Below are 57,671 nucleotides of genomic sequence, written 5' to 3'. Positions count from 1 at the left end.
TGTTATTTTCCCCCTTTTTCAGCAAAAGTCGTTATATATTCCCGGATTTATAAAATCGGACGTCCGTTTATTGAATACAATAGATTCGTATCAATTGATGAAAATCCTTCTTTTAAACAAATATTTTTTTAGTGGAAATTGGCGAAAAAAATTTTTTGACTTTTTGTAAACGTTAACAATGTTGTTAAATCAGTATAAGTAAAGAAGTACGTATGATTAAAAATTATAAATTTTCTAAAAATTCACTTGATTTATTTAGAAAGGAGAGTAAACTAGGAAACAATAAAAAATTCATAGAACATAGGAGGCGCTTCTAGTGAATGAGCAATGGATTTTCTTAAATGGAGAATTTGTTCCAAAAGATGAGGCAAAAGTTTCAGTATATGATCATGGCTATTTATATGGCGATGGAGTGTTTGAAGGAATTAGAGTTTATAGCGGTAATGTTTTCCGTTTGAGAGAGCATCTTGTCCGGTTGTATGAATCAGCAAAATCAATCCTTTTAGAAATTCCATATTCATTAGATGAAGTAACAAATATTGTTGTTGAGACGATTCGACAAAATAAATTATCTAATGGATACATTCGCCTTGTTGTATCAAGAGGAGCAGGAAATCTTGGATTGGATCCCGATTCATGTAAGAAGCCGAATGTAGTAGTAATTGCAGAACAATTATCTTTATTCCCACAAGAATATTATGAGAAAGGGATTCCAGTTGTAACAGTTGCAACGCGCCGAAATCGTCCCGATGTTTTATCCCCTCAAGTAAAATCTTTAAATTACTTAAACAATATTTTAGTTCGTATTGAAGCGAAATTAGCTGGAGTACAAGAAGCACTTATGTTAAATGATCAAGGATATGTAGCTGAAGGCTCAGGAGATAACGTGTTTATTGTTAAAGGAAATAAATTAATTACACCACCAAGTTCTGCTGGAGCGTTAGAAGGTATTACACGAAACGCCATTTTAGAAATCGGCGAAAAACTTGGATATGACGTAAGAGAAGAGTTATTTACAAGACATGATGTATATGTAGCTGATGAAGTGTTTTTAACAGGAACAGCTGCTGAAGTTATTGCTGTTACGACAGTAGATGGTAGAACGATTGGCTTAGGGCAAACAGGTCCACATACGAACCGTTTATTAGAAGAGTTTCGTAAGTTAGTTGTAGAAGATGGAGAGAAAATTTACGAAGAAAATAAAGTTGGATAACAACTTTTTTAACATAAGAAAGCGTTGATAGGGAGGAGTAGTTGATTGTGAAGCCTCACAGAGAGTCGGTGGTTGCTGAAAACCGATGGTTCACGTCGACGAACATCGCCCTTGAGTGCTAAGCTAAAGCATTTGTCTAGGCTTAGACGGTAGCTCCGTTATTAGCTAGATCCATTTATGGATCACTGAGGCAAGAGTATTCTTGCAAAGAAGGGTGGTACCGCGAAATCTTTCGTCCCTTCAGCACATAGCTGGAGTGTGGACGTAGGATTTTTTTATTGTATAAAAGTTTGAAAAAGGGGGCTTATAAGAACAATGTCTTCAAAAACGGAAGAGAAACTGGCAACTGGTGCACAGCTATTGTTAGAAGCGCTAGAAAAGGAAGGCGTAAAAGTGATTTTCGGTTATCCGGGTGGTGCCGTTTTACCTCTCTATGATGCACTGTATGATTGTGAAATTCCGCATATTTTAACAAGGCATGAGCAAGGGGCAATTCACGCTGCTGAAGGGTATGCCAGAATTACAGGGAACCCAGGGGTTGTAATTGCAACGAGTGGACCAGGTGCTACAAATGTAATTACGGGTCTAGCGGATGCGATGATTGATTCATTGCCACTTGTTGTATTTACAGGCCAAGTAGCAACAACGTTAATTGGGAGCGATGCTTTTCAAGAGGCGGATATTATGGGACTTACGATGCCAGTGACAAAACATAACTATCAAGTGCGAAAGGCCTCAGATTTACCTCGAATTATTAAAGAAGCATTTCATATTGCTAAAACAGGAAGACCAGGACCAGTCGTTATTGACCTTCCGAAAGATATGGTAGTCGAGAAAGGTGAGCGATGTAGCAATGTACAAATGGATTTACCAGGATATAACCCTAATTATGAACCGAATCTACTTCAAATAAACAAATTACTACAAGCAATTGAAACCGCAAAAAAACCGTTAATTTTAGCTGGAGCAGGTATACTGCATGCGAAAGCTTCGAAAGAATTGACAAGTTTTGCCCGTAAATATGAAATCCCTGTTGTGCATACGTTACTTGGACTTGGTGGTTTTCCGCCAGATGATGGGCTATTTCTAGGGATGGGGGGAATGCACGGTTCTTACACAGCCAATATGGCGTTATATGAATGCGACTTACTCATTAATATAGGTGCGAGATTTGACGATCGTCTTACTGGGAATTTAGCTTTTTTTGCTAAAGGGGCGACTGTTGCACATATCGATATTGATCCAGCAGAAATCGGGAAAAATGTGCCAACAGAGATTCCTATTGTTGCAAGTGCTAAGCGGGCGTTAGAAGTATTGCTTCAATCAGAAGGAAAGAAAGAAAATCATCATGAATGGCTCTCTTTATTAAAGAGTAGAAAAGAAAAGTATCCATTCTCTTATAAACGAAATTCTGAAAGTATTAAACCTCAATACGCGATTGATATGCTATATGAAATCACGAAAGGAGAAGCGATTGTAACAACAGACGTTGGGCAACATCAAATGTGGGCAGCACAATACTATCCGTTGAAAAATCCAGATAAATGGGTAACTTCTGGCGGATTAGGAACGATGGGGTTCGGATTTCCAGCAGCAATCGGTGCGCAAATTGCAAAGAGAGATGAACTAGTTATTGCAATTGTTGGTGATGCTGGGTTTCAAATGACTCTGCAAGAATTAAGTGTATTAAAAGAACACGCTTTACCCGTTAAAGTATTTATTTTAAATAATGAAGCTTTAGGAATGGTAAGACAATGGCAAGATGAATTTTACAATCAAAGATATTCACATTCTTTATTGCCATGCCAACCAGATTTCGTCGCTCTTGCGAATGCGTATGGTATAAAAGGTGTTCGTATTGACGATCCACTTCTTGCAAAGAAGCAAATCCAGCATGCGATCGAATTACAAGAGCCAGTCGTAATCGATTGTCGTGTACTTCAATCAGAGAAGGTTATGCCGATGGTTGCACCAGGAAAAGGTGTTCACCAAATGGAGGGAGTGGAAAAAGGGTGAAGAGAATTGTTACAGCGACAGTTCGAAATCAAAGTGGTGTGTTAAACCGAATTACAGGGGTTATGACACGAAGACATTTTAATATTGAAAGTATTTCAGTAGGTCATACAGAATCATCAGATATATCGCGAATGACGATTGTTGTACACGTTGAAAGTGAACAGCAAGTTGAGCAGTTAATTAAACAACTTCATAAGCAAATCGATGTTCTGAAAGTATCAGATATTACAGAAGAAGCAATGATTGCTAGAGAGCTTGCTCTTATTAAAGTAGCAACTTCTGTAGCGAGGGCAGAATTATATAGTTTAATTGAACCATTTCGAGCCGCTGTAATAGATGTTGGGAAGGATTCCATAGTTGTGCAAGTAACAGGTACGCAAGATAAAGTAGAAGCGTTAATTGAATTACTTCGTCCATACGGTTTAAAAGAAATTGCTAGAACAGGTGTAACAGCATTTACACGTAGTATGAAAAAACAAGATAAGCAAGTTATGTTAATTCAATAATCATTTAAATATAGGGGGAAATGAAAATGGCAAAAGTTTATTATGAGAAAGATGTAACAGTAAATGTATTAAAGGAAAAGAAAGTAGCAATCATCGGATATGGCTCGCAAGGTCATGCGCATGCGCAAAATTTACGTGATAACGGATTTGATGTAGTAGTAGGTTTAAGAAAAGGTAAGTCTTGGGATAAAGCGAATGAAGATGGGTTTTCTGTATATACAGTAGCAGAAGCAGCGGAAAAAGCTGATGTAGTAATGATTCTATTACCTGATGAATTACAACCAGAAGTATATGAAGCTGAAATTGCACCAAATTTACAGGCTGGAAACTCTCTCGTGTTCGCACATGGATTTAATGTTCACTTTGATCAAGTAAAACCACCAGCGAATGTAGATGTATTTCTAGTAGCGCCAAAAGGACCGGGGCATCTCGTACGCCGTACGTTCGCCGAGGGAGGGGCTGTTCCTGCATTATTTGCAGTATATCAAGATGCAACAGGAGTTGCGACTGAAAAAGCACTTTCTTATGCTGACGGAATTGGAGCAACGAGAGCTGGTGTATTAGAAACGACGTTTAAAGAAGAAACAGAAACAGATTTATTTGGAGAGCAAGCTGTACTCTGCGGCGGAGTAACTGCACTTGTAAAAGCAGGATTTGAAACGTTAGTTGATGCGGGATACCAGCCTGAACTTGCATATTTTGAATGTTTACATGAACTGAAGCTAATCGTTGACCTTATGTATGAAGGTGGACTTGAAAATATGAGATATTCAGTTTCAGATACAGCGCAGTGGGGAGACTTCGTATCAGGACCACGCGTTGTTACTGAAGATACGAAGAAAGCGATGGGGGCAGTATTAGCAGAAATTCAAGATGGTACATTTGCAAGAGGATGGATTGCAGAACATAAAGCAGGAAGACCAAATTTCCATGCGACAAATGAGAAAGAGAATAAACATGAAATCGAAGTAGTTGGACGTAAATTACGTGAAATGATGCCTTTCGTACAGCCGCGAGTAAAGGTAGGGGTTAAATAATATGAAGCAGGTTTTGTTCATGGATACAACGCTTCGTGATGGCGAACAATCACCAGGAGTAAATTTAAATGAACAAGAGAAATTACAAATTGCTAGGCAATTAGAGAGGCTTGGTATTCATGTAATGGAAGCTGGATTCGCGGCAGCTTCCGAAGGCGACTTCCAATCGGTAAAACGCATCGCGAATACAATTCAAAACGCTACGGTTATGAGTTTAGCTAGAGCGAAAGAAAGTGACATTCGAAGAGCATATGAAGCTGTGAAAGGCGCTGTATCTCCTCGTCTACACGTATTTCTAGCTACGAGTGATATTCATATGAAATATAAACTTTGTATGTCAAAAGAAGATGTGTTAAATAGTATTCATCGCTCGGTTACGCTCGGAAAATCATTATTTCCGACAGTACAATTTTCTGCAGAAGATGCGACAAGAACATCGAGAGCATTTTTAGCTGAAGCAGTAGAAATTGCGATTCGAGCAGGAGCGAATGTAATTAATATTCCGGATACAGTTGGATATACAAATCCGGAGGAGTATTATTCTCTTTTTAAATACTTACAAGAATCCGTTCCATCATATGAAAAAGCGATTTTTTCTTGTCATTGTCACGATGATCTTGGTATGGCAGTAGCAAATTCGTTAGCTGCGGTTGAAGGGGGAGCATTGCAAGTAGAAGGAACGATTAATGGCATTGGAGAAAGAGCAGGGAATGCAGCGTTAGAAGAAGTTGCGGTAGCTCTTCATATTAGAAAAGATTTTTATAAAGCAGAGCCCTCGATGACTTTAAAAGAAATTAAGGCGACGAGTATATTAGTAAGCAGGTTAACGGGTATGGTTGTACCGAAAAATAAAGCAATCGTTGGAGCGAATGCATTTGCTCATGAATCGGGCATCCACCAAGACGGGGTTTTAAAAGAAGTAACAACTTATGAAATTATCGAACCAGCGCTTATAGGAGAATCTCAAAATCTCTTTGTACTTGGGAAACACTCTGGCCGTCATGCGTTTACGGAAAAAATGAAAGAGCTTGGTTATGAATTTACAAATGAAGAGCGAGATGCGGCATTCGAAGCATTTAAAAAATTGGCTGATCGTAAAAAGGAAATTACTGAAGAAGATTTACGCGCACTTATGCTTGGTGAAGCAGCATTTGCAGCTCAGCAATATAACATTACGCAATTACAAGTGCATTTCGTATCAAATAGTACACAATGCGCAACAGTTGTGCTGAAGGATGAGGAAGGAAATGTATATGAAGATGCAGCCACTGGTTCTGGTAGTATTGAAGCGATATACAATGCGATTCAAAGGATTTTAGGATTAGAATGTGAATTGGCAGATTATCGCATACAATCTATTACACAAGGTCAAGATGCACTTGCTCACGTTCATGTTGAATTAAAAGAAGGTAGTCACCAAATAGCAGGTTTCGGAGTTGCGCAAGACGTATTGGAAGCGTCGGCGAGAGCTTATGTCCATGCAGCAGGGAAATTAAAATCTCTTATAGCGCTTGTGAAATAAATAATTGATAGGTGAGAGAAGCTTTCCTCACCTATCAAATTAAAGTTCTGAAAATTCGGTTAAAAGGAGTGTTAAAAATGGAAAAACGTATCGTTTGTTTAGCTGGTGATGGTGTCGGTCCAGAAGTAATGGAGAGTGCGAAGGAAGTATTGCATATGGTAGAAAGGCTATATGGACATCATTTTCATTTGCAAGATGAGTACTTTGGTGGTGTTGCTATCGATTTAACTGGGCAACCATTACCACAGCGAACACTTGCCGCCTGTTTAGCGAGTGATGCGGTTTTACTTGGAGCAGTAGGTGGACCAAGGTGGGATAGTGCGAAAGAAAGGCCTGAGAAAGGATTATTAGCATTAAGAAAAGGACTCGGTGTATTTGCGAATGTTCGCCCTGTAACGGTAGAAAGTGCAACTGCACATTTATCACCATTAAAAAACGCTGATGAAATTGATTTCGTTGTCGTTCGTGAATTAACAGGCGGAATTTATTTTTCTTATCCGAAAGAGCGAACGGAAGAAGTGGCGACAGATACACTTACGTATCATCGCCATGAAATTGAACGTATCGTTTCGTATGCTTTTCAATTAGCAAATAAGCGGAAGAAAAAAGTAACATCTATTGATAAAGCGAATGTTTTAGAGTCTAGTAAATTATGGAGAACTGTGACAGAAGAAGTAGCACTTCGCTACCCAAATGTGGAAGTAGAACACATTTTAGTAGATGCAGCAGCTATGGAATTAATTCGGAATCCAGGAAGATTTGACGTTATTGTAACGGAAAATTTATTTGGTGATATTTTAAGTGATGAGGCTTCAGTATTAGCTGGATCATTAGGAATGCTTCCATCAGCAAGTCACGCTGAAAAGGGACCTTCATTATATGAGCCTATTCACGGATCAGCACCGGATATTGCGGGGAAAAATAAGGCGAATCCAATTGCGATGATGCGTTCTGTTGCAATGATGCTTGGGCAATCGTTCGGATTAACGAGAGAAGGAGATGCAATTGAAGAAGCAGTTTCTGCAGTCCTTAAATCAGGGAAATGTACAGCAGATATCGGGGGGACTGAAACGACAACTTCATTTACAAAGGCAGTTATTCAAGAAATGGAAGAGCAAGCGTTAGTAGGGAGAGGAAGATAATGGGAAAAAGGTTACTAGATAAGCTTTGGGAAAGACATGTAGTTGCGACTAATGAAAATGGATTGGATTTATTATATATCGATCTACATCTTGTTCATGAAGTAACGTCACCGCAAGCCTTTGAAGGCTTGCGGCTTACAAATCGAACAGTCCGCAGACCAGATTTAACATTTGCAACGATGGATCATAATATTCCAACGAAAGATGTTTGGAATATTACCGACCGCATTGCGAAGCAGCAACTAGATACACTTCGGCAAAACTGTAAACAATTTCAGGTGCCATTAGCGGATATCGGAGATGAAGAGCAAGGGATCGTTCATGTAATAGGACCAGAACTTGGACTCACACAGCCAGGAAAAACGATTGTTTGTGGTGATAGTCATACAGCAACACACGGTGCTTTTGGCGCACTAGCGTTTGGTATTGGTACGAGTGAAGTGGAACATGTATTGGCAACGCAAACGTTATGGCAACGAAAGCCGAAAGCGATGGGCATTGAGTTAAAAGGAAAGTTACCGCAAGGTGTCTATGCGAAAGATATTATTTTACACCTTCTTTCAAAGTACGGAGTAGCAGTTGGAACAGGTTACGTAATGGAATTTTACGGAGAGGCCATTCATGCTATGGATATGGAAGAGAGGATGACGCTTTGCAATATGGCAATTGAAGGGGGAGCAAAGGCTGGCATTATTGCACCAGATGAAAAAACGTTTGCTTACGTAAAAGGGCGTAAATATGCACCGAAAGACTATGAATCTATTAAGGAAAAATGGTCAGAACTTTATACAGATTTAGATGCAGTTTATGATTTACATATTCTAGTAGATGTTACGGATTTAGCGCCGTACGTTACGTGGGGAACAAACCCTAGTATGGGTGTTCGGATCGATGAGAAATTGCCAGAAAAGCATGATGCAAATGATGAAAGAGCGTTTTCTTATATGGGATTGAGTCCCGGACAAAGTACGTATGACATTCCAGTTCAACATGTTTTCATTGGATCTTGTACAAATTCCAGGCTTTCTGACTTAGAAATTGCTGCATCTGTCGTGAAAGGTAAAAAAGTAAAAGAAGGTGTGCGAGCACTTGTTGTACCTGGATCTCAAAGGGTAAGAGAAGCAGCGATGCATAAAGGATTACATCGCATATTTGAAGAAGCTGGATTTGAATGGAGAGAGCCCGGATGCTCAATGTGTCTAGGTATGAATCCAGATCAAGTGCCTGAAGGAGAACATTGTGCCTCTACGTCCAATCGCAATTTTGAAGGAAGACAAGGAAAGGGAGCACGAACGCATTTAGTTAGCCCGGCAATGGCGGCAGCGGCTGCGTTATATGGTCATTTTGTTGATATTAGAAAGGAGAGTTATGATGGAGCCATTTCGTATTCATAAAGGTACTGCCGCAGTACTGATGAATGATAACATTGATACAGATCAAATTATTCCGAAGCAATATTTAAAGAGAATTGAAAGAACTGGGTTTGGGAAGTTTTTATTTGATGAGTGGCGATATGATAATAATCGCCAAGAAAACCCTAATTTCCCGCTTAATGCACAAGAAAGAAAAGGAGCCAGCATATTAATCACAGGTGATAATTTTGGATGTGGCTCGTCTAGAGAACATGCTCCATGGGCACTTGCTGATTATGGTTTCCGCGTTATTATCGCTGGAGGATTTGCCGATATCTTTTATATGAATTGTATGAAGAATGGCATGTTACCGATTGTAATGGATAAAGATATGCGTGAACAACTTGCAAAAACAGATGCGAGGGAACAAATCACAGTTGATTTAGAAAATGAAATAATTATAACGAATATGCATAGATTCCATTTTACAATCGAGAAAATGTGGAAAGAGAAGTTATTGAATGGTTTAGATGAAATTAGTATTACAATGCAATATGAACAAGAAATAAAAGAGTATGAAAGAAAAGTGGCTTTACATTAAAAAAAGTGACGGAATATTAAAAATGTATTTACATTCAAAATTAACTGTTATATACTATGTGAAAATCAGAGGAGAAAGGGAGTAAGTATTATGAATACAATAAAATCTATTACAATGCTTACACAACTACATCATCATACATGAAACCCTTGAACCTAGCGTGAAAACGTGTAGGTACAAGGGTTATTCCCGTTGTACCTACACTCTACTGAAGAGCCTTGTAGGTATTTTGTCTACAAGGCTCTTTTTATTTTCGGCTTAGGTGAATGAAATAGGCATACATTAGAAGGGGAAAGGTGTGAAAATTTAGATGACAAAATGGAAACGGGCGAACCCGAATGGAACGAGAGATTATTTATTCGAAGAATGTACGTTAATTGAAGAAGTGGAGCAAAAATTAAGGCTTACTTTTTTAGAGAGAGGTTATGAGGAAATAAGAACACCTACAATTGAATTTTATGATGTTTTTGCATTTCAAAATAGACCGATAGATGAAGAGAAGATGTATAAATTTTTTGATGAAAAGGGAAGGATTATCGTTTTACGTCCAGATATGACAATTCCTTTAGCAAGAGTGATTGGAACACAGAGATGGGATACGCCACTTAAAGTGACGTATAGCGGGAATGTATTTCGAGCGAATGAATCCCATTCTGGAAAATATAATGAAATCGTACAAAGTGGTATTGAAGTTATCGGGATTGATAATGTAAGAGCTGAAATTGAATGTGTAATAAGTGTCATTCAAGCACTTCAAAAGTTGAATGTGCAATCTTTTACAATTGAGATTGGGCAAGTACAGTTATATAAATGTATTGTAAAAAAGCTCTCCATCCATGATGAAGAAGAAAGAGTACTTAGAACGTATATAGAAAGTAAAAATTATGCTGCCCTCTCAAATTTTATCGGAGAAAAGAAATTAGATCGATGCGATGAGACAGTAAGATTACTTGAGAAATTACCAAGGCTATTTGGAAATTTAGAAGTTATTGAGGAGGCAGAAAAGCTTGCTTCAAGTAATGAAATGAAAATGGCAATTGCAAGAGTAAAAGAAATGTATGAAACAATTGAAACGTTAGGGTATGGTTCTTACATATCAATTGATTTGGGCATGATTCAACACTTAGATTACTATACGGGTGTTATTTTCAAAGGATATATATATGAAATTGGAGAAGAAATCGTTAGTGGCGGAAGATACGATGAGCTAATTGGGAATTTTGGAGAAATGCTGCCAGCTGTTGGACTCGCGGTACAAGTAAATCAAATTGTGAAGGCGCTGCAAGAGCAGCAAGAACCATATGAACGAAATCAAATTGATATTGTGATTCATTATGAGTTAAATAGATTAGCGGAAGCAGAAAGGTTACGAAATTTACTTCGAAAGGATGGGAAAAATGCTTGGTTATCTCTATTCTCTAATTTAAGCGATACCTTTCAATTTGCAAGAAAAAATAAAATAGGAACGGTCGTTGAGGCAAAGAATGAATACTTAGTGGAATATGTATGGAATGAGAAATGGGTAGTCCAGAAAGAAGGAGAGGCTTCATGCGTAACATTCAAATTGCGTTAACGAAAGGAAGATTAGAAAAACATGTCATTCCACTTTTTGAGCAGATTGGAATTGATTGTTCCGAGCTCAAAAATAAAGGTCGGAAGCTTGTATTTCAAAGTAAAAATACAAATGTTTCATTTATTTTAGTAAAAGCGGTTGATGTTGCTACTTATGTAGAACATGGGGTAGCTGATATTGGCATCGTTGGAAAAGATATTTTAATGGAAAACGAGAAAGATATTTATGAAATGCTGGATTTAGGAGTGGGGATTTGTAAGTTTTGTGTTGCTTCTATTCCTACGTATAATCCGAAGAGTTACCGGAAGAAAAGAATCGCTACGAAATACCCCCATATTACTTCTACTTATTTTCATGATAAGGGAGAGGATGTAGAAATTATTAAGATAGAAGGTTCTGTAGAAATCGCTCCTCTTCTTGGATTGGCAGATGCGATTGTAGATATTGTTGAAACAGGAAAAACATTACAAGAGAATGGACTCATTGTATTTGAGGAAATGTACTTTATATCGGCTCGGATGATTGTAAATAAGGCAGCCTTAAAAACTAAAAAAGACGAAATATTCAGCATTATAAATATGATGGAGCAAGAAATCTTATCAGGGAAATAGGAGGATTTAAAATGGAAATCATTTATGAAGAATTTAAGGAGGCATTATCTAAAATAAAAGTGCTAAGAGAAAACGCTAATATAATAGAAGAAACTGTTCAAAGAAGTGTAAGAGAAATCATTAGACATGTAAGGGAAGGGAAAGATGAGGCTTTATCTTTCTATACAAAAAAGTTTGATGGTGTAGAGATGAAAAATTTTCGTGTAAGTGAAGAAGAAATACAGCAAGCGAGTATGTTTGTAGAGAATTCATTTTTAGAAGCTTTAAAAGAGGCGAAGAAAAACGTTGTTTCGTATCACGAAAAGCAAAAGAAGCACTCAATATTCGATTGTGAAAGTAAAGGGATAATTAGAGGGCAACTCATTCGGCCGTTAGAAAATGTAGGTGTATATGTACCGGGTGGGACAGCCTCATATCCTTCTTCAGTATTAATGAATGTATTGCCGGCGAAACTCGCAGGTGTGAAAAAGATTGTAATGGTAACACCGCCGAGGAAAGGAGGAATTGATCCACATATATTAGCTGCTGCAGATCTTGCGGGAGTAGATGAAATTTATACGATAGGTGGCGCACAAGCAATTGCTGCTTTAGCATACGGGACGGAATCGATTCCGAAAGTGGATAAAATAGTTGGACCGGGAAATTTGTACGTCGCTCTAGCGAAACGAGAAGTATACGGAATAGTAAATATCGATATGATTGCTGGTCCATCAGAAATTGTAGTTGTCGCGGATGAAACAGGTAATGCAAAATATATCGCAGCGGATTTATTATCGCAAGCAGAGCATGATGAGAGAGCAACGGCGATTTGTATTACAACGAATATGGAACTAGCTAAAGAAGTAGAAAAAGAGGTAGAAAGACAGTTAGAAACGTTACCAAGAAGTGAAATTGCACGTGAATCAATAAATAGAAATGGAGCCATCTTTATCGTTCCTTCTTTAGAGGAGGCGCTAAAGTTATCAAATGAAATTGCTCCAGAACATTTAGAGTTACATATAAAAGAACCAATGAATGCTCTAGATTATGTGAAACATGCAGGCTCTATTTTCCTTGGGCCATATTCACCTGAACCGCTCGGGGATTATTTAGCGGGACCGAATCATGTATTACCAACGAGCGGAACGGCAAGATTCTTTTCTCCGTTATCAGTCGATGATTTCATGAAAAAATCAAGTTTTATTTCTTATACGGAGGAAGCATTAAAAAATGTACAGCATCATATTGTAGAGCTTGCAAATAAAGAAGGGTTACATGCACATGCGAGAGCAATCCAAATAAGGTTTGAGGAGGAAAAATAATGCGTCAGTCCAGTCAAGCACGTGAGACGACAGAAACAAAAATTAAATTAAATTTGCAGCTTGATGAAAGTACAAATGTATCTATTCAAACAGGGGTTGGTTTTTTCGATCATATGCTTACTTTATTTGCTAGACATGGAAGATTTGGATTGCAGGTTGAAGCAGAAGGTGATGTATTTGTCGATGCACATCACACCGTTGAAGATGTTGGAATTGTACTCGGAAATTGCTTGAAAGAAGCATTGCAAAACAAAGAGGGAATTAATCGTTACGGTTCTGCGTATGTACCGATGGATGAATCTTTAGGATTTGTCGCAATTGATATAAGTGGACGCTCATATTGTGTATTTCAAGGGGAATTAACAAATCCGAAGCTCGGGGATTTTGATACAGAATTGACGGAAGAATTTTTTAGAGCAGTTGCACATGCTGCCAATATTACATTACATGCGCGCGTTCTATACGGAAGTAATACACATCACAAAATTGAAGCATTATTTAAAGCTTTTGGTAGAGCGCTTAGAGAAGCGGTCGAAAAAAATGCCAACATTACTGGTGTAAATTCAACGAAAGGAATGTTGTAATTGATTGCCATTATAGATTATGGAATGGGGAATATTCGCAGTGTAGAGCAAGCATTAAAATATATTGGCGCAGAGTACATTGTAACGAGTGATAAAAAAGAGATATTGAGAAGCGATGGCGTGATTTTACCGGGAGTAGGTGCATTTCCGAAAGCGATGGACGTATTAGAAGAAAGAGATTTAGTGTGTGTACTAAAAGAGGTTTGTGATATAGGAAAACCACTCCTCGGTATATGTTTGGGCATGCAGCTTTTATTTGAACGAAGTGAGGAACTAAAAGATTGTAGCGGGTTAGGTTTACTACCAGGGGAAATTCGTAAGTTAAAAGTTTCGTATAAAATTCCTCATATGGGATGGAATGAATTAAGGAAGGAAAGAGAATTTCCGCTTTGGAATGGATTAGTGGATGGTTCTTTCGTGTATTATGTTCACTCATATTACGCGGATTGTCCAGATGAAATTGTATGCGGAGTAAGTGATTATGGAATGCAAGTACCAGGGTTTGTCGCGAAAGGAAATGTATTTGGTGCACAGTTTCATCCAGAAAAAAGTGGCGAAATTGGCATGCAAATATTAAAAAATTTTCAAGGGGTGGTAGAAGCATGGAAATCTTCCCAGCTATCGATTTAAAAGAAGGACGATGCGTTAGACTTTATCAAGGAGAGTTTAGTAAAGAAACGGTGATGAATGAAGATCCAGTAGCGCAGGCGATCATATTTGAAAAGCTTGGAGCGGAAATACTACACATTGTTGATTTAGACGGTGCAATTGCTGGCGAGTCTTTAAATTTGCCCGTCATTGAAAAAATCTGCAAGGCGGTACGTATTCCTGTGCAAGTGGGAGGAGGAATTCGTTCACTTGTAACGGTGGAGAAGTTATTGTCAGCAGGTGTAGAAAAAGTGATTTTAGGAACAGCAGCTCTTTATGATAAGTCATTTTTAGAGGAAGCAGTTCGTCTATATAAAGAGAAAATCATTGTTGGAATTGATGCGAAAAATGGTTTCGTAGCAACGAGAGGTTGGCTTGATCTATCTGAAATTTCTTACGTTAGTTTAGCGAAACAAATGGAAAGTTTAGGTGTTCAAACGATTGTGTTTACAGACATTTCGAAAGACGGGACGCTTGCAGGTCCAAATTTTGAACAATTAGCGATACTTCAAAAAAGTGTGGGCATTCGTCTCATCGCCTCTGGAGGAGTGGCATCTATTCAAGATGTGAAAAAGTTAAATGATATGAATATATATGGTGTCATAATTGGAAAGGCGCTTTACGAGAAAACGATTGATTTAGAAGAAGTATTACAGGTAACGAAGTTATGTTAGCGAAACGAATTATTCCATGTCTAGATGTGAAAGAAGGGCGAGTCGTAAAGGGTGTAAATTTTATAGGATTACAAGATGTCGGTGATCCGGTTGAAATAGCTGAAGCATATAACGAGGCAGGGGCAGATGAAATCGTATTTTTAGATATTACGGCGACTCATGAAGGAAGAAAAACGATTATAGATGTTGTAGAAAAAACAGCAGCAAAAGTATTTATTCCTCTTACGGTTGGCGGGGGGATATCAAGTGTGAAAGATATGTACAATTTACTAAGAGCTGGGGCAGACAAAGTTTCAATAAACTCAGCGGCAGTGCGAAACCCGAAGTTAATAGAAGAAGGGGCAGAACACTTTGGATCACAATGTATTGTCGTGGCAATTGATGCTAGAAAAGTAGCAGAAGGTAAATGGAACGTATATGTCAACGGCGGAAGAGTTGACACAGGAATGGATGCCATAGAATGGGTGAAGCGTGTTGTTAAACTTGGGGCAGGTGAAATTTTGTTAACGAGTATGGATGCAGATGGAACGAAAAGCGGATATGACCTTCGTTTAACAGAAGAAATTTCAAAAAGTGTTTCTATTCCAGTCATCGCATCAGGGGGCTGTGGTCATACGGATCATATTATAGAAGTTTTTCAAAAGACAACAGTTGATGCAGCGTTAGCGGCATCCATATTTCATTATGGTGAGGCGACAGTGCAGAGTGTAAAGCGAAAATTAAGAGATGCAAATGTTGAGGTGCGGTTATGAAACCTAATTTTTCAAAAGGATTAATACCGGCAATTGTCATCGAAGAAGGTACGAAAGAAGTTTTAATGCTAGCTTATATGAATGAAGAAGCATATGAAAAAACGTTAGAGACGAAAAGAACATGGTTTTACTCTCGTTCGAGGCAGTCGTTATGGAATAAGGGGGAAACATCAGGGAATCTTCAATATGTGCAATCTTTATATTTAGATTGTGATCAAGATTCAATTGTTGTGAATGTGAAACAAGTAGGACCTGCTTGTCATACGGGGGAGAAGACATGTTTTCACTATCAAATTATATAGGGGGATACATATGGAAAATGCCTTTAAGTTGCTGTATAAAACAATTGAAGAACGAAAGGAAAGCCCACTTCCTGAATCGTATACAAATTATTTATTTTCAAAAGGAGAAGATAAAATTTTAAAGAAGATTGGTGAAGAGTGTGCTGAAGTAATTATCGCATGTAAAAATAATGATAAAGAAGAAGTAGTGAAAGAAATGGTTGATGTATTTTATCACTGTTTCGTTTTATTAGCTGAAAAAAATATTGCATTGGAAGATGTCATGCGAGAGGTGAAAGAACGAAATGGAAAGCTTTCGAAAGTTGGGGATAGAAGGGAAATAGATATATTATAAGGGGAAATGTATATGAAAGTAGATTATCATCTTCACTTAGAAGAAGGACCGTATTCAATAGGATGGCTTGCTAAAATAAATGAAGCATTGGAATGTTATGAACCGCTTCAAGAAAGGCATTCTATTGATTGGCTTATGAAAACACAAGAGCGTTTGCAAAAGCGTGTGAAGGAAGGGCCATTTACAACAGAATGGATAGATCTATATTTAGAAGAAGCTGTGCGAAAAGGAATAAAAGAAGTGGGAATTGTTGATCATCTATATCGTTTTCATGAAGCAAAAGGATATTATGAAAAATATGTAGATATTAGTGATTCTAAGCTCGGTCGTATACAGAAAGAATGGTTAGATCAAGTAAGGGTAGTTTCACTGTATGATTTTACAAAGGCGATTGAAGAGGCGAAAGAACGATGGGGGAAAAGAGGTGTTACACTTAAACTTGGAATTGAAGCGGATTATTTTATTGGTTGTGAAGGAGAGTTAAAAGAATTATTAGCACTAGGAGACTTTGATTATGTAATTGGTTCCGTTCATTTTCTAAATGGCTGGGGATTTGATAATCCAGATACGAAAGAATATTTTGAGGTGCATGACCTACGCGCATTATACGATACGTTTTTTAAAACAGTTGAGAGTGCGATTCGTACCGAGTTATTTGATATTATCGCTCATCTTGATAATATAAAGGTATTTAATTATCGATTGGATGAGAATGAACAGCTTTCTTATTATAAGGAAATTGCATGTGCGTTAGTAGAAACGAATACGGCAACAGAAATAAATGCAGGATTATACTATCGTTATCCTGTTCGTGAAATGTGCCCAAGTCCACTATATTTACAAGTATTAGCTAAGTATGGTGTTCCAATTACGATTTCTTCGGATGCCCATTACCCAAATGATTTAGGGAATTATGTACAAGAAAATGTACAAACATTACGAGCTCACGGTGTTACTCAGGTTGCAACATTTACGAAGCGAGCAAGAGTAATGAGGTCGCTTGAAGAAGAAGTAACAAATTCAAAATGAAACGCAATTTTTTGATGAAAACTGTCCTTTTTGTTCAAAATAAGAAAGAATGAAAAGGAGGGTAAGAAATGGCGAAACAACAAAATAAACAAAATGTACAAGGTGCACAGCAACAAGCTTATACTTCTGAAACGAATGCTGCATCTCAATCGGTTATTGAGGAGCAAATTAGCGATACGGTTGCAGAAGGAACTATTGATGTGAAGCTCGGAAAAGAATCGCAGGAAAAAGCGTAAGAAGAGGGGAGAGTTGCATCTCCTCTTTTTTCATGGAAAAGTGTCGATTTTCAAAACTATAATCAAATTCCTTGGTTTTTATATGTGGATTTCTTACAATGAAATATAAGAGATGTCTTATTTTCTATAGAAGAGGTGTTAGTAGTGGCAAAAATATTAGTAGCGGGAAAAATTCCGGAAATTGGATTAGAACTATTAAAAGATCATAATGTAGAAATGTACAATAAAGAGGAGTTAATTTCTATAGATGAATTAACAGAGCGTGTAAAAGATAAAGATGCATTGTTAAGTTTACTTTCGACAAAGGTGCCAAAAGAAGTTATTGATGCAGCGCCTCATTTAAAGATTGTTGCAAACTATGGTGCTGGTTACGACAATATTGATTACACGTATGCGGGGGAAAAGGGAATTGCAGTTACGAATACACCGAAAGTATCAACGGAAGCGACTGCAGAATTAACATTTGCACTTCTTTTAGCAGCGGCGCGTAGAATTCCTGAAGGGGATACGTTATGTCGTACGACTGGATTTAACGGATGGGCACCGTTATTTTTCTTAGGACGAGAAGTCCATGGTAAGACAATCGGAATTATAGGTCTTGGAGAAATTGGGAAGGCTGTTGCAAAACGTGCGAAAGCATTTGGAATGGATGTTTTATATACAGGGCCAAATCGTAAGCTTGAAGCTGAAAGTGAACTGGGAGCAACGTATGTGACGTTGGAAGAATTATTACAAACAGCAGACTTTATTACAATTAACTGTGCTTATAATCCAAAATTACATCATATGATTGATGAAGAGCAGTTTAAAATGATGAAGAAAACAGCGTATATTGTAAATGCTTCACGTGGACCAATTATGAATGAAGCAGCACTTGCTCATGCATTAAAAACGAATGAAATTGAAGGAGCAGCTCTTGACGTGTTTGAATTTGAACCGAAAATTACAGAAGAGCTAAAAGAATTAAAGAATGTAGTACTTGCTCCACACGTAGGAAATGCAACATTTGAAACTCGTGATGCGATGGCTGAAATGGCTGTCAGAAATATTTTAGCTGTATTAAACGGCGAAGAGCCAGTAACACCTGTAAATCAAAAGGTATTAGTTACAAAATAAAAAGAAACCTTCCGGACTCGGAAGGTTTTCTTATTTTTCTTTATTCGCTTTTTTAGACGGTCTTTGTCTAATGAATTGAGATAACATGTACAAAATATATAGTGGAATGGCAATGAATAAGAAAACAGAAAAATTTCCAAATCCTGTTTGATACATTGTAATAATGATTCCAACTAAAAATAGTGTAATAATGATGCTATATCGTGGAATTGGTACATCTTTTAAACTTGGGATACGAATGCGGCTCACCATTAAAAATGCGAACGTTACAAATACGGTAATAAGAACGATTTTTGGAATGGTATGTGAAAATAATGTTAAGAAAGCAACAAGCCCTCCCGCTGCTGTAATCGGTACTCCAGTGAAATATTTCATTGAAGTAGAAGATGGTGTTACATTAAATCGTGCTAAACGATATGCTCCGAAAAGAGGGAATAATCCCGCTATGTATAATCCAATGATTCCGTAGTTTGAGAAAGATGTGTAATACATTAAAACAGCTGGTGCTGCACCAAATGTTACGACATCTGCAAGCGAGTCGAGCTCTTTTCCCATTTGTGAATCAACACGTAATAAACGAGCAACACGACCATCAAGACTATCTAACATCATCCCGATAAGTACTAAAATAGCAGCTGATTTATAATATCCTAAAGATGCATAGCCGATAGATAAAAATCCGCTATATAAATTTCCGAGCGTAAATAAGTTTGGAATAGCTGCTCTATACAAAATCTGATCCCTTGCTTTCTGTAATAAATTCTTAATTAGTGTATGAAAGTTTACTTATTTTATCATACCATAAATTTATTCCTCATACGAAAGAAATTACCAATTTGTGAAAGATTTCATAGAAGGATGGTTTGAAAATTAAGTGAAAATAAAAAGAGGAAGCAACTTGTATAAAGTTGCTTCCTTTACTATTCAAATTTCGTTGTCATCGTTCCAGTTTTATATCGATTATTAGGATCGAAGCGTAATAAATCTCCATAAATTAATTTGTCGGAGAGTTTTAATTCTGTTTTTGCTTTTTCAATATACGGCTGACATAGCGTCATGTCAGCTTCTTCACCCGTACTTCTTTTGTAGCACATATTTTTTGTATAAACATACTCTTCAGAAACAAAGCTACCATCACGCATTACCATAAGCGGGTCTTTTTCTTTAATAAATAAGTCAGTTCCAAATTCAACGGATTTATTTGTTTTAATACCAAGTAAATGAAGGAGCGTTGGCTTAATATCAATTTGACCGGATACTTTAGAAACAACTTTTCCTTTTTGGCCAGGCACATGAATAATAAGAGGGACTCGTTGTAATTGCATAGAATCGAATGGTGTAATAGTATCTTTTCCTAGGAACTGTGCCATAGCTGCATTATGGTTTTCGGAAATACCGTAATGATCACCATAAATGACAATAACGGAATTATCATACAATCCTTCTTCTTTTAATTGTTGAATAAATAATTTAAGAGCTTCATCTGTGTAACGAACAGTTGGGAAGTAGCGGTTTACAACACCACTTTCCGAGTTGAATTCGTCAACATATTGATCTTCCGGATTTAGAAGAAACGGAAAATGATTTGTTAATGTAATAAATTTTGTATAGAAAGGTTGCGGTAAAGATTTTAACTTTGGAATAGATTGTTCAAAAAACTCTTTATCTTTTAATCCCCAACCGACAGACATTTGCTCCGTTCCTGCGTAATCATTTAAATTAAAATAACGATCATATCCAAGCGCAGGATACATTACATCGCGATTCCAAAACGTTTTATCGTTTGAATGGAAGACGGCAGAAGAATATCCGTATTTCTTTAATTGTTCTGGTGTCGCTGTGTATTCATTTGTTGCATGAGTAAAGAATACAGAACCACGATCTAGCGGATAAAGTGAGTTTTCAACGATAAATTCAGCATCAGAAGTTTTGCCTTGTCCAGTTTGATGATAGAAGTTATCGAAATAGAAACTATCCTTAATAAATTCATTCAAAAATGGTGTAATTTCTTTTCCATTTATTTTTTTATTAATAACAAAGCTTTGTGTAGATTCCATTGAAATTAAAATTACATTTTTACCTTTTGCAGCTCCAAATAAGTTTTTATCAACTTGCTTGTCTTTTGAGTCTGTATAGTTTTTAATTTCAGAAAATCCATCCCCACTTGCAAATACACGCTCAGCTGAAGACTTGGATTGAAGCGTAATATCAAATAGATGATATGTGTATAAACCTAAATTCTTCACGACAGTTTGACGGTCAAATGAGCGTGAGAACATTTGTGGTTTATAAATAACTGATACAACAATTTGTAGTGCTAATAAAGCTGTTACACCGCTAAAGAAAGTTCGCTTCTCTGAGCGGGAAAGTGGTGTTTTGTCGCCAAATGATGGGAATTTACGCGAAATAAACATTAAAATAATTGCATCTGCAAATAAAAGTAATGTTTTGTACGTAAAGAGTTCTTTTATACTTGTCCCTAAATCAGCCATATTGTTTGTTTGGAATAAAACCGGGAAAGTAACGAAATCGTTATAGAACCCATAAAACATTGCGTTTCCAAATAAAATAAATGACAGTATAAAACTGATTCCAATTATAATTCGGTTTCGGTGCTTAGATGCAAGTAAAGCTAAGCCAAAAAATAAAAGTAACGCAGCTAGTGGATTGATAAAAAGCATGAATTCTTCAAAGAAATTATCAATTTTAATATCAAATGCTAGCTTGTACACAATATATGTTTTAATCCATAGTAAAACGACTGCAACGAGTGCAAATCGCAGTTTTGGAAACAGGTGTTGTAGCATAATATACTCCTCTCCTAAAAAGCATGACAGTTCTTGTGAGTCAGTTTGCTTAACGACTCGTTTTATATATACGAACAGTCCTTTGTTATTATGATTATTATACTATGAGTATCATTATACGAAAATAAAAGAAGGTTGTGGGCTTTTTTATAATAATCGAGTAGAAAAAGAGTGGTGGGAGACAATAAAACAGAATTTCTATGTATGATAATTATCGTACGCAGAAAGAATCGCGTGATAATACGGAGGTTATAATGCGAAAATTATTATATTTTATAGCATGCAGTAGTGTTATACTTTTTACTTCACCGAGTGTGTCGGTAGCCCAATATGATGCACCTCTTATGGAAGATGCACTTTATTCTGTTTTATTTCCAAAAATAAATAAAGCAATTGAAAAACAATATGGAAGTTTGAAACCTTATCAATGTCCTAAAATTATTAGTTTAAAAAAAGTGTATAGCGGTACATATTTATTTCAAGCAAGTATTGAAGTGACAAAGTATGAACGTGTTGCTGGGAAAATTGCTCCACCATTTGAGAAGGTAACGATTACATTTAATAACGAAGAAGGCGAATGGGAAGTGACAAAGATTTCGGTAAAGCGCTTACCAAATGATACGAAACTAAACTGTAAAAAAAAAATATAAAAAATTGTTTGACAAATAAAATGGTCCTTTGGTATTGTTAATAGCAACAATTAGATGTTTGAAAATTAAATAGACTTACCTCATCTACTCTCAAAGGTAGAGGCCGCGATAGGAAAGAGTAAGCTATGGGAGATTTAATGGAATCTGTGATCATAGGTTGAAAGGGACTATTGCCGAAATATAAGAATAACCATCTTATTCATATATTGGGACTGCATTGAATAAATGTAGTACTGTCATAAGATTTATTTTATGGAGAGCTATTTGGAGATGTTGATGCGGTTTCTTATTTTGAGGAGATAACAACTCGTTTATTTTTTCAATATATATTTTTCCTAATAAGAAACGCGTGTGAACATTGTTCCGCGCGTTTTTTGTCTATCTAAAAGCGTGCTGCAATGAATAGAAGATTGGGGTTATGAGTTTTAGAGGAAATAAGGGAGGAATTTAAATGTATTTACACGGCACAAGCCGAATTAATGGGCAAGGACACTTAGAAATTGGAGGGTGCGATACGACGCAGCTAGCAAAGCAATACGGAACACCACTTTATGTATACGATGAAGAGTCTATTCGAGGAAAATGCCGAGCATTTCATCGTGCTTTTAAAGAAAGTGGTTTCTCTTATCAAGTAGCATATGCAAGCAAGGCGTTCTTGTGCATGGAGATGTGCCGAGTAGCTCGTGAAGAGAATATGTCATTAGACGTTGTTTCTGGGGGAGAATTATATACTGCGCTCCAAGCAGGATTTCCGGCATCACGTATTCATTTTCATGGAAATAATAAAACAGAAGAAGAAATAGTGATGGCTCTTCAGGCGAATATCGGTTGTTTTGTTGTAGATAATTTCTTTGAATTAGAAGTTTTACACGATTTAGCGATGCAACATGGGAAATTTGTGAACATATTAATTCGTGTAACGCCTGGAGTAGAGGCGCACACACATGAATATATTACAACAGGTCAGGATGATTCGAAATTTGGATTTGGTGTTTCAAATGGTCAAGCAATGCAGGCAATTGGATTTGCTTTACAAAAATCCAATTATAATGTGCTAGGGATCCATTCACATATTGGGTCGCAAATATTTGAAACAGCTGGTTTTGTTCGAGCAATTGAAGTTCTTCGCCAATTTTTAGAAGAAGTGAGAGAGCAAACAAACTATGTAGTAAAAGTGTTAAATGTAGGCGGGGGATTTGGAATACGTTACACAGAGTCGGATACACCATTAACTCTTGAGACATATGTGCGAGCTGTAACAAGTGCAGTGAGAGAACAATTTACTCTATGTGAATATCCATTGCCAGAAATATGGATTGAGCCAGGCCGTAGCATTGTAGGTGATGCTGGGACAACAATTTATACAGTTGGATCTGTGAAAGATATTCCTGGTATTCGGAAATATGTATCAGTCGATGGTGGAATGACAGATAATTTAAGACCTGCTTTATATAATGCGCGTTATGAAGCGATGTTAGCGAATCGAGCAAATGATGAGAATGAGGAACTCGTTTCGATTGCCGGGAAATGCTGTGAGAGTGGAGACATGTTGATTTGGGATATTCATTTACCGAAAGTCGCTGCTTCTGATTTACTAGCAGTTTCCTGTACAGGAGCATACGGGTACTCGATGGCGAATAATTACAATCGGATTCGAAGACCAGCCGTTGTCTTTGCAAAAGGCGGAACATCGCAAGTAGTTGTGGAACGCGAAACATATGAAAATATTATTGGGAACGATCGCATACGTATTAAAGAGCTTGTCTAAATAGGAAAAGGAGTTGTTCGAATGGGCAATTCCTTTTTTATAAAATAAAATAATTAAAATATATCGGAAAACTAGGATTGAAAAAAATCAGAATTGTGATAAAATACAAATACAAAGCTTATCAAGAGAAGCGGAGGGAACTGGCCCGAAGAAGCTCGGCAACCTGCTTATAGAAAGCAAGGTGCTAAATCCAGCAAAATGGGATCCATTTTGAAAGATAAGGTAAAATATATTACCGAACAGTCTTTTCGAAATGGGAAAGATTTTTTTTATGAATAAAAAGGGGGGCTGTTCGCGTGAGTGTACGGGAACATTTTGATGAAGTATCCGAGAAGATTGAAGCGATGCTTGCTGATATGAAATATGGTTCAATTACAATTGTTGTGCAAGATGGAAAAGTAATTCAGTTAGAGAAAAGTGAAAAAGTACGTTTAAAGTGAAAAGCGCTGACTAGAAAAACTAGAGGCGGTTTTAACCTATTTTCATTAGGTTAAAACCGTCTTTTTGCTTTTACAGGGGGAAAAAACATGTTGACGTATGAAACGTGGGAAGAAAATGTTGTTTCGTTTTCGGAAGAAGATGAAACAAAAGGCGCGTTATCAGTATTAAATTGGGCTTATGAAGAGTATAAAGATGAAATCGTCTACGCATGTAGCTTTGGGGTGGAAGGTATGGTATTGCTGCACCTTATAAACCAAGTAAATCCATCTGCTAAAGTTGTATTTTTGGATACAAATGTTCATTTTCAAGAAACGTATGAATTAATTCAAAAAGTGCGGGAACGATTTCCTTCATTGAATATTATAGAAAAACAGCCAGAACTTACACTTGATGAACAGGCGAAGTTGCATGGTGAAAAACTGTGGGAGAGCAATCCGAATCTTTGTTGTAAGATTAGAAAAATTTTACCTTTAGAAAAATCATTAGTCGTTGAAAAAGCATGGATATCGGGCTTAAGAAGGGAACAATCAGAAACACGTAAGCATACAAAGTTTATAAATCAAGATCATCGTTTTCAATCTATTAAAGTTTGTCCACTCATTCATTGGACGTGGAAAGAAGTTTGGCGATATGTATACAAACATAGCTTGCCGTATAACCCGTTGCATGATGTTGGCTATCCAAGTATTGGGTGTGAGAAATGTACGTTACCTGTAGGGGATGGTGGCGATTCAAGAGATGGTAGATGGGCTGGAAAAGTGAAAACTGAATGTGGTCTTCATTACCAATAAGATGAATCTTGAAATAAAGCTAAGAGAGGATATAGAAAAATGAGCATAGTAAACGAATTAGTAAACCGTATAGATGAGACATATGACGTATCACAAATTGAAAAAGAAATTAAATTAGACAATATTGCGTTAAGTGATTTAGAACTATTGGCGACAGGTGGATATAGCCCCCTTACTGGTTTTTTAGGGAAGGAAGATTATGATTCAGTTGTAGAAACGCTTCGTTTAGCAAATGGTAGTGTGTGGAGTATACCAATTACATTACCGGTAACAGAAAAAGTCGCAGAAAGCCTGAAGGCTGGAGAGGAAGTAAAGCTTGTCAACAATGGAAATATATACGGTGTCATTCAAATAGAAGATATTTTTGTACCAGATAAAGAAAAAGAAGCGTTACTTGTATATAAAACAACGGATGAGGCTCATCCAGGAGTGAAAAAATTATATGAACGACCAAACGTTTACGTTGGAGGAACTATTATTCTAACAAAACGCTTTGAAAATAATCAATTTCCTTCTTATCATTTAGACCCAATTGAAACGAGGGAAGCATTTAAAAAACGTGGGTGGAAAACAGTGGTCGGATTTCAAACGAGAAACCCGGTACATCGTGCCCATGAGTATATTCAAAAATCTGCTCTTGAAATTGTAGATGGTCTCTTTTTAAATCCGCTCGTTGGAGAAACGAAATCGGATGATATTCCTGCTGATGTAAGAATGGAAAGCTATGAAGTACTTCTTCAAAACTATTATCCGAAAAATCGTGTCTTTTTAAGTGTATTTCCTGCTGCCATGCGTTACGCAGGACCAAGGGAAGCGATATTTCATGCGTTAGTAAGAAAGAATTTTGGATGTACCCACTTTATAGTAGGGCGTGATCATGCTGGAGTAGGAGATTATTACGGAACGTATGAAGCGCAAGAAATCTTCACAAATTTTACGATAGAAGAGTTAGGAATTACACCACTATTCTTTGAGCATAGTTTTTACTGCACGAAATGTGAAGCGATGGCTTCAACGAAAACATGTCCGCACGGAAAAGAAGATCATGTTATTTTATCGGGTACGAAAGTAAGAGAATTATTAAGAAATGGTGAGATTCCGCCAAGTACATTTAGTCGTAAAGAAGTAGTGGAAGTGCTAATTAAAGGCTTGAAAAAAGAAGTAGTAACAGAATAGGGAGAGAACGAGATGGATACGAATATTACTTGGCATACAGCTTCGGTTTCAAAAGATGAGAGAAGAGTGAAGAATGGACACCATAGTTTTGTAATTTGGTTTACTGGTTTATCAGCTTCGGGTAAATCTACAGTAGCGAATGCGGTCGCTCGTAAACTGTTTGAAAAGAATATTGGAAATTATGTGCTGGATGGGGATAACATTCGCCACGGTTTAAATAAAGACTTAGGATTTTCTGAAAGTGATCGCATGGAAAATATAAGACGTATTGGCGAAGTGGCAAAGTTATTTGTAGACCAAGGAGCAGTTGTCCTTACAGCATTTATTTCACCATTTCGAGTAGACCGCAAACAAGTAAGAGATTTATTAGCGGCAGATGAATTTATTGAAATTTTTGTGAAGTGTCCGATTGAAGAGTGTGAGAAACGTGATCCGAAAGGACTTTATAAAAAGGCAAGAAAAGGTGATATTAAGGATTTCACAGGTATTGATTCGCCTTATGAAGAGCCAGAGCAAGCGGAATTAATTGTAGAAACGCACAAATATTCTATTGAAGAATGTGCAGAACAAATCGTGAAGTACTTACAAGAGCGTAGTTTTATATAGGGGGATAAACAATGAGTTATGAAAAAGTATGGGCTAACAATGAAAAATTAAATCAGACGGAGAAAAATAAATTAGAAAAAGATGGCTTAGAAATTTTTAATGATATTCCTTACTATGCGGAAAATGGATTCGAATCTATTCCGAAAGAAGAGTGGGATGCCTTTAAATGGGCAGGGTTGTATTTACAAAGACCGAAAGAAGCTGGTTATTTTATGATGCGGGTAAATATTCCGTCAGGGATTATTACGAATGCACAGGCAGAAGTGCTTGCTTCTATCGCTGAAGATTATGGACGTGATGTAATAGATATTACGACGAGACAGGCGATTCAGTTTCATTGGTTAGAAATTCATCAAATTCCAGATATTTTTAATAGATTAGCGAGAGTGGGATTATCTTCAGCTGGAGCGTGTGGTGATATAACGCGTAATATTACAGGTAATCCACTTGCTGGCATTGATGCAAATGAATTATTTGATACAACGCATATTGTAAAAGAAGTATACGATTACTTCCAGCATAATGAAGAGTTTTCTAATTTACCACGTAAATTTAAAATGTCTATTAGTTCTAATATTTATAACTCAGCAAACGCAGAGATTAACTGTGTTGCATTTACACCTGCTACGAAAGAAATAGATGGTGAGAAAAAAGTTGGTTTTCATATAAAAGTAGGCGGAGGGTTATCAGCCCGTCCATATTTAGCTGATGAATTAGATGTATTCGTTTTACCAGAAGAAGTGAAGGCGGTGGCGATTGCGATTGCTACTATATTCCGTGATTTTGGATATCGTGAGAAACGTCATTTAGCACGTTTGAAATTTCTTGTTGCGGACTGGGGAGCAGAGAAATTTAAAGAGAAACTAATAGAGTATACAGGGCCTTTACAAAGTAAAGGGGAAAGTGCACTCAAAGGATGGAATGCAGGCTATTTTTATGGTGTTCAAGACCAAAAACAAAAGGGATTAAAATATGTAGGTTTTAATGTACCGGTAGGTCGTTTACATGCAGAAGAAATGTTTGAGGTTGCAAGAATCGCAAAGCAATATGGAAATGGACAAATTCGTACATGTAACTCGCAAAATTTCATTATTCCGAACGTTCCTCCGGAAAATGTAAAAGGATTACTTAGTGAACCGTTATTTGAAACGATATCTGCAAGCCCGAAATCATTTATTGGTCATGCGGTTTCATGTACCGGTATTGAATATTGTAATCTTGCACTAGTAGAAACGAAAGAAAGATTACGAAAAATTGCAGAATACTTAGATACACAAATTGCACTCGATGTTCCAGTTCGAATTCATATGGTAGGTTGCCCGAATTCATGTGGTCAACGTCAAATTGCTGACATTGGGTTACAAGGGGTGAAAATGAAAACGAAGGAAAAAGGCATTGTTGAAGCGTTTGAAATATACGTTGGTGGAACATTGTTAGATGGCGGTGCCTACAATCAAAAGTTAAAAGGAAAAATAGATGGTGAGGACCTACCTGATGTACTCGCATCATTTATAAGTTATTTCAAAGAAAATAAATTACCAGCCGAAACATTTTATGATTTTGTAGGTCGTGTTGGTGTAGATACATTACAAATAGCGTTAAATAACGTGCTAGAAGAAGTAATAGCGTCTTAGGAGGGACGATATGGATTTATATCGATTTGAAGCTGTGTTAGTAAATAGTATTGTTCCGATTGTTGTTGTTGCTCAAAGTGAAGAACAGGCATTTAAGCTTGCGGAGATTGAGCTTGAAAAGCATTTTTTACCGTTGCCAGAGGTAAAAGAGATTTCTTTGTTTGAAAAAAAGAAGATTCGAAAAGGTGGGGCATTTGTTATCCATGAGTAGAGATCAGTAATACGAAAAAATAAAAACTTCCATTCTTATATACGAATGGAAGTTTCATTTTAATAGAAGAAATGAGGAGAGATGATGGGAAAGGTTTATATTGTTGGAGCGGGTCCTGGCGATCCAGATTTAATTACTGTTAAAGGGTTGAAATGTATTGAGAAGGCAGATGTTATTTTATACGACCGACTTGTGAATAAAGAGCTGCTTTCACACGCAAAGCCTGACGCGGATTTAATTTATTGCGGAAAACTCCCGAATTATCACACGATGAAGCAAGAGACAATTAACACGTTTCTTATTAAGTATGCGAAAAAAGGAAAAGTTGTAACGAGGCTTAAGGGCGGCGATCCATTTGTATTTGGTAGAGGGGGAGAAGAAGCTGAAGCATTAGCAAAGCAAGGTGTACCATTTGAAATCATTCCTGGTATTTCAGCTGGAATAGCTGCTCCTGCTTATGCGGGCATTCCAGTGACGCACCGTGATGCAAGTGCAAGTTTTGCTATTGTGACTGGGCATAGGAAAGAAGGTGCTGAAGAAGAAGTGAAATGGGAAAGTTTAGCGAAAGGTGTAGAGACTTTAGCGGTATATATGGGGGTTAGTAATTTGCCCTACATATGTGAGCAACTTATGAAGCATGGAAAAGATAAAAGTACGCCAGCTGCTATTATTGAGCAGGGGACGACGTCTATGCAACGCACAGTTGTTGGAACGTTAGGGACAATTGTAGATGTTGCGAAAAAAGAGCAAATTCAAAATCCGAGTATGATTGTAATTGGAGAGGTTGTCCGTTTTAGAGAGAAAATTCATTGGTTTGAGAAGCAGACAGAAAATGCTTATCAAGTAAGTGGAGTGTTGTAAAATGAAAGCCGTCTTATATATATGTCATGGAAGTCGTTTGAAGACAGCGAAAGAAGAGGCGATTCAATTTATTACATCGTGTATGAGCCGTATAGAAGCGACTATTCAAGAAGTTTGTTTTTTAGAGTTAGCGAATCCTTCTATTGAAGATGGTTTTCGTACATGTGTGAAGCGTGGGGCCACTGAGATTATTGCTATCCCTGTTTTTTTATTAGCGGCAGGTCATGTAAAAAAAGATATCCCTTTTGAATTGGAAAAGTTAACTAATCAATTTTCGGATGTTAAAGTGACCTATGGTAATCCGTTTGGTGTATCAGAAACACTTGTTAAATCGGTGTATAGCGGAAGTGGCATCGAACAGGAAGATAAAAATGAAGTGACGTTACTTCTTGTTGCAAGAGGGAGCAGTGATCCTGAAGTATTAAGAGATATAAACTGGATTGCTTCTTTATTTCAAACAAAAGAGAAGGTTAAAAAAGTAGAAGTTTGTTATTTAGCGGCTGCAGAGCCAAAATTTGAGGAGAAGTTAAAGGAAGTTGTAGAACGAAAAGAAAAGAACATCGTTGTACTGCCTTACTTGTTATTTACAGGTTTACTTATGAAACATATTGAGAAAGAAGTGCGCCAATATGAAGTGGAAGAGATAAAACTCAGTCCATATTTAGGGAAGAATGAAGCGTTTCAAGATATGTTAATTCAGAAAACGACGGAGTTATTGAAAGGAGATCAGTATGTATCCACTTACAGTGCGAGTTAATGAGAAACGCGTTGTTGTTATTGGCGGGGGAAAAGTTGCAGGATTTAAAATTATTCCTTTACTCAAACAGGGTGCGGATATAGTTGTGATAAGTCCAGAATTAGATGCGAATTTAGTAAAACTTGTGGAAGAAAAGAAAATTCGTTGGTATCAAAGAGAATATGAAAAAAGTGATATTAAAAGTGCTTTTTTAGTTGTTGCAGCGAGTAGTGATTCAATATTAAATGAACAAGTTGCTGAAGATGCCGCTGAGAATCAATTAGTAAATGTTATTACAAATCCGGAAAGTGGTAATGTTCATTTTCCGGCAGCGATTCATCGTGGTTTACTTAATATAGCAGTTTCTACTGGGGGAGCGAGCCCGAAGCTCGCAAAAAAAATTCGAGATGATATTGCAAATAAATATGATGAGACATATGAATCGTATTTAGATTTTTTATATGAAGTAAGGTTGAAGTTAAAAGATTTACAGTTAGAAAAGAGGGAACGAAATATATTGCTCCAAGAAGTGTTGAAATCAGTATATGTGCAAAATGAGGGGAAAAGAGAAAGTTTTTTACGTGAGTTAGAGGAAAAGGTTTTAAAATAATAAAAGATAAAGTGCGCTTTACAAATATAAAAATATAATTTATAATCACAAGTAACTTCAATAGATGAAATCGATGAGCAAGAAGAGTACGTATATTTGATGCGTTCAGAGAGCTGGGGTTAGGTGGGAGCCCGGTACGATAAAATATACAGAATGGGCTTGCGAGAGGTATGTTGAACATTGTAGTAGGCAACCCGGGTTCCGCCGTTAAAAGGATAGAGTATCGGAATTATTCCTGTACTTGAACAAGTGGGATTTATCAATCCAATTGAGGTGGTACCACGGTATTTACATTACATATATCGTCCTCTACATGCATATTTGCGTGTAGGGGACTTTTTTATTTTCTAAAGGAGGTGTGCGAGTATGAAATGAAAGTGTATAATCAACAAAAGTTTAAATATTCAGAAAAGGAGAAATTATGATGAAAGAAACACAGCAATGGACGTCGAAAATAGGCTTTGTACTCGCAGCAGCCGGAGCCGCAGTAGGTCTTGGTGCGATATGGAAATTTCCATATGTTGCAGGTAATGGCGGGGGAGGCGCATTCTTCCTTGTATTTTTACTATTAACTTTATTTATAGGTATGCCTCTTCTAATAGCGGAGTTTGTTATTGGACGTAGCACGCAAAAAGAGGCGGTTACAGCTTATAAAGTACTAGTGCCAAATAGCAAATTATATCCTTGGATTGGTCGTATGGGAGTTGTTACTTGTTTTAGTGTACTATCTTTTTATAGTGTTGTAGGTGGATGGATTTTACTTTATTTATATTATAGTGTGACAGGAAGTTTCTGGAATGGTGCAGCTGATTATGGACAATTGTTCGGTGAAACGATTTCAAATCCATTAAGTGCGATTGGAGCACAATTTATCTTTATGCTTTGTACGATTTTTGTTGTAAGTAAAGGTGTAGAGAAAGGTATAGAAAAGGCAAGTAAGTACATGATGCCGCTATTATTTATTTTATTTATTGCGATTATTGTTCGTGCGTTAACACTCGATGGTGCTTTTGCTGGAGTAGAGTTCTTCTTAAAACCAGATTTTTCAAAGCTTACAGCAGATACAATTTTATATGCGATGGGACAATCTTTCTTCTCGCTAACTGTAGGTGCCTCGGTAATGGTAACGTATAGTTCGTATTTAAAGAAAGAGGAACATTTAGCGAAATCGGCAACATCTATTGTAAGTTTAACTGTTTTTGTTACAGTACTTGCAGGATTAGCAATTTTCCCAGCGATTTTCGCATTAGGAGTTAAACCGACTGAAGGACCGGGATTACTGTTTATCGTCCTTCCAGCAGTATTTGCAAAAATACCATTTGGTCAATTTTTCTTTATTATGTTTTTAATTTTATTCTTCTTTGCGACTTTAACATCAGCAATTTCAATGCTTGAAATTGTAGTAGCATCTGTTGCGAAAGGTAATGAGAAGAAGCGTCCATCAGCATCATTATTAATTGGTATTCTTATTTTTGCAGTCGGTATTCCATCAGCGTTATCATTTGGGATTATGAGTGACGTGAAAATATTTGGGAAAACATTCTTTGATTTAGTCGACTTTTCAGTAAGTAACGTATTGCTACCGTTAGGGGTACTAGCTATTTCATTATTTGTACCAAATAAAATGAGTAAAGAATTGTTGATGAAAGAATTAGAAGTGACGGAAACGAAAGGGAAAACGTTATTTAACATTTGGTTCTTCTTACTTCGTTATGTTATTCCGGTAACTGTAATAATTGTATTTTTAAATGCGATAGGTGTATTTAAAATGTTTGCATAAAAAAAGGCGGGGATCTCCCGTCTTTTTTTATGTTGATGAATGTAATAGACGATTATACGCTTTATAGGCTGTGGTGACTGCGAGGAATGAACCGATTAAAAATAAAACTGAGCCGCCAAATGTAAATATCCGGCCAATATACGTTTCTCTAGCTTATTCTATTTTTTGTTGTAATTGCGTATTCATATGGATCACCTCGTAAAAACTATAGGCATTTAGTTATAGTCTATGTAGAATGCCTATATTGTGTGAAGTGTAAATAAAAAACCTCGGTAGGCACCGAGGTTTTTTATAATCCGATATAAGGAGATGGGTCCACTGCGTTTGTCTTGCCGACATTCCATTCTCCAAGATGAAGTTCGAAGTGTAAATGTTGTCCGTATGATTGGCCCGTATTCCCCATAAATCCAAGCTGATCGCCTTGTTTTACAGTTTGTCCATTCGATACAGAACGACTATTCATATGAGCATATACTGTCGTATATGTTTTTCCGTTTATACGGTGAGATAAATACACTACGTTTCCGTAACTAGATGATAATTCTGAGCGAATAACAACGCCATCTGCAGCAGCGATAATTGGAACCGTTCCCGAAGCAGCGATGTCAATTCCTTTATGGTTATCTAAAGAACGTACACCAAATCCGGAAGTTTTTGATCCAGCTGCTGGTTTGATAAAACCACCGATATTTGTATCATGTGGTGTTGGGGCCGCTTGAGCAGATTTAGTAGCTTGTTGTTTGCGAGCCTCTTCTGCTTGGCGGGCTTCTTCCGTTTTACGAGCTTCTTCCGCCCGTTTTTCTTCTTCAATTGCTTTTTGAACAGCTTGACGTTGATTTTCTAAAATGCCTTTGGATTCTTCTAAACCTTCAATCTCTGAATCTACTTTTGCTACTTTCGTATGTAGATCGTTAATAAGAGTTTGTTGCTGCTGTTGGTTATTTTGTAATTCTTGTTGTTTTTGTTCTAGTTTTTGTTCAGAGTCTTTCAGTTGTTGTTCTTTTTTCTCAACAGCCTCTTTTTCTGTCGTTACAGCATTTTGATCAGATGTTTGTTTTTTTACAATATCTGTATCGTTGTTTAATATTAAACTTACGGAGTACATATTATCAACAAGATCAGCAATGTTTGTAGAGTTTGTTAATACTTCTGTAATGATATTTGTACGCGGTTTTTCTTGCATAGATTGTAATCGTTGTTTAATAACTTCCTGACGTGTATCTATGTTTGTTTGTAATTGTTCTATATGTTTCTTTTTGTCAGTAATTACTTGTTGTGTTTTGCTAATTTCTTTTTTTGTATCGTTTAATTCAGTCTCATTTTTATTAATGGACGTAGTTAATTCATCAATTTTCTTCTGTAATTCTTGAATTTCTTTTTCTATTTGTTCTTTCTCGACTGATTTATTTTGTAAGTCACTTTGTTTGCCTTCTAATTCAGATTGAATGTTAGATAATTTATCTTGATTCGTTTCAGCGTATACGGGTGAAAGTAACGGGGAAGCAAAAATCGTTCCTGCTGCTAAAACACTAAACGCTGCAAATTTCTTTTTCATTGTTGTCTGACTCCTTTCCCTATGAATGTTATATATCATAAGAAGAAGGGTGTCTATCGTTGTAATCATAATGTAAAGAAAATTTTATAAAATTGCTAAGTTTTGTCGGAATTTATCATTTTTCAACTGTAATTGTCATAGTGCTTACATTTTATTCATATGTGTAACAAAGGTATATTTTGGAATTCTCCTGTAAAATGAAGGAGGAAAGTAATCGTTTTTATGAGGTGAAATATTACTTGGAAAGCTAATAAAACACTAGTGAGGAATCGTTCTCATGTGAGGTTTTCTGACATGGGTCTACTTTTTGTCAAGAAAATTATTTGCGTTCGGGCAAAGTTATTTTGTTGTCAGATTTAAATTTTTGATTTATGATTTTTAACAGGGACAAAATGTAGTGAATTGTCGAATAATATGTAATACTCTTAATTTCTTAGTTTTATAGAGATAGAATGAGAGATAGAGTGACACATCGAAGAGGGGGTTACAACAAATATGAAAAGAATAGGACTAGCATGGCAAATATTAATAGGACTTGCGCTTGGTATTGCGGTTGGGGCGATTTTCTTTGGCAATCCAGCAGTGGTGAGTTATTTACAACCAATTGGTGATATTTTCATCCGATTAATTAAAATGATCGTTGTGCCAATTGTTGTAGCAAGTATTGTTGTTGGGGTTGCTGGTGTTGGCGATGTTAAAAAACTAGGTCGACTAGGCGGAAAAACAATTATTTACTTTGAAATCATTACAACAATTGCAATTATTGTCGGTCTATTAATAGCGAATATTTTCCAACCAGGAAAAGGCGTAAATATGGAGCAGTTAACAAAGACAGATATTTCGAAATATACACATACGACAGAGCAAGTACAAAGTCATTCATTTGCAGATACATTTGTAAATATTGTTCCAACGAACATTATGAAGTCGTTAGCTGACGGAGATATGCTAGCTATTATCTTCTTCTCTGTACTATTTGGTTTAGGTGTAGCAGCAATTGGTGAAAGAGGAAGACCAGTTCTTCAATTTTTCCAAGGTGTAGCTGACGCAATGTTTTACGTAACAAACCAAGTTATGAAATTTGCGCCATTTGGTGTATTTGCACTAATTGGTGTTACAGTTTCTACATTTGGTCTTGCTTCATTAATTCCATTAGGGAAATTACTAATTGTCGTATATGGAGCAATGATCTTCTTCGTCGTAGTTGTCTTAGGACTTACAGCGAAAATATTTGGAATTAACATTTTCCAATTCTTTAAGATTTTAAAAGACGAGCTGATTTTAGCGTATTCTACAGCAAGCTCAGAAACAGTTTTACCAAAAATCATGGAGAAAATGGAGAAATTCGGTTGTCCGAAAGCAATTACATCTTTCGTTATTCCGACAGGTTATTCATTTAACTTAGATGGATCAACTTTATATCAAGCAATTGCGGCTATTTTCTTAGCGCAAATGTACGGTATTGATTTATCTATTACACAACAAATTACATTGTTGCTTGTATTAATGGTTACATCAAAAGGGATCGCAGGTGTACCGGGCGTATCATTCGTTGTATTATTAGCGACACTTGGTACAGTAGGTATTCCACCTGAAGGCTTAGCGTTCATTGCTGGTATTGACCGTATTTTAGATATGGCTCGTACAGCAGTTAACGTTGTAGGAAACTCTTTAGCAGCTGTAGTTATGTCTAAGTGGGAAGGTCAATATGACGCTGAAAAAGGACAAGCTTATTTAAAAGAGATTTCTGAAAAGGGTCAAGCGGCTTAATTATAATATGAACAAGCTCTCACATAATATGTGGGAGCTTTTCTGTATATAGAAGAGGAGCAGACATAATGAAACGAAAATATGGTGACGGTTCTTCGTGGAAGAGACTAATAGAAAAGAGTTATACGGTTAAGCAAGTGGAAGAGGGAATGCTCGGAATACTGGATATAAAAAAGGTGAGAGAGCCTAGTTGTAAAGAATATGATGGTGAAGAACTTTGTATTGCAGCAGATCAGTATACGTGGATTCAATATTTCATAGACGGGAAAAACTTTGCGATTACCGCTATGTTAGATGATCAGAAAAAATTAGTGCAATATTATATCGATGTGGCGAAAGAATATAAAATAGACGATCGTGGTTTACCGTATTTTGATGATTTATATTTAGATGTAGTATTATTATCTAGCGGTAAGGTGTATGTATTAGATGAAGAGGAGCTAGAGGATGCTTATAAAAGTGGTGATGTCACGAAGGAAGAGTATGAGCTAGCTTGGCACACTACGAAATGGATATTAGCAACAATAAAAAATAGTGAATTTTATTGGATTTCAATATTGGAAGAAGAAATCGAAAAGTTAAAATGATTGTTGTATTCAAATTTTTGTATAATTACCAAAAAAATCTATACAAAAAATAATTGACTTTTGTTTTGTAAGCGAGTAAAGTTAGGGAAGAAATTATTATTAAAAAATAAATATGAAACCTTCTTATAAAGAGAGGCGGAGGGACTGGCCCTACGATGCCTCGGCAGCGGACTCGATTTCAGAGTGCTGTGCCAAATCCAGCAAGCGTGTGCTTGAAAGATGAGAAGAGTGTTTCTTATAGATGTATAAGACCTCTTCTCATCGGAAGAGGTCTTTTGTTATTCATTAGAAAAAGGTTGAAACTAGGGAGAGATGGTACTTTGACAGAAACGAGAGGAAATGGTTTAGCTTTATTACCACTTGGGATATTTTTGGCGCTATTTATTGGTTCTGGAATTATTACAGGTGATTTCTATAAATTGCCGATACTTGTAGCGATTTCAATTGCTGTAGGAGTCGCTTTAGTGATGAATCGTAAAGAAAGTTTTAATGTGAAAGTAGAGCGGTTCGCTAAAGGTGCAGGAAATCCGGATATTATGATTATGGTATTAATTTTTGTGCTTGCAGGTGCGTTTTCTGAAACTGCTAAAGGAATGGGCGGAGTAGACTCAACTGTTAATTTAGCGTTAACTATTTTACCGCCAGGATTTATCGTAGCTGGAATCTTTGTTATTGGTGCATTTATTTCATTAGCGATGGGAACTTCAATGGGAACAATTGCAGCATTAGCGCCGATTGCTGTAGGTATTAGTGGTCAAACTGATATCTCAATTGCGCTTGCAATGGCTACTGTTGTTGGCGGAGCGATGTTTGGTGATAATTTATCATTTATTTCAGATACAACAATCGCAGCTGTTCGTTCACAAGGAACAGAAATGAAAGATAAGTTTAAAACGAACTTTTTAATTGTGTTACCAGCGGCTATTATTACAATTGTACTATTAGTAATAGTTACTTCAGGAAGTGACACGCAGATTAAAGCACATAACTTTGATTGGATAAAGATTTTACCGTACGCAGGAGTACTTATTACAGCGCTACTTGGCTGGAATGTACTTATTGTATTAACTGGTGGAACTGTACTATCTGGTGTTATCGGCCTTATAGATGGAAGTTACACGTTAGAAAGTTTCTTTAAAAGTGTAACGACTGGAATGGGCGGTATGATGGAGTTAGTATTACTTGCTATATTAATTGGCGGTATGGTTGAATTAATCCAATATAATGGTGGTATTCAATATTTAATGAATGTATTAACACGTAATATTCGTTCGAAAAAAGGAGCGGAATTTGGTATTGCTGGTTTAGTGAGTATGACGAATATGTGTACAGCGAATAATACGATTTCAATTATCTTTACAGGCCCGCTTGCAAAAAATATTGCAGATCAATATGAAATAGATCCTCGTAAATCAGCGAGTGTATTAGATCTTTTCTCATGTTGTGTGCAAGGATTAATTCCGTACGGTGCCCAAATGTTAACGGCAGCAGGATTTGCAGCGTTATCTCCGGTTGAATTGTTGCCATATGCATTTTATCCAATCTTAGTTGGAGTATGTGGGATTGTTTCTATTTTAATTGGGTTTCCAAGGTTTTCGAAAGTAGCTGAGAAAAAAGAGTATCATAAAACAGCTTAATTTAATATGAATGTTAGTAATTAAAAAACGTGCAGAGAATAGACTCTGCACGTTTTTTTGCGTAAAGGGCTGAATATGACTCGGTCTTAAGTCTGAGTTAAAAACGGTTCTTAAGCTCGTTATGGAAAGATGAAAAAATAGTTAAGATAAGAGTATCAAATCGAAGGGAGGCAAGCACAAGATGAAACAATTTCTAGCGTTTATCGCAGCCGGTATTTTGGCTTTAATTGCTCTTGGTAGTCTTGCTGGTATTGTAGGATTCGCAATCGGAGCAGGAGTTGTATATTGGAGCTATAAATCATTTGTGCGAGCTAAATCATTTTTTGGAAAGTTAGCTTGGGGTATTGTTGGTTTAATCGGTTTATCCATTGCACTTTCTCATTCGCCAGCATTAATCGGTATCGCTGCTTTAGTGGTTTTATACTACGGATACCGTGAGTGGAAAAAAGAAAAAGATGTAGTTGTTGAATCTGCTCCAGAAAGTTCTAAACCATATAGTAACTTTGAAGATGAGTGGAACAAATTAATGAAAAACTAAAACAATAAATCAAATTATAAATAAAGTAGAAGAGAGGAAGATTTATAATGAAACAATCTTTATTCGGACGTGTACGCGATGCAATTTTAGCTGATTTTCATAACGTGTTAGATGAGAAGGAAAGAAAAAATCCAATTGCGATGTTAAACCAATATTTACGTGATAGTGAGCGTGAAATAACAAAAATTGAGAAGTTAATTGAGCGTCATAAAACATTAAAATCTAATTTTGCTCGTGAGCTTGAGCAAGCACGTTATTTCGTTAATAAAAGATCAAAGCAAGCTATCATTGCTCAAGAAGCAGACGAATTACAATTGCACGAACGTGCGTTAGAAGAGGTAGCTTATTATGAAGGGCAAGTAACTCGATTAGAAGAAATGTATGCAGGTGTTGTAGAGCAAATTGATGAGTTAGAGCGTCGTCTTTCTGAAATGAAAAATAAATTAAAAGAAATGCACGCAAAGCGCATGGAACTAATGGCACGTGAAAATATGGCACATGCAAATCGTCGTATGAATACTGCGATGCATAAAATGGATGAAAATAATCCGTTCTTACGATTTGAAGAGATTGAAGATCATATTCGTGACTTAGAAACTCGTATGAATGAAGAGCATGAGCGTGACACGTTTGATATGAAAATTGCAAAACTTGAGCGTGAAATGAAAGAAAAGAATGATGTATCGTTAACGAAAGAGTTAACAAAATAATAGTAGTATATTATAAAACAGGCTTATGATATAGTGATAGGAGAAAAGGTGTTGGAAAGCAATGCCTTTTCTTCTATGTATATGTGACAAGAAGGGGGGAGCTGAAATGAAGAAACATTTTTCAAAGACACAATTAATGGGGATGCTCCTCATCATATTTGGATTCGGTCTTTTTCTTGATATGATACTTGGACATTTTGAACCAGGTGGTCTCATTTTTGCATTTATTATGCTTATGTTTGGAAGGCATTATCGTAAAAAGAATCGTTATGTACGGGGAAATGTATTTTTATTTGTTGGTGGTATCGTATTTTTATTTTTCTTATTTTCATCAGCAGCATTTGTTCTTGTCGTATTTGCTTGTTTAGCTTTAATTGGTTATCAATTGATTCAACAAGGGCATCAGCAAAAAGCAATGAAGGTTGAAATTAAAGAAAAAGGGATTATAGACGAAGAGAAGCAAATATATCGTACAGAAACATATTTGAAAAATATGTTTGTAGGCAATGTACGAATGATGGATCATATTTATGAACTTGAGGATATTAATGTTCAATATGGTGCTTGTGATGTGGAAATAGATTTAACAACTGCTATGATTCCAGAAGGGGAAACGGTAATTGTTATTCGGGGTGTCGTTGGTAATATTCGTTTATATGTGCCATATGATATTGAACTTTCTTTAAATCATTCTGTTATTGTCGGACGTGTGCTCTTGCCAGGTCATGAAGAGACAGGGTTTAACCGCAATGTTACATTTAGAACAGAGCAGTATAAAGAGGCTCCTCGTCGTATTAAAATTATTTCTTCGCTTGTCGTAGGCGACACGGAAGTGAGGAAAGTATAATGAAGAAACAAAAAAATATTTCGTGGATGTATATTCGTTATTCTATGTTGTCCTCAGTTAGTATCGCACTCATTTGTACAATTGTATATGTATGGAAAAGCGAGCAACAAGTGTATGATTTATTATGGAAGGAATCCATCGCTTCTGTTCCAATTGGCTTGTTTATTATGACTACAAGTTTACTTATCGGGGGAATTGTAGGATATGCAATCGGTTATTATATAGAGCAGCGTATACAAGGATTAAATACTTTTCTATTTGAAGTAGAGCGAGGGAATTTTCCGAGCGATGTTTCGTTTACTGCAGATGATGAATTTCATGAAGTGGAACGAAAAGTAATCGTTCTGGCTCGTCGATTAGAGGAGCAAGCTGGACTCTTTCAAAAAGTAACGAATGAACGAGCTCATTGGAATGAAGAGATGAGACAAGAAGCGATTTCTCAAGAAAGGCATCGTTTAGCAAGGGAGTTGCATGATTCAGTAAGTCAGCAGCTTTTCGCAATGTCTATGATGATGTCAGCGATTAATGAACAAATAACTGAATTTCCAGATGTGACAAAAAAACAATTGCAACTTGTTGAAAATATGGTTGTAAATGCTCAATCAGAAATGAGAGCATTGCTCCTTCATTTACGTCCTGTACAATTGGAAGGTAAGAAACTGACAGAAGGTATAGAGGAATTATTAACGGAATTATCGCGAAAACAACATATGAAAATTGAATGGCTTATTGAGCCAATAGAATTAAAAAAAGGTGTAGAAGATCATTTATTCCGTATTGTGCAAGAAGCGCTATCAAACACGTTGCGACACGCGAAGGCAAAGAAAACAGAAGTGCGCCTTCGAAAAATTGATCAATATGCGATTTTAAAAATCATTGATGACGGCGTTGGGTTTGAAGTAGGGGTTAATAAGGCTGGTTCATATGGTCTAAGATCGATGCAAGAGCGTGTTCATGAAATTGGTGGGACACTTAAGGTACTTAGTTTCCCGGCCAAAGGTACACAAATAGAAGTAAAAGTACCGATCATGATTGAGAGAGGGGGAGAAGTATGATAAAAGTATTGCTTGTCGATGATCATGAAATGGTTCGTATGGGTGTATCGGCATATTTATCTACACAGCCAGATATTGAAGTAGTAGGGGAAGCTGAGAATGGAAGAAAAGGATCAGAATTAGCATTGCAATTAAGGCCGGATATTATTTTAATGGACCTTGTTATGGATGAGATGGATGGTGTCGAAGCAACACGTGCTATTATTCAAGAATGGCCAGAAGCAAAAATTGTAGTTGTAACAAGCTTTTTAGATGACGAAAAATTGTATCCTGTTATTGAGGCTGGGGCGACCAGTTACTTATTAAAAACATCAAGAGCAAGTGATATTGCTGATGCTGTAAGAGCTACTTATGATGGAGAAACAGTATTAGAGCCGAAAGTTACCGGGAAAATGATGTCCCGTATGCGTCAAAAGAAAGAGCAACCTTTGCATGATGATTTAACGGAAAGAGAGTTTGAGATTTTGTTATTAATTGCAGAGGGAAAAAGTAATCAAGAGATTGCGGACGAGTTATTTATTGCACTGAAAACGGTAAAGACACATGTGAGTAATATATTAAATAAATTGAATGTAAGTGACCGTACTCAGGCGGTTATTTATGCATTTAGGCATCAATTAACGAAGTGATAAAGTGAAACTTTAATCAGTGGGGAGGTTGTTCCTCTCCTACTGATTATCAGCCCTCACCAATCGGGCTTTTACGGGCAGTTAATGCGGGATAAAGTAAAACTTTAATTGGTGGGGAATTCCTCGCTGATTATTGGCTCGATACAATATAGATTTGGCGTTAAAACAATTGAATGTTTTTATTGACGATAAAAAATGTAAGCGTTATCATTGAGGTGTTAACAGTACATATAAAGGGGAGAATGTATATGTTAGTTCAAACTATATTCGGAATGGATAAGTCTAAAAAATTAGGGGATTATGTGAACGCATTACAAGCGCTTTGTGAACAATATAATGTTGAAACAGATAAAATTGCGATTATTGAGGCAACAGAGGAATACTATTTATTTTTAGTAAAGCAAGAAGAGCGCTATGATGTTGTCAAGGTAGAAACAGTTGATACAAATATTGAATATTATACGAAGGCTTATAAAATAAGCAGTTTTAATCATGCTGCGTATCAAATGTAAAAAAACTCCCTTTTGGGAGTTTTTTTAGGAGGCTTTTACTTCGTGAGATTCGGTTACTAATGGAACTTTTTTCGTACCGCTTAACCTAGCCGTTGCAAGACCAATAAGACCTCCTACTAATGCTGGTATTAGCCAGCCGATTCCTTCATTATATAAAGGGATAAATTCAAAATATGGTGTGATAAATGAAACTGAAATACCACCTTGTTTTAATCCATCAAATACGCTCACTACAGCTGCTCCAATTAAAGCACCTACATAAACAGAGCGATATCCACCGAAGTATTTATGAAGTAATGATAGTAGTACGAGTACAATCGCAATTGGATACACAACAAGTAGAATTGGAACAGAGATTGCGATAATTTTCGTTAAACCTAAGTTGGCAACTAGTAATCCTAATGCGCAAATGATACTCGCGAACGTTTTGTATGAAAATGTAGTCAATAATGTTGAAAAATATTGGCTGCACGCAGATACGAGTCCAACGCATGTCGTTAAACAAGCGAGTGTAACGATAAGAGATAATAGGAGCAAACCGTATGGACCGAATAATTGTTGTACGATAACAGTAAGTAGCTGTCCGCCATTTTTTGCATATCCGAGCGAGACGCTAGTTGCCCCAAGCCAGCCGAGTGCACCGTATACAAGTACGAGCCCTGTAGCGGCAATAAGCCCTGCTTTTGCTGTGGCGATGGCAATGGAATTACGATCATTCACACCTTTAGAGCGAATTGCATTTACAACGATAATTCCGAATGCAAGTGCTGAAATAGTGTCCATTGTTAAGTAGCCTTCCATAAAGCCTTTGAAGATTGGAGAAGTTTGATACTCTTGCATCGCTGGTCCTGATTGCCCAAGTGGTGTAAATACACTTTTAACAAATAATAAGAAAATAGAGAGTAATAAAATAGGTGTTAATACATTTCCAATACGATCAACAAGTTTAGATGGATTCAAACTCAGCCAAAATACGATAGTAAAGAAGATGATTGTATATACAAATAGCACTAGGCTGCTAGAGCGGATTGTTTCTGGCAAGAAAGAACTAACCCCCATTTCATAAGCGACATTTGCAACACGTGGGATGCCCATGGATGGACCGATGGCAATGTATACAACTACTGTAAAGAAAATTCCGAATAATGGATGGACATGACTTGCAAGTTGCTGCATTCCATTTCCTGATAGAGAAATTGCGATAACAGTAAGTAGTGGTAAGCCAACTCCTGTTAGTAAAAATCCAATCATTGCTGGCCAAAAGTTTTCACCTGCGTTTTGCCCAAGCATGGGAGGGAAAATTAAATTACCTGCCCCAAAAAATAAAGAAAATAGCATAAGACCCGTGAAAAAAATATGTTTTTTTGATACAGTGTTCATTGTTTTTCCTCCTTTTTCATTCATTTGTAAGAACACAAAAAACTCGTCCCTAAAGAAAGGGACGAGTTATATTTACCCGCGATACCACCCTAATTTACACATGTAGAAATAAATCTATATGTATACGGCTTTGCAACGTACAACATGATACGTGTTCCTTGTAACGGGGGACGGCCGGTAAGAACTTACTGTAACATTCGGTTCTACTTCTCGGAGATGATTTTCGGTTACGCACTGAACGTTGGCTTTCAGCAAATCGCCAACTCTCTGGGGAACAGTTCTATAACGTACTCGTTCTCGTCAATGAATTTTTATTCAAGTATTCTGACAGTATTGTTGCATGTTTTTTTTAGAAAGTCAATATGTTTTTTGGAAGATATATTTATATATGGAAATATCGAAAGTGATATTCGTTGTTGCAAAAGGAATAATGAATTGTAAAATAGGAGTAAAAATTTGCGGAGAATTGTAAAATTTATAGAGAAAGTTGATATTTATAGGAGTAAAGAAGGGATTGTTTGAATTTACAGAGAATAATACAACAATCCACTTGCTGGAAAGAACAAACCAAAAGAGGTGACTGAAATGCTTGCGATGGGAGTATTATTTGGCATTATTGCTATAATTGGTTTTATGTGGTTATATTATTCGCGTTCGTTTAAACAAGCAGAAGTTTTACTCTTTCAAAAAGGTAGTTTATTGACAAATCAGTCTAGATATTTAGTATGTCCGAAGTGTGGAAGTGCACAGGCCAGAAGTGGAGGATATCAAGAGTGTTGTAAAATTAGATTATGAAAGAAAGGAAGCCTCACATTATTTTGTGAGGCTTCCTTCCTTACAACTTCATGGCGCTCCAAATTGTCCATCGATCTCTTTCAATAATAGGAGAGACGTTTTGTAATGCGGTCTGTATATGTTGTAGAAGTTGAGAAAGTTCATCATCTGTTAACTCATATAGAATGGATCGACCTGTTCGAGGAGATAAATCTTGCAATAATGCTTCTACAGAATCATGTATTTTTCGTATTTCCCATTGTGTTTGTGCGGGAAGTACATGAAGAGAATGTTTTTGTAATTCTGTCTGTATAGTGTTGGTTTTTGGACGTCTTTTTGACTCTATTTCAATAAGTTTTGGAAATAGAGAGAAAAAATATCCGCGAATGTGTTCGGGACTTCCTGGAATTGTACAATCTTCAATTGTTCGATCTTGTAAAATAAGTACACCGTTTTTATTTAATATACGAGAAGCTTCACGTAAAAATGTAGGAATGTCTTGTAAATGATGAATAACTGCACGCGAAATAACTATGTCGAATGTTTCATTAGGGTATGGGATATTATGTGCATCACCGTGGATGAATGAAATGTTTGAAAAGTTGTTACAATTTTCTTTTGCAGCTTGTAATATTTCTTTTGAAAAATCAAGTCCCACAACATTTTTGGCTCCCATAAGAGCGAGTTCTTTCGTATAAATCCCACCACCACAGCCGATATCAATTATTTGCTTGTTTTGTATTTCTGTAATGTTTTTTACCATTTCAGCCCAAGAAATATGAGCGTTTCTTGTTGCATATGTGTACTTATTATTTTCATCATGAAAATTAATGGACATGATAAAGACCTCCTTTCAATGATTAGTATAGCGTATTTAATAGGATGTCACGTTTTTGTTTTATGTATGAAGATTATAAGGATTTCTTATCGTAAGAGGAGGATTAATTTGAAAGGGAAATATGTATTGGTGTTGTTGTTTGTTATGTTACTAGCAGCTTGTGGTCAAGTTGAGCCGAAAAAAGAAACAAAAAAAGTAGAAGAGACGGTGAATGAAGTGAAAGAAACAATAGGGGTAACCGTTATACAAAAAAAACATAAAGAGAAAAAGTTGCAGGAATCAGAAGCGAAGTTAGTAATAGACATTTTGAATAAAGCTGAGAAACAAGAAATAACAGGAAGCTTCGGTGAACCTGAATATGAAATACAAATTAGTAGAGATGGGAAAAAAGAAACTTATTATGCATGGTTAAGAGGAGAAGATAGACGAGGATGGGTGCAATATAAGAAAGCTATGTATATGTTGAATGAAAAAGATACGGAAAAGCTTTTGGATATATTTCCAAATGTCTCAGAACAAAAAGAAGATGAGATGCAGGTAAGCCCTTTAACAGAAGTAACAAAAAAAGATTTACAGATTACCGCATTTCATATTAAAACAGGCGATCAAAACGTGAATTATACGGTACGGTATACGATTTCACAATCACTATACAATAAGTTAGTGAAGGAGCAAGAATATTATTTGCAACTCAATTTTCCAGAAAAAGTTCAAAAATTAATTGGAGCAAAAGAGAGTGAAATAATTTTAGGTGAAAAAGTAAAGGAAGGGTATAAGCAATATGAATTGCATGCTACTGTTCTGATAAAAAGCGCTTCACAATCACAATTAAAATCATTAGAAACATATTACGAAAATTATGATTTGAAAATATTAAACAGTGAAAAAGAAAAAATAGGTGTGTTTCAAAATATAATTCAGATTGTTAAAGATTATGGTGAAAAAATGAATTTTCAAAGATAAAGTGAGCCTTTAATTAGCCCTTACGGATTGGAATGAATGTAAACTCGTCAAATCTATATGGCCTTTCCTAGGAAATGATAATAGAGAGGGGAAAGCACCCCTCTCTATTACTTTGCTTTTGCAGATGGCTCATTCATTGATTTTCGTGTAATAAGAAAAGAAATCATAAGAGCGGAAAGGATGACAAGGGCAATAAATACGTGATTGGGCAACAAATCTAATAATAATACGTAACTAACGGTATAAAAAATAAGAGTTGAAGCTAAAAACGATAGAGCACCTATTATAAGAGATTGTAAATTCATTTGTGTACACCTCCTTTTATTTATATTTTTGGCTGAAAATGGATTATATAAACATTATTTCTAACAATAGAAAAAAATATGTCATAATAGAGAAAAGAACAAGCTTTGATGAATGAATATGATTCATTAATGAGAGATAAAGGAGAGGAATATGAAAAATAATAAAAAAGGATTATGGGGAATTATTGTTGCGGTAGGTCTATTTTTACTGTCTAAGTTAAAGTGGGTATTTGCAATTTTTAAATTAGCAAAGTTTTCAACGGTATTTAGTATGTTTCTATCGCTTGGCGCATACGCAGTTCTATATGGTTGGAAATTTGGAGTAGCGCTCATTTATTTGTTGTTTGTTCATGAAATGGGCCATTTATGGGCTGCGAAAAGAAAGGGGATCCCGACATCGCCAGCAATCTTTATTCCATTTATGGGGGCCCTTATTGGAATGAAAGAGATGCCGAAAAATGCGAAAGATGAAGCTTACATTGCCTATATGGGGCCGCTTTTCGGACTTCTGTCATTTTTACCGGCGATACCGCTTTATATAATGACGAAAGAGCCATTTTGGGCGCTTGTTATTTTGCTTGGAAGTATGATTAATTTCTTTAATTTAATTCCCGTTTCGCCGCTAGATGGTGGGAGAATTATTTCAGTTGTCAGTACTAAAATTTGGGGAGCAGGCCTTATTTTATTACTTGGCTATTCAATTTACTTTAAAAGTATTTTGGGAGGATTTATTGTTATTATCGGTTGTATGGAGTTATATAGAGTAATAAAGAGAGATGAGCCGATTAAGGAATTAGGGCATAAAATTGATGGGATGAAAGAATATGTTACTAGGCTTGAAGAGGAATTAAAAGAAACGGGTGCTGTACATCGGACTATATACGTGATGCATCATGAGATGAATGCATTAAGACAAAGAGAACGGGAAAAAGAGTTACAAATAGGTGAACTTCAAAAAATGGAAGTGTTAGAGTATCTTTTACCGAAGTTCGAACCGTTAGATTATGTTCCATATGAAGATGAAAAAGATGAGTATACAATTCACATAAGGGAAGCATTTGAAGCGTCAGAAAGAAAATTAAATGAATGGAAAACAGAAAAGGAACAACAAGAAAACTATTATAAAGTGGATGCGAAAACGAAATGGACAGTATTTGCTTGTTATATCGGATTAATGGTTATACTCGGTTACACAGCTTATGAAGGATATATTGTTTTACAAGAACATTTGCCAACGAGAAATGTATAGAAAAATATTGTCGAAATGATAGGAAGAATTAATACAGGAATTATATTTCTACGAGAGAATGTTACAAGTATAGTCATACGTTGTAATATTTTTAGTAGAGAAGGAGTTCTGTGTATGAAGAAATTGTTAAATGTATTAGGTATTATTATCGTGATGATCATTGCGAGTTATAGTCTTATGAAAGTGCTGTTACATTATGCGAATAAGCCTGCTGAGGTAAATACAATAGCTCAAATAGAAGATGTGCAAGAAGAGACAAAAGTGCTAGATTTTATTCGAATGACACATGAAAGCTATAATAATTTCTTAAATTATGGTAAAGCAGAGAATTATACAGACGGGGATTGGAATCAATTTAAGCAATGGTTTCAACAACAAGAACAATCTTTAAAAAATATACATACGGAAATAAAGAATGAAAAAATAAAACGCGATGTAAATAGAAGCTATGAAATTGTAAAAAAAGGTGTGGAACTTCAAAATATTGAGTATGTAGTGTATGCCCACCGTGTATATCATGACTTGGATATTATCGTAAATAAATATAGAGGTGAAACGAATATCTGGGGGTATACGGAGTTTGGCGATGGGAAAGATATAAAAGTAATCGAACAAGCTATACAAACAAAATAATAAGCTAGCTAGAATTCTAGTTAGCTTATTTTCTTTTGTAAATGCAATGTTCATATATTATTCACAAAAACACCGTGTTAATAGTGATTAAAATCACAATCTGCATTATAAGATTCAGTTAAACTAAAAACAGTTAAGGAAATAGAGGAGTGGGATACAATGTTAAGTGCAAAAACAATTGAAATCGTAAAGTCAACAGTACCATTATTACAAGAAAAAGGTGTTGAAATTACAACGAGATTCTATCAAATTTTATTTTCGGAACATCCGGAATTGTTGAATATTTTCAACCATACGAATCAGAAAAAGGGAAGACAACAACAAGCGTTAGCGAATGCTGTTTATGCAGCTGCAACGTACATTGATAATTTAGAAGCAATTATTCCAGTTGTAAAACAAATTGGTCATAAGCATAGAAGTTTAGGGATTAAAGCTGAGCATTATCCGATTGTAGGTACATGTTTACTACGTGCCATTAAAGAGGTCGCAGGTGCACCTGATGAAGTTTTAAATGCATGGGGAGAAGCATATGGTGTAATTGCTGATGCATTCATTAGCATTGAAGCAGAGATGTATGAAGAAGCTGCACATAAAGAAGGTGGATGGAAAGACTTCCGCAACTTTGTGATTGTAAAAAAAGTGAAGGAAAGCGATGTTATTACGTCATTTTATTTGAAACCTGAAGATGGAGGGAAAGTTTCTTCATTCATCCCAGGTCAATATGTAACGATTCAAATCAATATTGAAGGTGAGACATATACACATAATCGTCAATACAGTTTATCCGATGCTCCTGGGAAAGAATATTATCGTATTAGTGTAAAAAAAGAAAAAGGTGTAGATACACCAGACGGTAAAGTGTCTAATTACTTACATGGACATGTAAAAGAAGGAGATGTTTTACCAGTAAGTGCACCAGCGGGAGATTTCGTGTTAAATATGGATTCAACATTACCAGTTGTACTAATTAGTGGTGGAGTAGGGATTACACCGATGATGAGTATGTTAAATACGTTAATTGAACAAGATTCAAAACGTAATGTATATTTTGTTCATGCAGCAATAAATAGTAATACACATGCAATGAAAGAACACGTTAAGGCAGTAGAAAATGAATATGAACAAGTTAAAGCATATACTTGTTATTCTGCACCGACTGAAAAAGATTTAGAAATGAAGAACTTTGATAAAGAAGGTTTCATTGAAAGTGAATGGTTAAAAACTATTATTCCGACAACTGAAGCAGAGTTCTATTTCTGTGGTCCAGTAGCATTTATGAAGCATATAAATGCTGCACTAACTGATTTAAGTGTGAAACAAGAGCATATTCATTATGAATTTTTCGGCCCAGCAACAAGCTTACAATAAGCAAAAAAACGAGGTATTTATTTTACCTCGTTTTTTATTTGTTCTCGTAATAAACGGTTTACTGTTTCACGGCGTATACCTATCAGTTGGCCAATTTCGGTTTGTGTTAATATTTCATATATAGGAATGTCACCTAAATATAGGGTGAACCATTCTTGTAAACGATGAAGACGTTCTTTCGGAGAGACGGTTGTCAATTGATCAATTCGTTGTTGCATCATTCTTAATTTAGATTGCAATTGCATAGCGATGTTAGCATACGATTCGGGATTTGCTTGAAGTCTCTCGTACCATTCATTACTAGTGATCGGTTCCACTTCTGTTTTTATTAAAGCGATAGCTGTACCGTGATATTCTTTCGGCGAAATTAAAGAATGATGAGGTATCGTTTCACCTGGAACGATAATGTTGAATAGAAATGGTGTTCCGTCTTCTTCTAGCCGAACTACTTTTAATAAGCCTGTTTTTATAAAGTATAAAGGACCGTCCTCGCCTTGACGGAATAGTACATCTCCTTTGTGTAGAATCAATGTTAGCCCCCCATTAATATGTTTCTATTTCTTCTATTTTAGCGTATATGTATATAGATAATATGCTATTTCAACAGCAATTTCATTGACGAAATGTATGCTATTACAGTAGTATACTATTTAGTGTGTAATAGTACTAGCAATGAATACGCTGTAGGGGGTTTAGTATATTGTTAGATGCGATGAGAATGACGGATATGAGAATTCCGGCGAATGCTATCATTCATGTAGAAGAGATGAAAGGTGGAGTCGTTTTATCCGTTGAAGTAGACGGCCAAATTATTTATACGATGGCTTATGATGAAGAAACAGATAGTTATGCTGAATTATATGATCGAAACGATAAGAGGGCGTGCCAAGTACATGAAGACTTCATGGGATGGTCACTTCTTCATTAAAAAAGATGTCAATATGACATCTTTTTTTATTAAATCGATAGAATATACAAAGAAATGAAATATAAGGATAAAATTTGTAATAATTGATTTTGCATTGTTAGCGCTCTGTAACTGCAAGTGTACTATTTTTTCGCTATCATAAAGATAACAGTCGCAGTTATAGGAGTGGTCAACTTGAAGAAAGTACATATTTCAAATTATATGTTATTATGTGTTTGTTTAATTTTATTTGTTCTCCTCGGAGGATTTTTATATTCATGTGTATAAGAAAAACGCATTCTAAAAAGAATACGTTATAAAAGGGAAATAATGATTAATCTAGTTCCAAGAATAATTAACGTAATACGTAATAAATTAATTACGGCATTGCCACTTAGTTTTGTATTAATGTAAGCCCCGATTTTTCCGCCGATCCATGCACCCGGAATCAGGATTAATGCATAAATCCAGCTGACATTTCCAAGTGAGATGTGAGTTGCAGAACTTACAATTGCTGATAGAAATACGATGAACATTGAAGTTGCTACTGCAATATGTGCTGGGAATGCAAAAAGAAGCATCATTGCTGGAACAAGTAAGGCACCGCCACCAATTCCAAATAATCCAGATATAAACCCAACTATAAAGGCGATAAAGATAGCAAGAAACGGTGGGAATTGGTAGTGTACAGTATTTCCATCATTATCTGTAAAAGAACGCTTAATTACAGACGTATTTGAGAGGGAAAGAGGTTTTAATTTGTCTCGAAGCATAAGTAGAATTGAGACGAATATAAGGAAAATCCCAAAGTATAAAGAAAATGTGTCTTGGTTTAAAAATTTATTTGCCCATGATCCGATAATACCACCAGGGCCGCTTCCGATAAATAAAATAAGTCCACTTTTATAATCTACTCGCTTATGCTTCATGTAAGTAAGGGTGGAAGATAGTCCTGTGAAAACGACTGTTACCATAGAAGTCCCTACTGCAAGTTGTGGTGATAAACTGTGTAATCCAATTAATAACGGAACAATAATAATTCCGCCTCCAAGCCCAACTAGGCTGCCGACTGTTCCGGCGATTAGTCCGATGAAAAGTAACATGATGTATTCCAAAATTGCCAACTCCTCCAAATAACTTATCCACCAATTATTATACACGCTTTTTAATGAGAAATAGGCTTGTTCACAAAAAAGTCGTCTTCCTAGAAAAATAAGGAAGACGACTTTTGATTAGAAAACAAAATGTAATAGGTAGTAAAACAGAGCAGCTAAAGAAGCTGAAATAGGAAGTGTAATAACCCATGTAATTAACATACGTTTTGCAGTTCCCCATTTTACCCCTTTCACACGGTGAGAAGCACCAACCCCTAAAATAGAAGAAGAGATAACGTGCGTCGTACTAACCGGTAAGTGAATGAATGTTGCACCGAAAATAACAAGTGATGATGATAAATCGGCAGCTACACCATTTACAGGACGAATTTTCATAATTTGTCCACCGACAGTTTTAATAATTTTCCATCCACCGACAGAAGTACCAAGCCCCATTGCGATAGCACAAGATAATTGTACCCAGAACGGGATATCGCTAGAAGTATGATAGTTATTAGCCATAAGAGCCATCGTAATAATTCCCATTGCTTTTTGTGCATCATTCGTACCGTGTGTGTAGGCTTGTAATGCTGCAGTAAAAATCTGGAATATACGGAAGTTCTTATTCGTTTTCGTTAAGTTAAAGTTTTTAAATACTACTTTAAAAATACTGTATACGATATAACCAATAACGAAAGCGATAATCGGTGAAATGATTAAAGCTTCAATAATTTTAATAAATCCTTTAAGATTTAGCGAGCTAATCCCAGCGGCCGCAATTGCTGCACCTGCGATTGAGCCGATAATTGCATGCGAAGAACTACTTGGAATACCGTAGTACCAAGTAATTAAGTTCCAAGCTATCGCCGCAAGCAAAGCAGCTAAAATTACAAGAGAACCATTTTGTAAGGCGAATGGATCAACGATATCTTTTGTAATCGTTTTTGCTACACCTGTAAATGTCATTGCGCCTAAAAAGTTCATAATAGCCGCCATAATAATGGCATGTCTAGGCTTTAGAGCTTTCGTTGAAACAGCCGTTGCAATAGCGTTTGCTGTATCGTGAAATCCATTGATAAAGTCAAAAGCTAAAGCGCAAATGACTACTAAAACGGTCAGTATCAAGAGTGTATCCATGATCAAACTCCTTACGCGTTCTTCATAATAATTGTTTCTAATACGTTTGCAACGCTTTGACAGCTATCAGCTACTTCTTCAAGCTCTTCGTAAATCTCTTTAAATTGAATAATCTTAATCGGATCTTTTTCACGAGAGAATAAGTTCTTAATCGCATGACGGCGAATATCATCACACTGTGATTCATAATCCTTAATTTTAATCGCATTTGTACGAATGTCGACTAATTTTTTGTTAGACATTAATTCAACAGAGTTTGCAATCTCAATCGCACATTGATTAATTGCTTCTACGAATTTAATCATGTATTCATCAGCTTCTGTAATAGAATACATTTCGAACAGACCAGCACTGTGATCTAATCCGTCTAATACATCATCCATACTCATTGCAAGTTGTAGGATGTCCTCACGCTCAATCGGAGTGATAAACGCTTTGTTTAACTCCATAATGATTTCGTGAATAAATGAGTCACCTTTTGACTCATACTCTTTCATGCGCATAGAAAACTCTTTTAAATCGCTAGCATTTTTAATTTTATACTCCACGAAAAACTGCGCGCCTTCTTTTAAATTTTCGGAAACATTCATTAACATTTCAGAAAATTTATCTTTTTTTGATTTAAAGACCATTATTGTTACCCCCACAAAAGTAATATATGTAAAATATATTGGCTAATCAATTCTAACAAAAAACTGTCGTTTTTTAAAACATTTTATCGAAAAGTTTACAAAAACTTAACATAACTCTCGTTGTTCTATTAATAATATTAATATCCAATAGTGAATATCTTACTTGTAGAATGTCCTTTTCTTGCAAAAAGTATGAATGCAAAAGAAAAGCTTTACACTATAGGAATGACTACGTTATTATAATAAATTTAAAAGGCGGTATATTCTTCCTTTTAAAAAGAAGAGTGTAAATAAATGAAGGAAGTGAACGAATGAAATTGAAGAACACTCATTTTAAAAAAATGCTTGAGTGGTTCAATAAGAGGAAGAAACTTCGTAATTCATTAATTGTATTGGGAAGTGTATTCGTTACTCTATTTATTGCTGTAAATATAATAATTTCCATTCAAGACATATCTGAATTAAAACAAGCTGTTCCACAACCGACTTTAATTTATGATGCAAATAATGAGGTCGCAACTAAATTAGCTTCTTCGAAAACAGAAGGCGTTAAAAGAAAAGATATTCCTGATATTATGGTTCAGGCAATTGTTGCAGTAGAAGATAAGGAATTTTTTAACCATCATGGTATTTATTATAGTGGAATTATAAGTGCGGTTTTTAAAAATATTACAGCAGGAGAAGTTGTAGCAGGGGGAAGTACAATAACACAACAACTTGCGAAAAATGTATTTCTGACACAAGACCGCACATACTCCCGAAAAATAAAGGAATATTTTTTAACGAAAAAAATAGAGCGCACGTATACGAAAGATGAAATCATTGAAATGTATATGAACCAAATTTATTTTGGTGAAGGTGCTTGGGGTATAAAAAGAGCAGCTAAATCTTATTTTGATAAAGATGTAAAAGATTTAACAATTTCAGAAGCTGCAACGATTGCGGGCTTGATTAAAGCACCATCTGCGTATTCACCTTATAAAAACTTTAACAAGTCAATTGAAAGACGTAATGTCGTATTAAGTTTAATGAAAGAGCAAGGGTATATTTCTGACGAACAGTATAATAAAGAAAAAGAGAGCGGACTTGTGTTAAAACGTGGCGTTGATGATAAATACAAGGGAAAATACTCTCAATATGTAGACTATATTGTTAGAGAGGCGATGGAAAAGTACGAATTAACACAAAATGAAATTTTAGCGGGTGGTTATCGTATTTATACAGAGCTTGACCCGAAAAAACAACAGGCTGTAGAAGACGTTGTGAATAATGATAGTTATTTCAAAGATAGTGGCTCAGACCAACTTATGCAAACGGGTGTAGTTCTTATGAACCCAAAAACAGGTGGTGTACCAGCTCTAGTTGGAGGCAGAGGGCCGTATCAGTTTTTACAGTTTAACCATGCAACCCAATTAAAAAGACAACCTGGCTCAACGTTAAAGCCTTTGGCTGTATATGTACCAGCGTTAGAACAAGGATATGAAGTATACGATATATTAAAAGATGAACCATTTAACATTAAAGAATATAAACCACAAAATAGCGATCATACTTTTCACGGTGATGTGACAATGTATGAAGCTGTGGCAAAGTCGTACAATGTTTCAGCTGTGTGGCTATTAGAACAAATTGGATTAGATAAAGGATTGAAATCTTTAGAGCGATTTGGTATCCCATTAGTGCCAGAAGATCGTACGTATCCGATTGCTTTAGGCGGTATGCATGTGGGGACATCTCCATTTGTAATGGCTCAAGCATACAGTACATTTGCAAATGATGGAGTCCAAGTGGAAGCTCATGCAATTAGGGAGGTACAAAATGCTGAAGGTGAAACGCTTGGAAAGTGGTATAAGAAAGAGACACGAGTGACGAGCGAGAAAATTTCTCAAAAGATGACATATTTATTAAAAGGTGTTGTCGAAAAGGGAACGGGCGAAAAGGCGAAAGTTAATAATGTTGATACGGCAGGTAAGACAGGAACTACTCAAATTGTAAATGGCCCGAGCACCGGTGCAAAGGATTCATGGTTTGTTGGATACACGCCAGATTTGGTAGGTGCGATTTGGGTAGGATATGATAAAACAGATAGCGATCATTATGTTCCGGGTGGTAGTCAAATTACGACGACAATGTTCCGGGATATTATGAAAAAAGCAAACGCAAATCCAGCTCAAAAAGCATTCCAGTTATCGCTCATATCTGAGGCTGATTATAAAAAACAATTGACTACAATAGAAGAGGAAAAACGAAGAAAAGAAGAAGAGAAGAGAAGGAAAGAAGAGGAACAACAACGAAAACAAGAGCAACAAGAGTGGCTTGATAAAGTGAAAGAATGGATTCCTTCATTTTGGTAAAAGAAAGAGGCGAATAAAAAAATTCGCCTCTTTTTTTGTATGAAAACAAAATAAAATTTTAATCGGTAGAGATTTTTGTCTATCTTAATTAGCTATTAATCCATATCCGTTGAGATACATGATATTACTCATTAAGTACAATATTCGTACTGCCAAAGGATTCGGAATCGTATGTGACGATTATTTTGCCTTTACTAATAGGTTCGTAAGGCAATTCTTCTTCGTAATTACCATTATTTTCATTGTGGATAGAAAGTGTAATTTCATCGATTTTTTTATTTGTATACTGATCTTTAATCGTTTCAGCAATTTGGAGTAACGCCTCGGAACTAGAAGCTTTCGTAATAAGCATTCCTTTTATAACTTTTTTTTCATTATTTGTTGCATTGGAATAAGGGATGTTGCTTTGTTTTGTATACAAAAGTTTGTATGGAACAGTTTTTCTCTCTGCTTTTGATATAGTGGAATATTTTAGAGTTAAAAAAAATCCTACACATAAAATAATGCATACCATAAGTGCAAACCAAATGCGTATTAGTGACATAACTCTCATTTTCATCCCTCTTTCATATCTTTGACTTCACTATTTATCATACAAAATGAGGATTAAGATAGAGTAAATTTGAGGTAAAGAAACGTAAAGAAGGAGCACTTATCCTCCCAAATAAGTGCTCCTTTCTATATAAAGAGAGATTTAATGCACGGTTAAACGATACATATTATTATAAATATACTTTTCAAGCGAAAATTAGTAAATTCGGAATACAGATAGTGTTGCAGTTGTATCGCCCGTGTTAGGAATAGAAATAGTGTTTGCTGTAGGTTGTACAGAAATTGTTGTACCAGCTTGTAAAGTAACGATTGTAGAGAACGATACAGCACTACCGATAACGTTAGTTGAGAAATTACGAGTAGGTGGTTGGCCGTTGAATGAAATACCGAATCCAAACGGTGAAGAGCCTGGGAAAGTTGTAGACGCTGAGAAACTAATATCATATACGCCTGTTTCTAAAATTGTTAAAGTATCTGCAGTGTCATTAAAATTAATGTTATTTATTTCGAAAATTTGATTAAATTGGATGTTTGTTCCAGGGGATATTGTTTGAGCATTGGAGTTTCCGATTGCTGCGATCGTTACAGGAATTGGCGTACCCGCTGGTCCCGTAGCGCCAGTAGCACCTGCTGGTCCTTGAATACCTTGAGGCCCTTGAGGTCCAGTAGCACCTGCTGGTCCTTGAACACCTTGAGCACCCGTAGCGCCAGTAGCACCTGCTGGTCCTTGAGCACCTTGAGCACCCGTAGCGCCGGTAGCACCTGCTGGTCCTTGAGCACCTTGAGCACCCGTAGCGCCAGTAGCACCTGCTGGCCCTTGAGCACCTTGAGCACCTTGAGCACCCGTAGCACCCGTAGCGCCAGTAGCGCCAGTAGCGCCAGTAGCACCCGTAGCACCCGCTGGTCCTTGAATACCTTGAGGCCCTTGAGGTCCAGTAGCACCTGCTGGTCCTTGAGCACCCGTAGCGCCAGTAGCACCCGCTGGTCCTTGAATACCTTGAGGCCCTTGAGGTCCAGTAGCACCT

At 36.3% G+C, this 57,671-nt stretch carries 60 protein-coding genes, 3 riboswitches and 3 other annotated features; of the genes, 48 read left to right on the top strand and 12 right to left on the bottom strand.

Going from position 1 to position 57,671, the window contains the following annotated elements:
- Positions 1 to 316: 316 nt before the first annotated feature.
- From ilvE to ACTFO4_RS28090, 20 genes are all read left to right on the top strand, one after another.
- Positions 317 to 1,213: a branched-chain-amino-acid transaminase gene (ilvE, locus tag ACTFO4_RS28185; RefSeq protein ID WP_001005486.1), complete on the top strand. Its 897-nt coding sequence runs from the start codon at positions 317 to 319 to the stop codon at positions 1,211 to 1,213.
- Between the two features lie 15 nt (positions 1,214 to 1,228).
- Positions 1,229 to 1,456: a binding site (T-box leader), on the top strand.
- Between the two features lie 72 nt (positions 1,457 to 1,528).
- A complete protein-coding gene (gene ilvB, locus ACTFO4_RS28180) occupies positions 1,529 to 3,229 on the top strand; it encodes an acetolactate synthase large subunit (protein ID WP_000095868.1) in 1,701 nt (566 codons plus the stop codon).
- Complete coding sequence (gene ilvN, locus ACTFO4_RS28175; RefSeq protein WP_000822952.1) at positions 3,226 to 3,735, top strand: acetolactate synthase small subunit; 510 nt, start codon at positions 3,226 to 3,228, stop codon at positions 3,733 to 3,735. Before ilvB ends, ilvN begins: the two co-directional genes overlap by 4 nt.
- Before the next feature lie 26 nt (positions 3,736 to 3,761).
- Positions 3,762 to 4,772: a ketol-acid reductoisomerase gene (gene ilvC, locus ACTFO4_RS28170; protein ID WP_001151741.1), complete on the top strand. Its 1,011-nt coding sequence runs from the start codon at positions 3,762 to 3,764 to the stop codon at positions 4,770 to 4,772.
- A gap of 1 nt (position 4,773) precedes the next feature.
- A complete protein-coding gene (leuA, locus tag ACTFO4_RS28165; protein ID WP_440013353.1) occupies positions 4,774 to 6,294 on the top strand; it encodes a 2-isopropylmalate synthase in 1,521 nt (506 codons plus the stop codon).
- A 77-nt stretch (positions 6,295 to 6,371) separates the two neighbouring features.
- Positions 6,372 to 7,436 carry a 3-isopropylmalate dehydrogenase gene (gene leuB, locus ACTFO4_RS28160; RefSeq protein WP_061456958.1) on the top strand — a complete coding sequence of 355 codons (1,065 nt, stop codon included), beginning with the start codon at positions 6,372 to 6,374 and terminating at the stop codon, positions 7,434 to 7,436.
- Positions 7,436 to 8,830 (top strand): 3-isopropylmalate dehydratase large subunit, encoded by a 1,395-nt coding sequence (gene leuC, locus ACTFO4_RS28155; protein ID WP_000518109.1) that lies wholly within the window; start codon positions 7,436 to 7,438, stop codon positions 8,828 to 8,830. Before leuB ends, leuC begins: the two co-directional genes overlap by 1 nt.
- Positions 8,808 to 9,389: a 3-isopropylmalate dehydratase small subunit gene (gene leuD / locus ACTFO4_RS28150; RefSeq protein WP_000433187.1), complete on the top strand. Its 582-nt coding sequence runs from the start codon at positions 8,808 to 8,810 to the stop codon at positions 9,387 to 9,389. Before leuC ends, leuD begins: the two co-directional genes overlap by 23 nt.
- Positions 9,390 to 9,699: 310 nt before the next feature.
- Positions 9,700 to 10,962, top strand: coding sequence for an ATP phosphoribosyltransferase regulatory subunit (locus ACTFO4_RS28145; protein ID WP_000170300.1), 1,263 nt, complete (start codon positions 9,700 to 9,702; stop codon positions 10,960 to 10,962).
- Complete coding sequence (gene hisG / locus ACTFO4_RS28140) at positions 10,938 to 11,573, top strand: ATP phosphoribosyltransferase (protein ID WP_001244493.1); 636 nt, start codon at positions 10,938 to 10,940, stop codon at positions 11,571 to 11,573. The genes ACTFO4_RS28145 and hisG overlap by 25 nt, the downstream gene beginning before the upstream one ends.
- 11 nt (positions 11,574 to 11,584) lie before the next feature.
- Positions 11,585 to 12,874, top strand: coding sequence for a histidinol dehydrogenase (gene hisD / locus ACTFO4_RS28135; protein ID WP_061456959.1), 1,290 nt, complete (start codon positions 11,585 to 11,587; stop codon positions 12,872 to 12,874).
- Positions 12,874 to 13,458, top strand: a complete 585-nt coding sequence (hisB, locus tag ACTFO4_RS28130) for an imidazoleglycerol-phosphate dehydratase HisB (protein ID WP_001249949.1) — start codon at positions 12,874 to 12,876, stop codon at positions 13,456 to 13,458. Before hisD ends, hisB begins: the two co-directional genes overlap by 1 nt.
- A complete protein-coding gene (gene hisH / locus ACTFO4_RS28125; protein WP_000560360.1) occupies positions 13,459 to 14,088 on the top strand; it encodes an imidazole glycerol phosphate synthase subunit HisH in 630 nt (209 codons plus the stop codon).
- Positions 14,061 to 14,780 carry a 1-(5-phosphoribosyl)-5-[(5-phosphoribosylamino)methylideneamino]imidazole-4-carboxamide isomerase gene (gene hisA / locus ACTFO4_RS28120; protein WP_000402298.1) on the top strand — a complete coding sequence of 240 codons (720 nt, stop codon included), beginning with the start codon at positions 14,061 to 14,063 and terminating at the stop codon, positions 14,778 to 14,780. Before hisH ends, hisA begins: the two co-directional genes overlap by 28 nt.
- The gene (hisF, locus tag ACTFO4_RS28115; protein WP_061456960.1) at positions 14,774 to 15,532 is read left to right on the top strand and encodes an imidazoleglycerol phosphate synthase cyclase subunit; all 759 of its coding nucleotides are present in this window, start codon (positions 14,774 to 14,776) and stop codon (positions 15,530 to 15,532) included. Before hisA ends, hisF begins: the two co-directional genes overlap by 7 nt.
- Positions 15,529 to 15,834 (top strand): phosphoribosyl-AMP cyclohydrolase, encoded by a 306-nt coding sequence (hisI, locus tag ACTFO4_RS28110; RefSeq protein ID WP_000803961.1) that lies wholly within the window; start codon positions 15,529 to 15,531, stop codon positions 15,832 to 15,834. The genes hisF and hisI overlap by 4 nt, the downstream gene beginning before the upstream one ends.
- Before the next feature lie 10 nt (positions 15,835 to 15,844).
- Entirely contained in the window at positions 15,845 to 16,168 is a 324-nt protein-coding gene (hisE, locus tag ACTFO4_RS28105; RefSeq protein ID WP_017673039.1) for a phosphoribosyl-ATP diphosphatase, read from the top strand.
- A 12-nt stretch (positions 16,169 to 16,180) separates the two neighbouring features.
- Positions 16,181 to 17,197, top strand: coding sequence for a histidinol phosphate phosphatase domain-containing protein (locus tag ACTFO4_RS28100; RefSeq protein ID WP_061456961.1), 1,017 nt, complete (start codon positions 16,181 to 16,183; stop codon positions 17,195 to 17,197).
- A gap of 68 nt (positions 17,198 to 17,265) precedes the next feature.
- Positions 17,266 to 17,433: a YozQ family protein gene (locus ACTFO4_RS28095; RefSeq protein ID WP_001118878.1), complete on the top strand. Its 168-nt coding sequence runs from the start codon at positions 17,266 to 17,268 to the stop codon at positions 17,431 to 17,433.
- A 144-nt stretch (positions 17,434 to 17,577) separates the two neighbouring features.
- Positions 17,578 to 18,549, top strand: coding sequence for an NAD(P)-dependent oxidoreductase (locus ACTFO4_RS28090; RefSeq protein WP_001062858.1), 972 nt, complete (start codon positions 17,578 to 17,580; stop codon positions 18,547 to 18,549).
- 30 nt (positions 18,550 to 18,579) lie between these two features.
- Here the strand turns inward: ACTFO4_RS28090 and pssA are convergent, their stop codons facing one another.
- Together pssA and ACTFO4_RS28080 are read right to left on the bottom strand one after the other, a co-directional pair.
- Positions 18,580 to 19,281, bottom strand: a complete 702-nt coding sequence (pssA, locus tag ACTFO4_RS28085; protein WP_000285417.1) for a CDP-diacylglycerol--serine O-phosphatidyltransferase — start codon at positions 19,279 to 19,281, stop codon at positions 18,580 to 18,582.
- Positions 19,282 to 19,469: 188 nt separating this feature from the next.
- Positions 19,470 to 21,356: an LTA synthase family protein gene (locus tag ACTFO4_RS28080; RefSeq protein WP_061456962.1), complete on the bottom strand. Its 1,887-nt coding sequence runs from the start codon at positions 21,354 to 21,356 to the stop codon at positions 19,470 to 19,472.
- Positions 21,357 to 21,610: 254 nt separating this feature from the next.
- Here ACTFO4_RS28080 and ACTFO4_RS28075 point away from each other — a divergent pair, with 254 nt between their 5' ends.
- The 12 genes from ACTFO4_RS28075 (at position 21,611) to ACTFO4_RS28020 (ending at position 32,620) form a co-directional block, all read left to right on the top strand.
- The gene (locus ACTFO4_RS28075; protein WP_098506680.1) at positions 21,611 to 22,006 is read left to right on the top strand and encodes a DUF3888 domain-containing protein; all 396 of its coding nucleotides are present in this window, start codon (positions 21,611 to 21,613) and stop codon (positions 22,004 to 22,006) included.
- Between the two features lie 89 nt (positions 22,007 to 22,095).
- Positions 22,096 to 22,277, top strand: a riboswitch (Lysine riboswitch).
- A 180-nt stretch (positions 22,278 to 22,457) separates the two neighbouring features.
- The gene (gene lysA, locus ACTFO4_RS28070) at positions 22,458 to 23,774 is read left to right on the top strand and encodes a diaminopimelate decarboxylase (RefSeq protein WP_017673037.1); all 1,317 of its coding nucleotides are present in this window, start codon (positions 22,458 to 22,460) and stop codon (positions 23,772 to 23,774) included.
- 115 nt (positions 23,775 to 23,889) lie between these two features.
- A riboswitch (SAM riboswitch) is annotated at positions 23,890 to 23,998 on the top strand.
- 72 nt (positions 23,999 to 24,070) lie between these two features.
- A complete protein-coding gene (locus ACTFO4_RS28065) occupies positions 24,071 to 24,214 on the top strand; it encodes a YezD family protein (protein WP_000116158.1) in 144 nt (47 codons plus the stop codon).
- 87 nt (positions 24,215 to 24,301) lie between these two features.
- Entirely contained in the window at positions 24,302 to 25,006 is a 705-nt protein-coding gene (locus ACTFO4_RS28060) for a phosphoadenylyl-sulfate reductase (RefSeq protein ID WP_000959016.1), read from the top strand.
- 39 nt (positions 25,007 to 25,045) lie between these two features.
- On the top strand, positions 25,046 to 26,182 hold the full coding sequence (gene sat / locus ACTFO4_RS28055) for a sulfate adenylyltransferase (RefSeq protein WP_000029491.1): 1,137 nt from the start codon (positions 25,046 to 25,048) through the stop codon (positions 26,180 to 26,182).
- A 12-nt stretch (positions 26,183 to 26,194) separates the two neighbouring features.
- Positions 26,195 to 26,788, top strand: a complete 594-nt coding sequence (gene cysC / locus ACTFO4_RS28050) for an adenylyl-sulfate kinase (RefSeq protein ID WP_000380499.1) — start codon at positions 26,195 to 26,197, stop codon at positions 26,786 to 26,788.
- Between the two features lie 11 nt (positions 26,789 to 26,799).
- Positions 26,800 to 28,422, top strand: coding sequence for a nitrite/sulfite reductase (locus ACTFO4_RS28045; protein WP_061456963.1), 1,623 nt, complete (start codon positions 26,800 to 26,802; stop codon positions 28,420 to 28,422).
- A gap of 10 nt (positions 28,423 to 28,432) precedes the next feature.
- Positions 28,433 to 28,633, top strand: coding sequence for a DUF3906 family protein (locus ACTFO4_RS28040; RefSeq protein ID WP_000366914.1), 201 nt, complete (start codon positions 28,433 to 28,435; stop codon positions 28,631 to 28,633).
- A gap of 84 nt (positions 28,634 to 28,717) precedes the next feature.
- On the top strand, positions 28,718 to 29,494 hold the full coding sequence (gene cobA / locus ACTFO4_RS28035; RefSeq protein ID WP_000521255.1) for a uroporphyrinogen-III C-methyltransferase: 777 nt from the start codon (positions 28,718 to 28,720) through the stop codon (positions 29,492 to 29,494).
- A gap of 1 nt (position 29,495) precedes the next feature.
- Complete coding sequence (locus ACTFO4_RS28030; protein WP_061456964.1) at positions 29,496 to 30,251, top strand: sirohydrochlorin chelatase; 756 nt, start codon at positions 29,496 to 29,498, stop codon at positions 30,249 to 30,251.
- Positions 30,226 to 30,840, top strand: a complete 615-nt coding sequence (locus ACTFO4_RS28025) for an NAD(P)-binding protein (RefSeq protein ID WP_000283356.1) — start codon at positions 30,226 to 30,228, stop codon at positions 30,838 to 30,840. The genes ACTFO4_RS28030 and ACTFO4_RS28025 overlap by 26 nt, the downstream gene beginning before the upstream one ends.
- 64 nt (positions 30,841 to 30,904) lie before the next feature.
- Positions 30,905 to 31,153, top strand: a binding site (T-box leader).
- Between the two features lie 111 nt (positions 31,154 to 31,264).
- Positions 31,265 to 32,620 carry a sodium-dependent transporter gene (locus ACTFO4_RS28020; RefSeq protein ID WP_000665430.1) on the top strand — a complete coding sequence of 452 codons (1,356 nt, stop codon included), beginning with the start codon at positions 31,265 to 31,267 and terminating at the stop codon, positions 32,618 to 32,620.
- 289 nt (positions 32,621 to 32,909) lie between these two features.
- Here the strand turns inward: ACTFO4_RS28020 and ACTFO4_RS28015 are convergent, their stop codons facing one another.
- Entirely contained in the window at positions 32,910 to 34,175 is a 1,266-nt protein-coding gene (locus tag ACTFO4_RS28015; protein ID WP_078421009.1) for a murein hydrolase activator EnvC family protein, read from the bottom strand.
- 495 nt (positions 34,176 to 34,670) lie between these two features.
- Between ACTFO4_RS28015 and gltP the strand changes: the two genes are divergently transcribed.
- From gltP to ACTFO4_RS27970, 9 genes are all read left to right on the top strand, one after another.
- Positions 34,671 to 35,945 (top strand): glutamate/aspartate:proton symporter GltP, encoded by a 1,275-nt coding sequence (gene gltP / locus ACTFO4_RS28010; protein ID WP_000821134.1) that lies wholly within the window; start codon positions 34,671 to 34,673, stop codon positions 35,943 to 35,945.
- 68 nt (positions 35,946 to 36,013) lie between these two features.
- Positions 36,014 to 36,532, top strand: coding sequence for a DUF402 domain-containing protein (locus ACTFO4_RS28005; protein ID WP_000824664.1), 519 nt, complete (start codon positions 36,014 to 36,016; stop codon positions 36,530 to 36,532).
- A 120-nt stretch (positions 36,533 to 36,652) separates the two neighbouring features.
- Positions 36,653 to 36,758, top strand: a riboswitch (SAM riboswitch).
- A gap of 94 nt (positions 36,759 to 36,852) precedes the next feature.
- Positions 36,853 to 38,169, top strand: coding sequence for a Na+/H+ antiporter NhaC family protein (locus ACTFO4_RS28000; protein ID WP_061456965.1), 1,317 nt, complete (start codon positions 36,853 to 36,855; stop codon positions 38,167 to 38,169).
- A gap of 181 nt (positions 38,170 to 38,350) precedes the next feature.
- Positions 38,351 to 38,707 (top strand): lmo0954 family membrane protein, encoded by a 357-nt coding sequence (locus ACTFO4_RS27995; protein ID WP_000808640.1) that lies wholly within the window; start codon positions 38,351 to 38,353, stop codon positions 38,705 to 38,707.
- A gap of 47 nt (positions 38,708 to 38,754) precedes the next feature.
- A complete protein-coding gene (locus tag ACTFO4_RS27990; RefSeq protein WP_000814124.1) occupies positions 38,755 to 39,417 on the top strand; it encodes a PspA/IM30 family protein in 663 nt (220 codons plus the stop codon).
- A gap of 106 nt (positions 39,418 to 39,523) precedes the next feature.
- Positions 39,524 to 40,264: a cell wall-active antibiotics response protein LiaF gene (gene liaF / locus ACTFO4_RS27985; protein ID WP_000716095.1), complete on the top strand. Its 741-nt coding sequence runs from the start codon at positions 39,524 to 39,526 to the stop codon at positions 40,262 to 40,264.
- Positions 40,264 to 41,319 carry a sensor histidine kinase gene (locus ACTFO4_RS27980; protein WP_000744326.1) on the top strand — a complete coding sequence of 352 codons (1,056 nt, stop codon included), beginning with the start codon at positions 40,264 to 40,266 and terminating at the stop codon, positions 41,317 to 41,319. Before liaF ends, ACTFO4_RS27980 begins: the two co-directional genes overlap by 1 nt.
- Positions 41,316 to 41,948 (top strand): response regulator, encoded by a 633-nt coding sequence (locus ACTFO4_RS27975; protein WP_000598707.1) that lies wholly within the window; start codon positions 41,316 to 41,318, stop codon positions 41,946 to 41,948. Before ACTFO4_RS27980 ends, ACTFO4_RS27975 begins: the two co-directional genes overlap by 4 nt.
- A 173-nt stretch (positions 41,949 to 42,121) precedes the next feature.
- The gene (locus ACTFO4_RS27970; RefSeq protein WP_004404042.1) at positions 42,122 to 42,460 is read left to right on the top strand and encodes a DUF3922 domain-containing protein; all 339 of its coding nucleotides are present in this window, start codon (positions 42,122 to 42,124) and stop codon (positions 42,458 to 42,460) included.
- A gap of 24 nt (positions 42,461 to 42,484) precedes the next feature.
- Here the strand turns inward: ACTFO4_RS27970 and brnQ3 are convergent, their stop codons facing one another.
- The gene (gene brnQ3, locus ACTFO4_RS27965; protein ID WP_061456966.1) at positions 42,485 to 43,840 is read right to left on the bottom strand and encodes a branched-chain amino acid transport system II carrier protein BrnQ3; all 1,356 of its coding nucleotides are present in this window, start codon (positions 43,838 to 43,840) and stop codon (positions 42,485 to 42,487) included.
- A gap of 54 nt (positions 43,841 to 43,894) precedes the next feature.
- Positions 43,895 to 44,153 (bottom strand) — a binding site (T-box leader).
- 272 nt (positions 44,154 to 44,425) lie between these two features.
- Here brnQ3 and ACTFO4_RS27960 point away from each other — a divergent pair.
- Complete coding sequence (locus ACTFO4_RS27960; RefSeq protein WP_000880630.1) at positions 44,426 to 44,635, top strand: hypothetical protein; 210 nt, start codon at positions 44,426 to 44,428, stop codon at positions 44,633 to 44,635.
- Between the two features lie 40 nt (positions 44,636 to 44,675).
- Here the strand turns inward: ACTFO4_RS27960 and ACTFO4_RS27955 are convergent, their stop codons facing one another.
- A complete protein-coding gene (locus ACTFO4_RS27955) occupies positions 44,676 to 45,452 on the bottom strand; it encodes a class I SAM-dependent methyltransferase (RefSeq protein ID WP_000026281.1) in 777 nt (258 codons plus the stop codon).
- Positions 45,453 to 45,560: 108 nt separating this feature from the next.
- Between ACTFO4_RS27955 and ACTFO4_RS27950 the strand changes: the two genes are divergently transcribed.
- A complete protein-coding gene (locus ACTFO4_RS27950; protein WP_000677061.1) occupies positions 45,561 to 46,415 on the top strand; it encodes a hypothetical protein in 855 nt (284 codons plus the stop codon).
- Between the two features lie 107 nt (positions 46,416 to 46,522).
- On the opposite strand, the gene ACTFO4_RS27945 is transcribed toward ACTFO4_RS27950, so the two are convergent.
- The gene (locus ACTFO4_RS27945; protein WP_001053356.1) at positions 46,523 to 46,720 is read right to left on the bottom strand and encodes a hypothetical protein; all 198 of its coding nucleotides are present in this window, start codon (positions 46,718 to 46,720) and stop codon (positions 46,523 to 46,525) included.
- 151 nt (positions 46,721 to 46,871) lie between these two features.
- Here ACTFO4_RS27945 and ACTFO4_RS27940 point away from each other — a divergent pair, with 151 nt between their 5' ends.
- The 3 genes from ACTFO4_RS27940 to hmpA all read left to right on the top strand — a co-directional run bounded on the left by ACTFO4_RS27940 (position 46,872) and on the right by hmpA (position 49,970).
- Complete coding sequence (locus ACTFO4_RS27940) at positions 46,872 to 47,969, top strand: site-2 protease family protein (RefSeq protein ID WP_000794503.1); 1,098 nt, start codon at positions 46,872 to 46,874, stop codon at positions 47,967 to 47,969.
- Between the two features lie 114 nt (positions 47,970 to 48,083).
- Positions 48,084 to 48,602 carry a hypothetical protein gene (locus ACTFO4_RS27935; RefSeq protein WP_000735227.1) on the top strand — a complete coding sequence of 173 codons (519 nt, stop codon included), beginning with the start codon at positions 48,084 to 48,086 and terminating at the stop codon, positions 48,600 to 48,602.
- Positions 48,603 to 48,761: 159 nt separating this feature from the next.
- Complete coding sequence (gene hmpA, locus ACTFO4_RS27930) at positions 48,762 to 49,970, top strand: NO-inducible flavohemoprotein (RefSeq protein ID WP_000947336.1); 1,209 nt, start codon at positions 48,762 to 48,764, stop codon at positions 49,968 to 49,970.
- Between the two features lie 17 nt (positions 49,971 to 49,987).
- Here the strand turns inward: hmpA and ACTFO4_RS27925 are convergent, their stop codons facing one another.
- Complete coding sequence (locus ACTFO4_RS27925) at positions 49,988 to 50,500, bottom strand: Crp/Fnr family transcriptional regulator (RefSeq protein WP_000600582.1); 513 nt, start codon at positions 50,498 to 50,500, stop codon at positions 49,988 to 49,990.
- 170 nt (positions 50,501 to 50,670) lie between these two features.
- Between ACTFO4_RS27925 and ACTFO4_RS27920 the strand changes: the two genes are divergently transcribed.
- Positions 50,671 to 50,898, top strand: a complete 228-nt coding sequence (locus ACTFO4_RS27920; protein ID WP_000883009.1) for a hypothetical protein — start codon at positions 50,671 to 50,673, stop codon at positions 50,896 to 50,898.
- A gap of 293 nt (positions 50,899 to 51,191) precedes the next feature.
- Here ACTFO4_RS27920 and ACTFO4_RS27915 read toward each other — a convergent pair whose 3' ends face one another.
- The 3 genes from ACTFO4_RS27915 to ACTFO4_RS27905 form a co-directional block, all read right to left on the bottom strand.
- Positions 51,192 to 51,992: a sulfite exporter TauE/SafE family protein gene (locus tag ACTFO4_RS27915; RefSeq protein WP_000455762.1), complete on the bottom strand. Its 801-nt coding sequence runs from the start codon at positions 51,990 to 51,992 to the stop codon at positions 51,192 to 51,194.
- 117 nt (positions 51,993 to 52,109) lie between these two features.
- The gene (locus tag ACTFO4_RS27910) at positions 52,110 to 53,108 is read right to left on the bottom strand and encodes an inorganic phosphate transporter (protein ID WP_000380272.1); all 999 of its coding nucleotides are present in this window, start codon (positions 53,106 to 53,108) and stop codon (positions 52,110 to 52,112) included.
- 11 nt (positions 53,109 to 53,119) lie between these two features.
- A complete protein-coding gene (locus tag ACTFO4_RS27905; RefSeq protein ID WP_000231449.1) occupies positions 53,120 to 53,740 on the bottom strand; it encodes a DUF47 domain-containing protein in 621 nt (206 codons plus the stop codon).
- A 311-nt stretch (positions 53,741 to 54,051) separates the two neighbouring features.
- On the opposite strand from ACTFO4_RS27905, the gene ACTFO4_RS27900 reads away from it, so the two are divergent.
- Positions 54,052 to 56,094, top strand: a complete 2,043-nt coding sequence (locus ACTFO4_RS27900; RefSeq protein ID WP_000769242.1) for a transglycosylase domain-containing protein — start codon at positions 54,052 to 54,054, stop codon at positions 56,092 to 56,094.
- 124 nt (positions 56,095 to 56,218) lie between these two features.
- Here ACTFO4_RS27900 and ACTFO4_RS27895 read toward each other — a convergent pair whose 3' ends face one another.
- Together ACTFO4_RS27895 and ACTFO4_RS27890 are read right to left on the bottom strand one after the other, a co-directional pair.
- Entirely contained in the window at positions 56,219 to 56,647 is a 429-nt protein-coding gene (locus tag ACTFO4_RS27895) for a hypothetical protein (protein WP_001265569.1), read from the bottom strand.
- Positions 56,648 to 56,842: 195 nt separating this feature from the next.
- Positions 56,843 to 57,671, bottom strand: an 829-nt coding sequence (locus tag ACTFO4_RS27890) for a Gly-Xaa-Xaa repeat protein (protein WP_440018876.1), incomplete at its 5' end; no start/stop codon positions are given.

It is taken from the genome of Bacillus cereus group sp. MYBKT14-1 (genome assembly GCF_051915185.1).
Taxonomy (GTDB): Bacteria; Bacillota; Bacilli; order Bacillales; family Bacillaceae_G; genus Bacillus_A; species Bacillus_A cereus.
This window is presented reverse-complemented; position numbering and strand designations above follow the sequence as displayed.

Bases quoted from the DNA above. Each gene is read 5' to 3' on its own strand.
- ilvB (WP_000095868.1), top strand. From the start codon at position 1,529: ATGTCTTCAAAAACGGAAGAGAAACTGGCAACTGGTGCACAGCTATTG.
- ilvC (WP_001151741.1), top strand. From the start codon at position 3,762: ATGGCAAAAGTTTATTATGAGAAAGATGTAACAGTAAATGTATTAAAG.
- leuA (WP_440013353.1), top strand. From the start codon at position 4,774: ATGAAGCAGGTTTTGTTCATGGATACAACGCTTCGTGATGGCGAACAA.
- leuB (WP_061456958.1), top strand. From the start codon at position 6,372: ATGGAAAAACGTATCGTTTGTTTAGCTGGTGATGGTGTCGGTCCAGAA.
- leuC (WP_000518109.1), top strand. From the start codon at position 7,436: ATGGGAAAAAGGTTACTAGATAAGCTTTGGGAAAGACATGTAGTTGCG.
- leuD (WP_000433187.1), top strand. From the start codon at position 8,808: ATGGAGCCATTTCGTATTCATAAAGGTACTGCCGCAGTACTGATGAAT.
- ACTFO4_RS28145 (WP_000170300.1), top strand. From the start codon at position 9,700: ATGACAAAATGGAAACGGGCGAACCCGAATGGAACGAGAGATTATTTA.
- hisG (WP_001244493.1), top strand. From the start codon at position 10,938: ATGCGTAACATTCAAATTGCGTTAACGAAAGGAAGATTAGAAAAACAT.
- hisD (WP_061456959.1), top strand. From the start codon at position 11,585: ATGGAAATCATTTATGAAGAATTTAAGGAGGCATTATCTAAAATAAAA.
- hisB (WP_001249949.1), top strand. From the start codon at position 12,874: ATGCGTCAGTCCAGTCAAGCACGTGAGACGACAGAAACAAAAATTAAA.
- hisA (WP_000402298.1), top strand. From the start codon at position 14,061: ATGGAAATCTTCCCAGCTATCGATTTAAAAGAAGGACGATGCGTTAGA.
- hisF (WP_061456960.1), top strand. From the start codon at position 14,774: ATGTTAGCGAAACGAATTATTCCATGTCTAGATGTGAAAGAAGGGCGA.
- hisI (WP_000803961.1), top strand. From the start codon at position 15,529: ATGAAACCTAATTTTTCAAAAGGATTAATACCGGCAATTGTCATCGAA.
- hisE (WP_017673039.1), top strand. From the start codon at position 15,845: ATGGAAAATGCCTTTAAGTTGCTGTATAAAACAATTGAAGAACGAAAG.
- ACTFO4_RS28100 (WP_061456961.1), top strand. From the start codon at position 16,181: ATGAAAGTAGATTATCATCTTCACTTAGAAGAAGGACCGTATTCAATA.
- ACTFO4_RS28095 (WP_001118878.1), top strand. From the start codon at position 17,266: ATGGCGAAACAACAAAATAAACAAAATGTACAAGGTGCACAGCAACAA.
- ACTFO4_RS28080 (WP_061456962.1), bottom strand. From the start codon at position 21,356: ATGCTACAACACCTGTTTCCAAAACTGCGATTTGCACTCGTTGCAGTC.
- ACTFO4_RS28075 (WP_098506680.1), top strand. From the start codon at position 21,611: ATGCGAAAATTATTATATTTTATAGCATGCAGTAGTGTTATACTTTTT.
- lysA (WP_017673037.1), top strand. From the start codon at position 22,458: ATGTATTTACACGGCACAAGCCGAATTAATGGGCAAGGACACTTAGAA.
- ACTFO4_RS28060 (WP_000959016.1), top strand. From the start codon at position 24,302: ATGTTGACGTATGAAACGTGGGAAGAAAATGTTGTTTCGTTTTCGGAA.
- sat (WP_000029491.1), top strand. From the start codon at position 25,046: ATGAGCATAGTAAACGAATTAGTAAACCGTATAGATGAGACATATGAC.
- cysC (WP_000380499.1), top strand. From the start codon at position 26,195: ATGGATACGAATATTACTTGGCATACAGCTTCGGTTTCAAAAGATGAG.
- ACTFO4_RS28045 (WP_061456963.1), top strand. From the start codon at position 26,800: ATGAGTTATGAAAAAGTATGGGCTAACAATGAAAAATTAAATCAGACG.
- ACTFO4_RS28040 (WP_000366914.1), top strand. From the start codon at position 28,433: ATGGATTTATATCGATTTGAAGCTGTGTTAGTAAATAGTATTGTTCCG.
- cobA (WP_000521255.1), top strand. From the start codon at position 28,718: ATGGGAAAGGTTTATATTGTTGGAGCGGGTCCTGGCGATCCAGATTTA.
- ACTFO4_RS28030 (WP_061456964.1), top strand. From the start codon at position 29,496: ATGAAAGCCGTCTTATATATATGTCATGGAAGTCGTTTGAAGACAGCG.
- ACTFO4_RS28025 (WP_000283356.1), top strand. From the start codon at position 30,226: ATGTATCCACTTACAGTGCGAGTTAATGAGAAACGCGTTGTTGTTATT.
- ACTFO4_RS28020 (WP_000665430.1), top strand. From the start codon at position 31,265: ATGAAAGAAACACAGCAATGGACGTCGAAAATAGGCTTTGTACTCGCA.
- ACTFO4_RS28015 (WP_078421009.1), bottom strand. From the start codon at position 34,175: ATGAAAAAGAAATTTGCAGCGTTTAGTGTTTTAGCAGCAGGAACGATT.
- gltP (WP_000821134.1), top strand. From the start codon at position 34,671: ATGAAAAGAATAGGACTAGCATGGCAAATATTAATAGGACTTGCGCTT.
- ACTFO4_RS28005 (WP_000824664.1), top strand. From the start codon at position 36,014: ATGAAACGAAAATATGGTGACGGTTCTTCGTGGAAGAGACTAATAGAA.
- ACTFO4_RS27995 (WP_000808640.1), top strand. From the start codon at position 38,351: ATGAAACAATTTCTAGCGTTTATCGCAGCCGGTATTTTGGCTTTAATT.
- ACTFO4_RS27990 (WP_000814124.1), top strand. From the start codon at position 38,755: ATGAAACAATCTTTATTCGGACGTGTACGCGATGCAATTTTAGCTGAT.
- liaF (WP_000716095.1), top strand. From the start codon at position 39,524: ATGAAGAAACATTTTTCAAAGACACAATTAATGGGGATGCTCCTCATC.
- ACTFO4_RS27980 (WP_000744326.1), top strand. From the start codon at position 40,264: ATGAAGAAACAAAAAAATATTTCGTGGATGTATATTCGTTATTCTATG.
- ACTFO4_RS27975 (WP_000598707.1), top strand. From the start codon at position 41,316: ATGATAAAAGTATTGCTTGTCGATGATCATGAAATGGTTCGTATGGGT.
- ACTFO4_RS27970 (WP_004404042.1), top strand. From the start codon at position 42,122: ATGTTTTTATTGACGATAAAAAATGTAAGCGTTATCATTGAGGTGTTA.
- brnQ3 (WP_061456966.1), bottom strand. From the start codon at position 43,840: ATGAACACTGTATCAAAAAAACATATTTTTTTCACGGGTCTTATGCTA.
- ACTFO4_RS27960 (WP_000880630.1), top strand. From the start codon at position 44,426: ATGCTTGCGATGGGAGTATTATTTGGCATTATTGCTATAATTGGTTTT.
- ACTFO4_RS27955 (WP_000026281.1), bottom strand. From the start codon at position 45,452: ATGTCCATTAATTTTCATGATGAAAATAATAAGTACACATATGCAACA.
- ACTFO4_RS27945 (WP_001053356.1), bottom strand. From the start codon at position 46,720: ATGAATTTACAATCTCTTATAATAGGTGCTCTATCGTTTTTAGCTTCA.
- ACTFO4_RS27940 (WP_000794503.1), top strand. From the start codon at position 46,872: ATGAAAAATAATAAAAAAGGATTATGGGGAATTATTGTTGCGGTAGGT.
- ACTFO4_RS27935 (WP_000735227.1), top strand. From the start codon at position 48,084: ATGAAGAAATTGTTAAATGTATTAGGTATTATTATCGTGATGATCATT.
- hmpA (WP_000947336.1), top strand. From the start codon at position 48,762: ATGTTAAGTGCAAAAACAATTGAAATCGTAAAGTCAACAGTACCATTA.
- ACTFO4_RS27910 (WP_000380272.1), bottom strand. From the start codon at position 53,108: ATGGATACACTCTTGATACTGACCGTTTTAGTAGTCATTTGCGCTTTA.
- ACTFO4_RS27905 (WP_000231449.1), bottom strand. From the start codon at position 53,740: ATGGTCTTTAAATCAAAAAAAGATAAATTTTCTGAAATGTTAATGAAT.
- ACTFO4_RS27900 (WP_000769242.1), top strand. From the start codon at position 54,052: ATGAAATTGAAGAACACTCATTTTAAAAAAATGCTTGAGTGGTTCAAT.
- ACTFO4_RS27895 (WP_001265569.1), bottom strand. From the start codon at position 56,647: ATGAGAGTTATGTCACTAATACGCATTTGGTTTGCACTTATGGTATGC.